The sequence below is a fragment of the Cohnella phaseoli genome (assembly GCF_003386235.1).
In the GTDB taxonomy this organism is placed as follows: Bacteria; Bacillota; Bacilli; order Paenibacillales; family Paenibacillaceae; genus Cohnella; species Cohnella phaseoli.
On record NZ_QRDZ01000015.1, the window covers coordinates 1 to 57671 of the forward strand.

The window sequence follows — 57671 nt, forward strand, 5'->3', positions numbered from 1 at the left end:
GAATGGGTCATGAGTCTAGATGACCGGTCAAAATTCTTCTGGCCGAGAAAGAACGTGAAATAAAGAGCATAACTGCGACATGAGTCGGTTTGATACGGAAGACTCCGGAATTAGGGGGTCGCACCGTTAAGGCGGAAAATCCACCTTAAATCTCCCGGAAAGGGTGTCGCAGCGAATTTAGAGCGGATTGTCCGCTTTAAAAAATCAATAACTAGCGTGTGCTCCCTCTCAAGAGGATCGAATTAACGGGCCAGTAACTGCGTTATAATGAAAACCACTGTCAGAGGTTACCCGAGTACTACGAAAGGCCAAATCTACTAACAAGGGCGGTTCCTACAAAACAGACATCGACTTCAAGAACGGGCAACTTGCTCGTTTTTTCTTTTGTCTTATAGGACCAAAGACCTCCAACTCTCAGCGAATACGACAAGAGAAGCGAATTTCCATCATCGTAATTTATCCCGAATCACGGAAATTTCCCCCTTTTTCTTCCTCTTATTTTCACAGACAATATAGGCAGAAACCGATTACAATTGCATCCAATCTATGTAAACGTTTTATCTCGATGACAGATTCGTAGCTTGCGCCCTCGCTTATTTTTCGACAAATTTACTCTATCAAACTGTCTGATGCAAACGGCAAATCGGTCAATTGGAGGTGAGGAACAACAAACTGTGCTGAGGCAACGGGAAGTGATTCAAAACATCGGTTTTGAAAGCGTTGTCATTCGATTTTCCAATCTAAAGGAGGCAGAAAGTAGTGGAATTAAGAGGAGTGTCGTATCGTAAAAGCGCCATGATTTCGTTGATAGCAGCTCTCGTGTTTTCGTTGTTTCAGTTTCTGGGTTTGCCCGGCGTGAAAGCAGAGGCTTCGGGTAACGATTACAAGATTGTAGGCTATTATCCTTCATGGGGCGCTTACGGGCGCAATTATCAAGTGATGGATATGGACGTTTCCAAGGTAACTCATATTAACTATGCTTTTGCCGACATTTGTTGGAACGGACGGCACGGCAACCCCGACCCGACGGGGCCCAATCCGGTAACCTGGACGTGTCAGAATGAAAACAGCCAATCGATTAACGTCCCGAACGGAACGATCGTGCTGGGAGACCCGTGGATCGATACCGGTAAAAGGATGGGCGGAGATCCGTGGGATGCGCCTTACTCCGGCAATATTGCCGAGCTGAATCGTTTGAAGGCGGCCAATCCGCATCTGAGAACGATCATCTCTGTGGGCGGCTGGAGCTGGTCGAACCGCTTTTCGGATGTGGCGGCAGATCCGTCGACTCGGGAAGTGTTTGCGAATTCCGCCGTCGACTTTTTGCGCAAATTCAATTTTGACGGGGTGGATCTGGATTGGGAGTACCCGGTAAGCGGAGGACTGCCGGGGAACAGCGTGCGAGCGCAGGACGGGGCGAATTACGTGCTGCTGCTGCAAAAGATAAGAGAAAAGCTGGACGCCGCAGGAACGGCGGACGGCAAGTACTATGAATTAACCATCGCATCCGGAGCAAGCCCAGCTTATGTGGGCAACAACGATTTGGCCGGAATCGCACAGGTTGTCGACTTCATCAACATTATGACTTACGACTTCAATGGGGGATGGCAGACGGTCAGCGCCCATAACTCTCCTCTGTATTACGATCCGGCCGCGACGGCGGGCGGGGTTCCCAATGCAGCCGATTTCAACATCGCGACGGCGGTGCAGACATACTTGGATAACGGCGTGCCGCCGACCAAGCTCGTGCTGGGTACGCCGTTCTACGGCCGCGGCTGGGGCGGCTGCGCCAATGCGGCAAGCGGTCAGTACCAAGCGTGCAGCGGGGTAACGACGGTCGGAACTTGGGAGAAAGGTTCGTTCGATTACTCCGATCTGGAGAACAACTATATTAACAAGAATGGCTACACTCGTTATTGGAACGACGTGGCGAAGGTTCCGTACTTGTACAATGCTTCTAACGGCAATTTTATTTCCTACGACGATACCGAATCGTTCGGCCACAAGACCGACTATATTAAGTCAAAGGGACTGGCGGGCGCCATGTTCTGGGAGTTTAGCGGCGATCGAAATAAAACGTTGCTGAACAAGCTGACGAGCGATTTGAGTGGTCCGCGCATTCCGGTGGAAACCGTGCCGCCAACCGTTCCGGGCAATCTCCGGACGACAAATGTAGGCTCTTACAGCGTAAGCCTGGAATGGGATGCTTCTACGGACAATAGCGGAGTGGCAGGCTACATTGTATCCTACGGAGCAGGCGGCGCAACCGTAAACGCTACGTCGACAACCGTCGGCGGGCTGACACCGGATACGCCGTATACTTTCACCGTCAAGGCGGTGGACATCTTCGGCAACGAATCGGGAGTCAGCAATGCGGTTTCCGTCACGACGGAGCCATCCAACGATATTACGCCTCCGACGGCTCCGACGAATTTACAGGTCGGCGCGAAGACGGTAGACAGCATTGCTTTAAGCTGGTCGGCTTCCAGCGATGACGTCGGCGTTACAGGCTATACGGTGACTTATGGCACGAATAGCATCGATGTGAACGCTACTAATGTAGTCATAAACGGTTTAGATGCGGACACTTCCTACACCTTCAGCGTTACGGCTCGCGACGGGGCAGGGAACGTGTCGGCTCCGACTACGATCCAGGCAAGCACCCAGCCGGTAAATGCGTGCACCGAGCAGGAATGGAGTACCGGAACAGTCTATACGGGAGGACAGCGAGTGTCCTATAACGGCAATGTGTACGAAGCCAAGTGGTGGACGCAAGGCGAACGGCCCGATTTGAGCGGCGAATGGGGCGTATGGAAGCTGATTGGCGCCTGCGGGGCTATCGGTTAAAACATAGTGGCCGTGCAGGAGGATAGTCAATGTTCTTGGTTACTGAGTAATTAAATAATCGTCCTTTCGAATCAGGCGCAAGCGCTGCTCGGGAGGACGATTTTTATTTTTCGGAATTGCGCGTGGGGATTCGGCGCTTATCTCTTCATTATCCAATGATGCAAATCTACTGCGCACTCTCTATAAGATCCAAGTCTATGGTTAACATGTCTTATTTCCGAATAATACTGCGAGAGTCCGGAAGACAGTTTATTCAAGCACAGCTCCTCGTTCAATTCCTCCAAAGCATTCGACTTCAGAAATTTGTTTAAGTCGCGGAAGTAGGATCTCGGCAGAAATTTAAGATCTGCGTCACTAAAAAGTTCCTTCCTCTTCGGATGAATCACGCTGAAAACGACAAATTGATTGCACTGTAGGTCGCAGTTCACCATTTTCAAAAAATCGTTTTCAATAAATCTGCCGATCCTACCCGTCAGGAAGTAATGATCCCACATGAGATCCCAGGAATACATCAGCTTGAATTCAATTAAATCGGTTACTTCTTCTGCCACGTTGTAGATGGCTAAATCAACCTGACTGCGCACTAGATTCACAAGAATTGGAAGTTCTCGTTTCACCAACTTACCGTTTATGTGCATCTTCGAAGCTACTTTATCCCGGATTCCGCGTTCCTCTTTGCCTGTCAGTTGAATAAATGCTTGTTCGTCCGGTTCAAATTGGTAGTTGAAATAAGAGACCAATTCATCGATGTTCACTTCTCGTCACGTCCTCAACCCATACATTATCCCACTATATCCCAAATATCACCCGATCACAAAGCTTCTAGTTCCCAGGAGAATAATTAAAATTATTTAATGTTGTCAAACAAAATGGATTTATATATCCTAGAAGGAAATAGGGATTTTATCATACTTAATATACATGCTGTTTAGACCAGAGGAGATATAAATGGGCACATTTCTTGGGTATATGATTTTCTCTACGTTTGATGGTCTTGCAGTATACGCCTTTATTTTATACATATTCAGAGTTGATCTCATGAAATTTATAGGGCCGATTCTGTTGATGATTACAGCGACGAATGTTCAGAGCTTTATCATTCGCGACGAGCTTGCGTTAACGGCAATCTCTCCGATATTTAACATCATTTTAACGATCTTGTTTCTGGCGATATTCATACGGATTCCGTTTATTTGGGCGATCGTAATGACCGTTACAGGATATACGGCTTATGTTTTGCTTCAAACGTTGATCATATTGTTGTCAGATGACTATATGTCTATTGATCAGATACAGGAATTTGTTTGGAGAGGCTATTTGCTTCAATGTATTACAGGGATAGTGGGCGTAGCAATCGGCTGGTTGCTCTACAAAATGGGCTACGGATTTTCTTTTGAATTTGAGAAGCTGCGACTTAAGTGGGAGAGAGTTTTCATTATTTTATTCTTGTTATGCTTCCTTAGCGTTCTTTGCGTCATCATGTACTTCAAAGTTGTTTTTACGAATCTAATCGTTCTTGCAGTTGCTTTATTTATTTTTCTAACCTACGCCTTTCGTAAGGAGGAGTCCAAATGGTAGATGGACTTTCCAGGCAGCTTGCAGTAGGAATTAAGAAAGTCGTGCCCGAATCGCCGCAAAGTGTCGAGGTGCTTAAGTACTCGATTTCATTTATTCTTAACACCTTATTTATTATTGGTTTCTCTTTGTTGATTTCTCTATTTACTGGGAAAGTGAATGAGGTTATTATTGTATTAATTGGGTACGCAATCCTGAGACAAGTGTCCGGTGGAGTTCATCTGAAATCCGGGACGTTATGTATTATTGTTTCGACTGCGGGCGCTACGGCTTTGTCGTTCGTCAGTTTTAATTCGATGATCTTGCTTCTGGTAACGGCGCTACCTTTGCTGCTCGCGCTGGTGTTTGCACCTTCTCGGATCGAAAAGCAGACGCGCATTCCTGCGAAGTACTATCCTTTACTCAAGCTTGCGTCGCTAGCTATTATTGCGAGTAATCTGGTTATCCAATCGGATGTGCTCGCTGCGGCTTTTCTCCTCCAGACGCTTACCCTGATCCGAGGAAGGGAGGTGGAAGGCGAATGAAAAAGAAGCTGTTTCTTACTCTAGCTTCATTGCTAGGCGGTTTGGCTACGATCATCGTAAGTACGGCAAGTTGGTCGTATGTTCATCAAGAAGAAACTCCAGCAGAATTGTTGAAGTAAATTTCGGAGATGGTGAGCCATGCAATTAACTGTTACAAGGGACATCGAAGGAAAGAGCGGGATTTCGAATCTTCCGGTTCGCGACATCCTGTTCCTTCAATCGGATCTGACATCGAAGTGGATAGCTGTTCACACGCTGGACGACCAGTTCTACATTCCTGGTACTTTGATCTATTGGACGGAAGCGCTCAAGCAGGGCGGCTACCAATTCGAGAAGGTGGATCGGAACATCGTTGTCCATGTACCGAGAATTTGCAAAATGGATCGCATCTTTGTCAAAGCCTACTTTGAAATAGAAACAACCAGCCAATCGAAAAGTATTACTCTGTCTCAGAAACATTTTAAGCTTTTGGACAAGCAGTTAAGAGGAGTGCAGGGAATCGTATATATATAGTAAAATGCTGAAAGAGTAGGGAGCCATCGTATTTGATGCGGTGGCTTCTTCGCGTTGGAATCGAACTGTATATTCTTTTCCCTAATCATCGTTTTTTCTTGCGGAAGAGCGAAGCGACATACAGCAGCACGACGCTGCCTCCTTCAATGGACAAGGCGATGACGGGGAACCAGAAATCCAGATAAGGCGGCCACTGCCCAAAGCTTTCCGTGGCGGTTAGTACGGGAAGGACGATAAATATCGGACTTAACGCGTAAACCCAAATTTTGTGACTCTTGGTGCGGAACAGCTCAGAGCAACCTTGGGAGATCGAATAGTACAGCGTAGCGTACGTAATAAACGAACCGGAGACAAACACCAGCAGTGTCAGCACCTCGATTCTCTCGAAAATGATTAGCTGAGTGACTCGAGTGAAGACGTAAATCGGGTTTTCCATCTGGCTGGCCATAGGGATGCCCAAAACCGCGATACTGTACAGCAAATATCCGGTCATGACAAGCGCCCCTAGAAACACCGCATTCGCTTTGACTCTAAACGTCTTCCTGGGATGACGCAGATAAGGCATGAGCATCCCCATCAAGATACAGATACCGAACCAGCTGCCGGGATAAATGGCCCCCATCAAAGCCGGACGTACCCCGTTCTCGAATTGCGGTAGCAAATTACGGAGTTCTAAGTCCGGCATAGAAGTGGCGAACAGAATTAACGAGGTAATCAGCATGATCGTTCCGAGAATCTGGCTGAGCCGGGCGATCGTTTCAATCCCTTTGATTGCCGCCCAGCCCGAGCACAGAGTCAGCGTCGACGAGAAGGCGATGAGCGGAGTGTCGGGGAGCAGCGAGCTGGACAGAAGGTCGCTGTAGATCCAGATAGCCGTCACGCACACAGCGATGAAAAAGAGCAGCACGATCACGCTGATCAAATTGCCGACAGGGCCCAGAATCGTCCGCGAATACTGAACAAACGATTGATTGGGATATTTAAGGCCGAGACGGTACAGCAGCAGAGCGACGAACACGTCGATTGTGATGCCTAGCGCCATAGATAGCCATAGATCCTGCTTCACCTTCGGAATAAGCTGCGAAGGCACGGAAAAGAAGGTAAGCGACGCGATGGATACGAAAATGATAAAGAAGAACTGTCGCTCTGAAATTTGCTGTTTATTCATGCTTATCTTCCTTTTCGGGAGCCGATCCGGGGAACGGGGCGGCTCCTATTGGAGCAGTCCCGTTCTTCTAATCCGGAAGGAGACGGAAATTTCCGCGTCTACTTGGCGAAGCTCCTTGTCCCAGTTGGATTTACGTTTTTTCCATTCCGACGGCATGCTTCTGTGCAGCGCTTCTCCGAAGCCGATCACATCGCTGGCATAATTAACGAACAGCTTATCGATCGTATCTTCCACCGCTAACTTCACTTGCTTGTTTAGCGTATCCCGGAGCATCGCTTGCTCCGTACCAAAGTGCAGCGGCAGAGTGGCGGTCAGAACTTCGGCTTCTCCTTTGATCCGTACCTTCATGGCAAGCCGATCCCCTCTTATCAGCGGCGTAACTTTGACTCGAATCGAGTTCAGGCTGTAGCTGACGCTTTCTTCCTTGGCGAAGTCGGTATGGAAGCTGCCTCGCCGACTGACGCCGGTCAGCCAATTAACGATCTGGCTTTCCTCCCCGCTAAGCCATCCGACCATGCGATCGTTTTTGAATACGGCCGTATCCCCGATCTCCATAATGTCGGTTTTTCCGCTTGCGTTGAACGGTCCGATGCCCGGACTGACGGCCTGATAACCGATTTGATTCAGCCGGGGCAGGAACTGGTACATCTGGACGTCGACCTGGAGCGGACGTTTCCAATCGCCCTGCAAATATTTTCTCCATTCCTCAGACGGGACGGGTTCAAGCTCCATCGCTTTATCGAGCACTTGGCGCGCTGGCAGTCTTGACACGAGCACCCAACTGTTCAAATTCTGATTTGTCTCCCGCCAGAAATAATCCAGCGTATCGTCCAACCCTCGGCGGGCGAATTGTTCGTTGATCAGTACGACTTTCGTTTGCGGGAAAAACAAGCTCTTTTTCGCTTGATGCTGAATGCGCTCCACCGCTTCCTGGATCGTGACTCCGATGGCGTCGTAGTTGACGTAAGGCCTGCGCTGCTGGCTTCCTCCGCCGGCAGCGACCGGCAGCGTCGGATTGGACAGCTGGAGCGTCACCCGAACCATGCCGTCCTTGGCGGGATCGAGTCCGATCGCCGATACGACGGTCAATTGGTCGAAGTTGATCTGTCCCCAGCAGCCGCTGATAAGCATCATCGCCAGCAGGCAGATGCCGGCTTTGAGAAGCTTCATAAGAGGCATCTCCTTCAGGCCCGTCGCCGCGAATTTTTTTTCTTGCTCAGCATGAACCAAGGAACGCGAAAGATCGTTTTCAGAAATTCTTTCTTGCGGAATGGGGCAATGGGTGTCAAATACGGCACGCCGAGCGATTTGATTGAAGCCAAGTGTATGCCGAGCAGGAACACGCCGATCATGATGCCGTACAGTCCGAACATCGAAGCCAGCAGCACCATTCCAAAACGCAGAATTCGCACCGTGCCCGATAAAGCGATGGACGGAATCGTAAAAGAAGCGATAGCCGTCGCCGCGACGACGATGATAGCGGGAGAAGAAATAATGCCGGCCTGTACGGCCGATTCCCCAATGACCAATGCGCCGACGATGCTGATCGCCGAACCGACCGAACGCGGCATCCGGACGCTAGCTTCCCTCAGCACCTCGAAAGTCGCTTCCATCAGCAGCGTTTCCATAAGCACGGGGAACGGAACGCCTTCGCGGGCGGTCAGAATACTGCTGAGCAGCTGCGGCGGCACCATTTCCGGATGGAAGGTCAGCGTTCCCACATAAAGGGACGGCAGCAGCAAATTCATAATAAAACCGACGTAACGGAGCCAACGGATAAACGTTGCTACCGGATAAGCCAAATACAAATCCTCGGTTGTGATCAGAAAATGAACCAGCGTCGTGGGCAGCGCAAGCGCAAACGGAGTTCCGTCCACGATAATGGCGACCCGGCCGTCCAGCAAAATGTTGGCGACATCGTCTGGCCTCTCGGTGCTGTATACGGTTGGGAAGATGGAGGCCGGATTGTCCTTGATCAATTCCTCGATATATTGGGATTCGAGCACGCCGTCGATCTTCACGTTGCGAATCCGGCTTTTGACCTCTTCGACTATGGACGGCTTCGCTCTCTGATCGATGTACATCACGGCGACATCGGTATGCGACAGCTCGCCTACTTTAAGCTTGTCGACGCGGACGGCAGCGCTGCGCAGTCTGCGGCGGACAAGCGAAATGTTGATGTCGAGCGATTCTACGAAACCGTCGCGCGGACCGCGCACAACGGTTGAGGAGGGCGCTTCTTCGATCCCTCGCCTGTCCCAGCCGCTCGTCTGTATTGTGGCAATACCTCTGGCGCCGTTCAATAAAAGCAGCGTCCAGCCGCTCATGAGCATAGGGAGCGCTTCGTCTATCGTGTCGACGACTTTAGCCTCGGGAGCGGAGACGAAGGAGCGGCACAGCTCATCCAGACATTCGGACGGATCTGTCGAAGGAAGAGGCGAGGTCTGCAGGGACAGCAGGGGCGTGAGCGTCGTCAACTGCAACGTACGCTTGTCCACGAGACTGTCGATCCACATCAGCAGCGCCGGAGTCGCATCTTGGCCGATACGGCATTCCCGCGCGATCAGATCGGAGCTTTCCCCCAGGCGAAGCTCAAGCTCCCGCCTTCGTTCCGGCAAGGCATACAGGTGTTGTTTCTTCATCTTGTCTCGCCTTTACAATGTGATGGTCAGAAAGCTGACGCCTATTCTCTTTCATTCTCTGTATCTCCATTCCGCAGGTCTCTAATTCGGTTGCTCCTGTTTCCAGTAAATAAAAAATCAACTAAGCTCGGTGTTCACTCGTCTATATGGGTACAATTGATTTTTGGAGTGATGCCAATGAGGATTAAGCTGGCTGTTGCCGCGGCGATTCTGCTATCCGGTACGGCGTGCAGTTCTGCCCCGGCTCAAGAGAGACTTATCGAGGAAAAGGCGAGCGACCGTTCTGCGCTTGCGAATAACGAAGGGGTCGTCCAAGCCTCGATCGTACAAGCCGCCGATAAGGCGGACAACGAAGGGGATGTCCCGCTATCGTGGGAGAACTACTCGAATCGGGGTTCGGTTCAATTGCTAAAAGGAGGATTAAAGCAAGCGGAACGTATCGTAAAGGAAACGAGCCTGTATGCGGTTGACGGTTCGCGGGAGCCCAAAGTTGTCATCTATGCGCGCAAAAACGACACCGATCATCTTTATGCGGCCCTGATTAAGGGAGAGGCTGCATACGATTTAGGAGCGATAGCGGGCTATTCTTACGATCAAGACAATCAGCTGACGGTGCGCAATCTATGGCTATTCGGCAAAGAAGCGTTCAAAATACAAGGCTCTGTCGGAGCGGCCGCCTCGATTAGCCGCTACTTCGAGCTGGTAGACGGCGTTCCGAAGCCGCTGCTTGTCGTGGATGAAGGGCATGCTTTGGAGATGGACGTCGACCATGACGGGCAGTTGGAGGTGGTTTCTGCCGCCGGAACGAGTCCGCACATGGCGGTATATCGGTGGAATGGCGGGCGCATAGAGCGAAGCTCGTTGAACGATGCCTTGCAGACCGATGCGGTATCTATTACCGATGAAGGCGCGATTTTGGCCGCTTACGGACAGGATGATCGTTCGTCGTATAAGCTGTACTGGCTGCAACGGAACGGATTAAAGCATTTTCAGACTTATTCGAGGGAGGAGTACGAATCGGAGCGCTTCGTTGCAATCCCGTATACGAGCGAGGAGGTGCTTCGCATTCGTGAGCTTGCCGACGGCTTGCGCGTTTTCGAGCCGTTCGTACCGCGCAAAGGCATTGCGACCGATTACGGGGTGGAGGCGGAACGGGAACGGGATGGCGTACTGAAGCTATCGTACCCGCATTTCTCGATTCGTCAATCGAAGACGGATCTGCGACCGAAGGATAGCGGAGGCGTATCTCCCGAGAAGCGGTATTTTCCCGATTATACGGCGGAATGGATCGGATTTCCCGACAGCGAGGCGGGTGGGAGTTGGTATTTGCAGCGAGACTCGACGTATCTGTCGATCAGCACGGCCAAGCCGTACAGCAAGGAGCAACTGCTGTTCGTCGCCGCGTCGCTTGGGCCTCTGGAGGAGCTGACGCTATCCGACGGGTCCTCTCCAGCCGTCGTCAATCCGCCGCAAATTACGCGAGAGTATTTGTTTGCTCTAAAGGCGGTTAACGAGTTTGCTTCGGCATGGGCTCGCCGAGATCCCGAGGCCGGGCTGAAATGGGTAAGCGAAGATTGGAAGGCGGGCAAAGACCCTGAACAATTGGACGCATTCTTTCGCGGAACTTCCAATCCGCACCATATGACCTTCGAGTTGTCCGGCAAGCGTCGCGTCGACGATCATACGTATTTGTTTGCTTTGCGGCTATACGAATACTACTCGGGCCAGCCGGATTCCATCCTCGGCTTCCCTGCCGATTACGGCCGGGGCTGGACGATCGAAGCGGTCAGAGAAGGAGAGAACGAAGCGGGCGAAGGGGTTTGGCGAGTTCGACCTTAGAGGCGTAAGGCAGACCTCACGGGGCGCGCAACGATCTGGGAGGCCGTAATAGGAGCGGAAACGATCGTCCGAACTGGCAAGTGCCGGACAAAGAAAAGCCCAAGCGGCAAGGGAAGCGATTTTTCGCATCCTTATGTCGATTGGGCTTTTTTACATCTCATTCCGATAAGAAGTCGTTACGCATAACTGACGATAGTATGGCAATAATCGCATTCCTTGCTTTCTCCGGGCCGCAGCACGGTTCTTGCTCCGCAGGTGGAGCAATTTAGGGTTCTTGGCGGAGACCTATCCGCCGCATCCGTTGGAGGATTTGCCCGATCCGAGATCAACACTATCGTATGGGTAATCGGATCGATATGAACGTTCGGCAGCAGTCCCAAATAAGCCATTCTCTCCAGCTCGTGACCGACGACAATCGGCTGCAATCCCACGTTAGCTGCGATTTGCGCCATGGAAGTCAGCCTCTGTTCGTAAATCATGGAACGATACTGATCGTAGCGCAGCAGCATAGCTTTATTCGATCTGTTCGCCTTGACGTACATGAAAATACTAGGCAGTAAGAGGAACGCGATACACACCAGATAAACCTCTAAAATCGGGCTGCCATCGGTCGCCAGGCTGTTTATGTAAGAGACGGTCATTAAGATAAATAGAACTAAAAGGGTGTTGGCGCAAATTTTGTAATCGAGAAGTCTAAGATGAGGATAATTTCTATGTTTAGATGCCCGCAAAAAAATAAGAACGAAACCTGCGGGGAAAAATACGAACAGAACCAGGAAAATCACCCAGCCCGGATAAAACGGTCTTCCGTTGGCAGCCACTAACCTCTCTCCTTCGACATGTTGTTTCCCTAAATCTGACATAAACCGACTTCATTATATCATGCAATAAACATTTCACTATACCTTTACGGAATCGAAAAATGTTGGTTGCAACGGTTTCGATTCGCAGATTCGGCGCTGACGGTACGGACGGGATTGGCGTAACCGTCCTTTCTCTCATTGCCAAAGACGCAGGGATGTGCCATACTGTACGTGACGTTTGGAGTGACGGACGAGAGAAAGCTCCGAATGGCAAAGGGACGCGACTATTCGCGGTCTGTTTGCCGTTCGGAGCTTTTTGCCGTTCCAGGAGCGTTGTCCGACTCACATTCAAACAATTTATGTCCGAAAAAGGGGGAAAACGGTCTTGCATAGAGAATTGTTTTATTCATTCCAAGCCTATTTTTTCGATCTGGACGGCTGCGTCTATTTTGGCGACGCCCTTGCGCCGGGCGCGACAGAGGTAATCGATGCTTTAAAACAATCCGGCAAACGGGTAATTTTCGTGACCAACAATTCCCGTTCGTCGGCCAAGACCATTGCCGAAAAGCTGCGGACAATGGGATTGGAGACGCCGTCCGCGGATGTTGTAACCGCAACAGATTGCGTCGGGACGTATTTATCGGAGCGTTATGGCCGGCTTTCAATCCGGGCGGCGGGCAGCGATGAGCTCTGCGCGGCGCTGAGCGCCGCCGGGCACATCGTCGTCTTCGATAACGAAGAAGCTGCGGTCGATGCGGCCGTCATCGGATTGGATATCGCCTTTGACTACCGAAAGCTGGAAATGCTCGGCGCTGCCGTCGGGGCCGGCGCGCGCTTGATCGCGGCCAACGCCGACTTGTCCCACCCTGGGCTCGATGGCGGCAAAGTGCCGGAGACGGGAGCGCTCGCCGCAGCGGTCGAAGCGATAACCGGGCTGCGGGCGGAATATGTCGGCAAGCCTGAGCCGCACCTGTTTGCCTATGGGCTGGAGCGATGCGGAGCGCGGCCTGAAGAATGCGTAATGATCGGCGATAATTATAATACGGACATTGTCGGCGGCCGCGGCGCGGGAATGCGCACCATATGGTTAGACGGAAGGACGGCGGCGGAACGAAGCCGAACCGCGGACGAGTATCGCGCTGCGGACTGGATCGTGGAGGATCTGGCGGAGCTAAGGCGAATCATGGAGGGATTAGACGTATGAGAATCGAGCATGTGCCGGTTCCGAATCAGAAACAAGCGATTATTAAAATCGAGGGCTTAATCCGGCCGCTATCGCTGCTGCATGTGACGGATTGCCATATGAACGAAACGGATTTAAAAGACGGGGAAGAGGCATTCGCGGAATCGATGCGTCTTTACGGATTTGACGCACTGGCGACGCGAAACCACTTTGACGATGCGCTGCGTTATGCCAACGACAAGTCGTTCGACTGCGTCGCGCTGACGGGCGATGTCGTCAACGGGGCCACGACAGGCAACTTGGAGCATCTTGAAGGGCGTCTGAAGAGACTTGCCATGCCGTATCTGTACACGCCGGGCAATCACGATTGGGAGTATCCGCATCAGAGCTGGGGCGAGCGGACGCGCGCGGTCCAATATCCGAAGTTCGACCGGATTACCGGAGGACAGCCTGCGTATCGGGCCATTGCGCTGCAGGGCGTCAACCTGGTCGCGATCGACAACAGCACTTATCAGATTACGGAAGAGCAATTGGCTTTTTTCCGGGAGCGGTTGGCCGAGGGGCTTCCGACGCTGTTGTTCTCGCATATTCCGATTTACGTTCCCAGCCTGCTGCCTGAAGTCGTGAAAATTTGGGGATCTCCGATTATGATGGCGGCGGAAGGGTGGGACGAGAAGCTTCGCAAAGAATGGATGGTCGAGAAAACGACGGCCGCGACCCGAGCATTTTACGAGCTGCTGCTGAACAATCCGTATGACAATTTCGTCGGCGTTTTCTGCGGTCATGTTCATTTCGGCCATGCGTCGCCATTCGGACGAGGCTCCTGCCAATATGTGACAGAGCCCGGATTTGCCGGCGGCTATCGCGTCATTCATCTATTGCCTGCCACTTCACCATAGGAGGATAAAAAGATGTCGTTGCTGCATCTTCTTGCCGGAAGGCCGGTCATCGCCGCACTGCGTACGAGCGACGAACTGGATATCGCGTTAAGCAGCCGCGTCGACCATCTCTTTTTTATGGGGGGAAGCTTAACGGACGTCATTCATGGCGTACGGCTGGCGCGGGAGCAGGGCAAAGGCGCGTTCGTGCATCTCGATCTGATCCGCGGCTTGTCGAGCACCGATCGGGAGAGCGTCGAGTTTGTCCGCGACTTCGTCGGCGCCAACGGAATCGTGACGCCCAAAAGCCATCTGATCAAGGAGGCGAAGCAAGCGGGCTTGTACGCGGTTCTTCATCTGTTCGTGCTGGATTCGTTGGCGCTGGCCAACGGGCTGAAAATGGCGCAAACGATGAAGCCCGACGCGGTCGAGTTGATGCCCGGCGTTATTCCTAAGGTGGTTAGCGCGTTCGCGGACGCGCTTCCCGACATTCCGCTGATCGCCAGCGGTCTGATTCAGACGGAGGACGAAGCGAACGGCATTCTGGATGCAGGGGCGACGGCACTCTCCGTGAGCGAACGCGCTTTGTGGAATTTCGAGTATGGAAAGTAGGCGTACTTGAACTGTGAAAAGAAGCGAACGTCGGCCGGATGAGGAAATTTGCGAGTTCCCCCTCTACGGCTCGAAGCCTTCGCGACTGACGAATATCCGCTCGGAGGGGAACGCTCGGCCAAGCCGCTCCAGTACGGTTCGATAAGCTGTCGGACGGTTCCATTCCTGCAGATCCAGCCTGTCGTACAGCGAATGGATACCCAAGCTGCGCGTGCGCTTACCTCCGCTGCCGTCGCCCATAAAATAATCGTCCACGCACACGCGATCCGTAGCTTGCGCCAGCAGCTCCGGGAAAGCTTCGGTGCTAGGCAGCACGGGAGCGACCGCCGCTTGCGTCAGAATTCCGGCGGCGGTCAGCTCGCGCAGCGCATGCAAGCGAGCGGGGATCGGCGGGGCGTAAGGGGAGAAGGCTTTGCGAATGTCTTCCCGGTCGGTCTCGACCGTCATGCTGACGCGCACCCGATCGCCCAAACGTCCGAATAGATCGATATCCCGGGTCACGAGCGGGCTGCGCGTCTGCACAAGCAGGAAGTCGGGCGGCTCATCGGCCATTGCCTCCAGCAGCGATCTCGTCACCTGCTCCTTATGCTCGATAGGCTGGTAAGGGTCTGTGCTGGACGACATAAAGATCGTCACCGGGCCTTTGGCTTTAGCTTTGCGCAGCTCCTTAAGCAGCAGAGCGTCAGCTCCCCGTTTTACGTCCACCCATGCGCCCCATTCGCCTTCCCGGAACAGGTTTACCGGCATTTGCCGCACATAGCAATAGGAGCAGCCGAATGTGCAGCCTGTATAAGGATTCAGCGAATGCGTGTATCCGCCGAGGAATCCGGTTCCTTTGTTAAGCAGCGTCTTCGGATGTTTGTCCTGTATATCCGGCTTCATGTCGTCTCCCCTTTCTGCGATATTTCCTATATCCAGTATAACTCCGAATGTGAACATATGTACGCTTTTTGGCATGAAAAGGCAAGATTGCATAATTCCTATTAGTCGGAAAGCGGTAAGTCTGATATGATATGGATAAGGCCCTTTTCGCGAGGGCCTATTTTCTTATAGGGAGGAAACGGTTTATGAAATCGTTGTTTAAGCTGCTGACGGAGTATGTATCTGCGGGCAAGGAAGGTGAAACTCTGTATGAGCCGTAGTGTCGAGACAGCGTTTCGCGAAGATTTGCTGGAGCAGTTGACCTATTTCGAGAAGGAAACGTCCGAGCTGCTGAGAAAAGCGCATCCCGACGCGGCTAAGAGAGATGCGATTCACGCTTTAATCTCTGCATACTGCGATCATATTCAAGCCTATTTGGATGGCGATATTATCGGCGAGACCGATGCTTGCGTATGGATCGGCTCAACCGTCACGATCGTCGATGAGCTCGACGGTTCGGAGGAGCAATATAAACTCGTATTGCCGCACGAGATCGACGCCGACCTGGGCCACATCTCCTTTTTGTCGCCATTGGGCAGCCGCTTGCTGCTTGCCCGCAGAGGCGACCGGATCGAGGTCGATTCCCCGGCGGGCAGCTACGGCGTTATGCTGTTTGAAACCGTCTACAGAAAATAACGCTGTCGGCGCAGCTTGCAGACCCAGAATAAGGGACATACAATATGGATACGAAAGGACCTCAATCCGCTAAGTCGGAAATGGGGTCCTTTTTGAAGGCTGTTCTACACACCTAGTTGGTTTAACCTATAATTTTTAGTCGATATTCCGCGTTCGTTGAGCTCCTTTTCCGCATCGCGAGCTAGATGTTCGGATACCCAAGCATTTAGACTGCTCCCAGCAGACATTGCGGCTATAGTTACAAGTTTATGTTGTTCTGCAGTTAATCTAACAAGAAATTTTCCCGAGAAGGGTTTCTCCGGTTCTTCTCCTTCAGATTCGCAAAATTCAAGATAATCCTCGATTGAATCCTGAAACGCTTGCCGAATGTCGTCTACAGTTTTGCCTTGAAAAGTGACGACATCCCGAAGATACATTACCTCTCCGTGCAGAATGTTTGCATCTAAATCCACTTCAACTTTTCCGACATAACCCTTGTACTCTAAAAGTGTAGTCATACAGGTACACCTGCTTCCTCTAAAAATCTCCGTACTGATTTTACAGCGCCTTTGTCCGTCACATTTTCTGGATGAGGGCGATGAAAGACGGCTTTGCGGCCATTCAGTTTAACGCGAACGCGAGACCCTTTGCCTTCTGAAATTTCTCCGCCAAGCCCACGGAATAATGACTCTATATCATCCCATGCAATGTCTGCCCGAACCGGATTCTCAAGGATTTTGGATAAGGTATTCAGTTGCTTATTATTCATATTCCGTAGTATCACCACCTGATACTATTATATGCCTTGTTCTTAGACGGAGTCAAAATTATTATATGAAGTTTGGCCGAACGTGCGTCTATGCTATGATGATACTCATCCAAAAGCCTGCGACAAGGAGCCGATAGCGATGAGGGACGGAACTGGCAATTGGTTCAGAAACCAACGAATTCAAAATAAAATCATTTTCATTTATTTTCCTCTGGTGTTTATTCCCCTGCTGCTGCTGGGCGTTCTATCCTACCAGATCAATACGGAGGCGATTATCGCCAAAACGAAAAAAAATATGCAGGACGAGTCTCGCCTGATCACGACGAGAATCGATACGATTGTCGCCAACGCGGAGAGCTTCGCCAACAACGCCATGCTGGATTTGAACAAGGAGGTCGAGCTGAAGGCGTCCGAGACGCCCGACGAGCTCGGCGGCTCCCAGCCGCTTAGCGAAGATCACGCGCTGCGCAGTCGAATCGAGAACAAGCTCGATTTCGCCCAGTTGATCTTTCGCGAGGTTGAATCGGCGGTGTTCGTCGATCGCTACGGCAACGTGTACACGACGGACGCCGAACTGACGCAAGGAACCGCCGAAGCGCTGGACAGCGCGATGTTCCGCGAAGTGCAGGCGAGCAACGGCATTATGAAGTGGTTTCCGATGGAACGCAGAGACTACTGGGTGATGAATAAGGAGAAGGCCGTGCTCACCGTCGGCAAAAAAATATTGGATACCGAGACGATGGATACGCTCGGCTACCTGTTCGTGAATGTCAGCGAGAAGACGCTGTCCTCCGTCTATCATCCGGTCGGCCCGTCTCCGGCGACCGGCTATTATATTGCCGACGAACGCGGAGTCGTTATTTCCTCCTCTGATGAGAGCCGGATTTTGCAGCCGCTCGAGTCGGAACGGAAGGCGGAGATTTATTCTGAGAACGCTGTGCTCAAAGAGACGAAGGATGCGAACGGCAGCAAGGTTTTGCTGATGGCGACCCCCTTCGGGCAGACCGGCTGGAAGCTGGTCAACGAGGTTGCGCTGCGAGACTTGACCCGGGAATCGCGCCAAGTGTCCCGCATCATTCTGATTGTCGGCGGCCTGTGCTTATTGTTTGCCTTAGTCGGCGCGATTGTGCTGTCCCGCGCGATCGCTACGCCGATTATTTCGCTCGCCAAGCATGTCGGACGCATACGCGACGAGAACATCGACCGTCCGGTGGAGGTGAATAGCCGCGACGAGATCGGCATTCTCGGCTCCGGTCTTAACATTATGCTCGGGCGCGTGAACGATCTGTTGGTCAAGGTGAAGGAAGAGCAGCAGCTGAAGCGCGAATACGAATTCGCGCTCGTCCAGAACCAGATCAAGCCGCATTTTTTTTACAATACGCTCGATCTCATTTACGTGCTATGCAAATCAGGGGAGAACGAGGAAGCGGGCAAGGCGACGAAAGCGCTGGCCGATTTCTACCGGATTGCGCTGAGCAACGGAAAAGAGATCATCACGGTGCGGGAAGAGGCGCGTAATTTGGAAAGCTATCTGTACATCCAGAGCGCCCGCTATTCCGATCTATTTGATTTTGGCATCGATATTCCGTCAGAACTGCTGAACTGCGCAATACCGAAGCTGACGCTGCAGCCGCTTGTGGAGAACGCTATCTATCATGGTCTTAAGGAGAAGGGCAGCTTCGGGCATATTCGGGTGACCGGCTGGCGCGGCATCGACCGGATCGTGCTAAGCGTGTCCGACGACGGAGTCGGGTTTCCGCAAGAGGAGCTCGACAGGTGGAGAGACGGCAAGCCGGAAAACAATTCCTTCGGACTGAAAAGCGTAGACGAGCGGATTAAGCTGTACTTCGGCGATCGGTTCGGCCTGCGGATTCGCAGCGCGGCAGGAGAAGGCTCGGAGGTTACGGTGGAAATTCCTTTGACGAATGGAGAGCGGGAACATGTATAAAGTTATTTTTGCAGACGATGAGGCGGTATTCCGGACTTATTTCAAAAAGGTAATCGACTGGCAAGCGCACGGCTTCGACCTGTGCGGCGAAGCGAAGAACGGGCTGGAGGCGCTGGAGCTGATCGAACGGGATACCCCGGACATCGCCTTCATCGACATTAATATGCCCTATATGAACGGAATGGATTTGGCGGCGAAGATCAAGGAGAAGCATCCTTCCGTATTCGTGCTGCTCGTCACCGGACATAGTGAATTCGAGTACGCAAGGCAGGCGCTGAAAATCGGCGTCGACGATTACATTCTCAAGCCGTTCGACGAGGAAGAGCTGATCGTGGCGTTGGCCAAAATCAAGGGCGAAATGGAGAAGCGCCGCATCGAGCGCGACAAATCGCTGAAGGAACGCCGGGTATGGAAGGAGAGCTTCCTGAACCTGCTGATCAGCAACGAACACGCCGACGACAACGAGACGATACGCGAGCAGTTGGAGACATTCCAGATGGGAGCGGGCCGTATTTTCCAAGTCGCCTCGGTCGAGATCGACAATTTGCACGAGCAATGGCCCGATTCGGGAGAAATCCGTCTGCGCAAATACATCATCGCCAATCTGCTGAACGATCTGATCCAGATCGAAGGCACCGGCTTCCCTTTTAACGGACCGGAAAACCGCGTCGTCTCGCTGCTGCAATATTCGGACGAAGAGGCGGCGGAGCGTTTTACTCCGGACGGTTACGCCAAGCTGTGCGCGCTCATTTCCAAGCATTTCGGCTTCGGCGTGACGGTAGGCGTCGGAACGGCGGGACAGGGAATCTCGTCGATCCGTCATTCCTACAAGGAATCGGTCATCGCGCTGCGCAACAAAATTTCGATGAGCCGGTCGGACGTACTCGTCTATCGCGATATGACATCCAAGGCGGCGAACATTGGCTTTTATCCGAGCGAGATAAACGAGAATTTGCTGATTCATCTGCGGCTGCACGAGGAGGAGAAAATCAAGAGCGCTCTTGAGGAGATCCGGCAGTACATTCGCGATCGGCAGTTGTCCGGCGAGTACATCCACATGATCATGGCCGGGCTGGTATCGTTGTGCCTGACGTACATTTACGAGATCGGCAAGCAGGTGGACGATTTTCTGCCGCCGAGCTTTTCCCCGTTCGAGGCAATCACGAACAAGTCATCGCTGGACGAGGCGTTCGAATGGATCGCCGACCTGTATTTGAGCGTGGCGGGACACTCTAAGAGCATGAAGCGTTCCAAGTCCGGCAACCTGCTGACGTCGGCCAGAGAATACATCGATGCGCATTATATGGACAGCCAGTTAAAGGTGGAGGACGTCGCCAAGCACTTCTACATTCAACCGCGATACTTGCTGAAAATTTTTAAGGAAGGGCTCGGCATGAGCGTCAGCGATTATTTGTTCGAGACAAGGATGCAGAAGGCGAAGGAGTTGCTCTCCTCCGGGCGCAATCTGCGACTGACGAACGTCGCGGAGATGGTCGGCTACGGCGATCCCGCGCATTTCAGCAAAAGCTTTAAACGGCATACCGGACTGTCTCCCAGCGAATACGAGGCAACCCGACAAAGAGGTTGAAATGTACAAATGTGTTCCGATTCTTCCCTCACGGCGGCAAGAAAAAACCGTTTACAATGAAATTGACCACAAGACAAGGGGGAAAAATACAGTGAACCATTTTTTGAAAAAGCCGGCAACGATGCTGGCGCTGCTGTCCATGGTCGCGCTCTCGTTGACGGCCTGCGGCTCCGACAATAAGGACAACAACGCGCAGCCGAGCGCATCCGTTTCGCCATCCGCAACCGCGAGCGGCTCCGCTCCCGCAGAGGAGACGAAAGCTCCGGAGCCCGGCTCGATCAAGCTGAAGTTCTATGCGCAATACAGCGGCGTCGAGATGCCGGTCTACGATGCGGCCAAGGAAGCTATGAAAACGATCATGCCGGAAGTCGACGTCGAATTCGAAGTGGCGGCGCAGGATGACGAGCAGAAGATCAAGACATATGCGGCGGCGGGAAGCCTGCCCGACATCTTCTTCGCTTCCAGCGGATTGATCGAGACGTTGAAGAAATCCGACAACCTGTATGTGATGGACGATGTTGTCAAGGAGCTGAACATCGAGTCGTTGCTGAACGAAAGCTCCAAGCCGATGCTGTGGAACAAAGACGGCCACTCCTACTCCGTTCCGAACGTAGGACAATGGGCTGGCGTGTTCTACTACAACAAAGATTTGTTCGCGGAGCATAACGTCAAAGTTCCGACGAACTACGACGAGCTCCTCGAAGCGGTCAAAACGTTCAAAGCGAAGGATATCACGCCGCTTGCGCTGTTCGCGAAGGAAAAATGGCCAGGCGTGCTTATGCTCGATATGGCCGTCGTCGGCTCTGCCGAGCCGGGCGGGTTGAAGCGTCTGGACAACGGCGAAGGTGACTTCTCAGAAGAAGTGTATCTGAAAGGCGCTCAGAAAATCGCCGAGCTCATCCAGGCGGGTCTGCTGAGCAAAAACGCGTTCAACACGACGGCAGACGACGCCGCGGCGCAATTCAAGTCCGGCAAAGCGGCGATGCTGCTGAACGGCGCTTGGTCGATGGCAGCTCAGTACGAAAACCTCGGCGATAAGCTCGACATTATGTACAACCCGCTCGCGGACGCCGACAAGGCGGACCAAGTGCAGTGGAGCATGAGCGGAGGAGGCTTTAACCAAGGGTTTGCGGTATCCAAAAACTCTAAAAACGTCGAAGCCGCAGCCAAATACGCAGCGCTGTTCTCGATCGAATTCGCCAAGCAGCGCGTCATCCAGTTGGCTGACCCGAACTCGATTCTCGTCGAGAAGGTCGTTCCGACGAACGGCCTGAACCCGGTGCAGCAGAAGTATGCGGACGATTCCGTCAACTTTAAATCGATGACGACGTTCGCATGGGGCTACGAGAACGCCAAGTACAAAACGTCCATCGAAGACAATACGCAGAAGCTGTTCGCGGGACAAAAGCCCGAGGACTACATCAAGGACATGAGCAAAGCGCTCGAGAACGCTCGCAAATAACCAAGCTCGAAAACAGGTTGTCCCCGGCATCTTGGGACGACCTGTTTTTCGGAAAGGAGGATTTATGAATTCCAAAAGAAGCTACAACATTGCGCTGCTCGTGTTTACTTTGCCTACGCTTCTGTTCTTTACCGTCATCGTCGTCTATCCGATCCTTCAGACGTTCCAGAAGAGCTTCTTTGATTGGGATGGACTGTCTACGCCGAGCTTTATCGGCTTCGATAACTACGTCCGGCTGCTGGACGACGACGATTTCTGGGTATCGCTTAAGAACGGCTTGATTTTCGCCCTCGTCCTCGTCGTCTACCAGATCGGTCTCGGCACGCTGCTCGCCATCGCGCTGAGCACGAAGAGCTTGCGCGGACGCAAGTTTTTCCGGACGAGCTATTTCGTACCGGTCGTATTGTCCGGCGTTGTCGTGTCCCAGCTGTGGATTGCAATCTACAACGCCGACGGAGGCTTGATCAACAGCCTGTTCCACCTGTTCGGCATCCAGTACGAGCAAGCCTGGCTGAGCGGCGAGCATACGTCGATCTGGGCGATCGCTTTCTCCGGGGCATGGCATCATCTCGGCATCCAGCTCGTGCTCATCTACACGGCGATCAAATCGATTCCCGAGCAGCTGTACGAAGCCGCGACGATCGACGGCGCGCCGTTCTGGAAGATGCATTGGAAAATTACGATTCCGCTGCTCAGCGAAACGTACAAATTCTGTCTCGTCATCGCGATTACAGGCGGTCTTAACGCGTTCCAGAACATGTTCGTCATGACCAACGGAGGACCGGGGAACATTTCGTACACGCTGACGTTCATGATGTACAAAGCCGCGTTCCGTTCGGGCGAATACGGTTACGGTTCCGCCGCTGCCGCGGTTCTGGTGCTGGAGTGCCTGATCTTTACGATTCTGATCAACAAGTTTATCGCAAGGGAAAAAATCAGCTACTAACGGAGGGGATCCTATGTTCAAACGGTTGGCTTCTCGAGCGTTGACTTACGGTCCGCTCTCGTTCTTCTTGCTGGTCAGTCTGTATCCGCTCGTCTGGCTGCTATTCTACTCGTTTAAGGATAACGAAGAAATTTTCTCGACCAACGTATTCGGCATTCCAAATGAGTGGCGCTGGGAAAATTACAGCAACGCTTTCGGCGTGTTCGACATTGTCGCTTATTTCAAGAACAGCTTGATCGTCTCGATCGGAACGGTAATTTTTACAGTTATCCTGGCGCTTATGTTCTCTTACGCGGCGGCCCGGATGCGCTGGAGATTCGCGAATGCGAGCCGGATCTATATGACCTCGGGCATGTTTATTCCGATGCAGATCATCCTTATTCCGCTGCTCATTCTCGTTCGCGACATGCATCTGCAGAACAGCTATTTCGCGGTTATCGTTCCTTACGTCGCCTTTCAGCTTTCGTTTGCGACGATCATTTTCTACGCGTTCTTCCGGTCGTTGCCCTATGAAATCGAAGAGTCCGCTGCGATTGACGGCGCTAGCATATATACGACGTTCTTCCGCATCATGGTACCGCTCGTGAAGCCGGCGATCGCGTCGGTCAGCATCTTCGTCTTCCTGTTCGCCTGGAACGAATTCCTCGTCGCGCTGATCATGATCAGCGACAACGCGCTGAAGACGCTGCCGCTCGGCCTGCTGTACTTCCAGACGCAGTTCGGCTCGGATTGGGGCGCGATGGGCGCGGTAATGGTCATCTCGACCATTCCGACGATTCTCGTCTACCTGCTGTTCTCCGAGCAGATCGAGAAGGCGCTGACCGTCAGCTCGGCCGTCAAAGGGTAAAGGGGGATTGGCATCAAAATGGTACGAACAGATCGAATAGATATCGAGGTTCGGAGCGGGAGCGAGGATAGGGAGTTCAGATTCTCGGTCGAGCCTGTGGCGCATGGCGAAGGCGAGGGCATCGCGTACTATCGTTTCGCGATGGAAGGAGACGAGCCCCGCATTCCTGAGGCGGTCCGGCTGAGCTGGATGTTTCCAGCCGTCGACATCGCGGGGTACTGGGATCCGGGCGCGAACCGGGAACGGGGCATTCGGATCGATTTTAACGAGCCGTTCCAAGCCAAAGCGACGTCGCTTGCCCCGGTCTGCTCGCTCTATAATGCGGCTGGCCGCAATCGGCTGACGGTGGCGTTGTCCGATGCGATGAGACCGATCCGCATGCGCGCGGGGCTCCACGAGGAGACGGCCGAATTCGAGCTGTGGCTGGAGCTGTTTACGGAGGCTTGTCCGCCGATGGATCGGTACGAGGCGACGATTCGCATCGATACGAGAGATATTTTCTATGCGGACAGCCTGCGCGAGGTGGGCGAATGGTGGGCAGGGCTGCCCGGCTACGAGCCTGCGGCAGTTCCGGAGATCGCGCGGCTGCCGATGTATTCGACCTGGTACAGCTTCCACCAGCAGCTTGACCCGGCGGAGATCGAGAAGCAGTGTCTGCTCGCCAAGGAGCTTGGCTGCGAGGCGGTTATCATTGACGATGGCTGGCAGACGCTGAACAACGAGCGCGGCTACGCCTATTGCGGCGACTGGGAGGTGTCCCCGGACCGAATCCCAGATATGAAGGGCTTCGTCGATCGGGTGCATGCGCTGGGCATGAAGTTTATTTTGTGGTATTCCGTTCCCTTTGTCGGACGGCACTCCAAGGCATGGAACCGTTTCGCCGGAAAATATATCAATACGTACGACGGGCCGGATACGGCGGTCTTCGACCCGCGTTTCCCCGAGGTTAGGGAATATTTGATCGGCATTTATGAGAGGGCGCTGCGGGAGTGGGATATCGACGGATTTAAGCTCGATTTCGTAGATTCCTTTAACTTGTCGGAGGAGATGAGGTATACTCTTGGCGAAGGAAGAGATTACGACTCCGTACCCGAGGCGGTCGACCGTCTATTGTCCGATGTAATGGAGCGGCTGCGGGCGGTTAAGCCGGACGTCATGATCGAGTTCCGGCAGAAGTATATCGGCCCGCTCATGCGCAAATACGGCAATATGTTCCGCGTCGCCGATTGCCCGAACAGCTACAGCCAGAACCGGATCGGATCGATCGATATCCGGCTGCTCAGCGGCAATACAGCCGTGCATTCCGACATGATGATGTGGCATCCGGGCGACAAGCCGGAGAACGTCGCGCTGCAGTTTATTCACGCGCTGTTCTCCGTTCCTCAGCTTTCCGTGCTGATCGATCGCATTCCCGAGGAGCATCGGCGCGTTGTCGGCTTCTGGCTGTCGTTCTGGCGCGAGTACCGGGAGCTGCTGCTCGACGCTCCGCTGCATCCGTCCGCGCCCGATTTTCTGTACCCGGTCGTCTATGCGCGCGACGGGCGCCGCTATTTAGCCGCGGTGTACGGGCAGGGCGTCGTTGCGAAAGCGGACGAGCGGTCGGACGATTATTTGTTCGTCAACGGAACGGCGGACGACGCGATCATCGTCCAGCTTGGAGAGAAGCTGGTGGGAACGATGACCGTTCTCGATTGCGGCGGCTCGGAAATCTCTAGAGTAAACGTCCGTTTGGACGAGGGCGTGCATCGGCTGAAGATGCCGCCGTCGGGACTGCTTCATATGCGGCGGTCCGACACTTCTATCGATGGGGAGCGATGAAGAGCATGAAAGTCCGTTTTCTTGGAACTGCCGCTTTCGAGGGCATTCCGTCTTTGTTCTGCGGTTGCGCGCTGTGCGCGAAGGCTAAGCAAATCGGGGGCAAAGAGTTACGCACGCGCACATCCGTCATGATTGACGACGACCTGAAGGTCGATTTTCCTCCGGACACCTTGTTGCATATGCACCGCGACGGAATCGATCTCGATCAAGTCAAGGATTTGTTGTTCACGCACTCCCACTCCGACCATCTGTACGCGGAGGATCTTGTCGCGAGATTTCCGGGATATGCGCAGGCGCAGGAGCGTCCGATTCACGTATACGGCAACGACATTACTTTGGCGAAGATTCGCCAGGTATTCGAGGCGAACGGAGGAGTAAAGGACTGCTACAAGCTTCATCGGCTCCGTACGTACGAGAAGGTAGAACTGCAGACGGGAACCGCCGTTCCGCTGCTCGCTGCGCACGACCAGAACGAAACTTGTCATCTCTACTATATCGAGAAGAACGACAAAGCGATTTTCTACGGCCACGACTCCGGCAAATTCCCCGAGGAAACCTGGGAGTGGCTGAAGGACAAGAAGCTGGATCTCGTCGTTCTCGAATGCACAGTGGGCAAAGTCGACTACTGGAAATCGCATATGAACGTCGACGCCGTGCTGGAGGCAAAAGCCAGAATGGAGCAATACGGCATGTTGAATGCGGACGCTCGCATTGTCGTCACCCACTTCTCGCACAACGGCGGCCTGTCGCATACCGACTTGTGCGGAATTTTCGAGCCTCACGGCATCGAAGTGGCTTACGATGGTTTGACGGTCGAACTGTAACTAACTATTGGAGATATAAGCGGAGCTGTTTCGCGGGCCTTACGGGGTCTGGCGAGACAGCTCTTTTTTTGCGACCGATGGGCGACTGCCCGTTACGGCCTGGCGGACCGTTACGAGAGGGAAATCAAGGGTTTGCCTGCTTCTAACGGTCTCCCGGACCGTTACGAGAGGGAAATCGAGGGTTTACCTGCTTCTAACGGTCTCCCGGACCGTTACGAGAGCGAAATTGAGAGTTTGCATGACTCTAACGGTCTCCCAGACCGTTACGAGAACGAAATTGAGAGTTTGCATGACTCTAACGGTCTCCCAGACCGTTACGAGAGCGACTTAGACCAGTTTTGGCGCTGAGTGGAGGGGATTGAGCGAACAAAGTTGTCGAGCAAAGGAAAAACATCGAGGTCAATACAAAAGAAGGAAATTTCAGGGAATCTGTCGAAATATGAATCATCAACTCCTGGAGTATCCTACAAGCAAATTGATTGCTTTGTACTGCTTTTCCTGCTGTTCCGTATAACGCCAGTATGCAGCGAAAAAATACAGCCAGAAAATACAGCCGGCTGAGGGGAGGACTCGAGATGATTCTATGTTTTCGGGAGAAGGCCTTTAATGGCGGGAGGATAGAAATCGTCAACGAACATGAAGAGCCGGTCGGGGTAATCGGCTTGCTCAGCGTATTCAGATCGTCGATGGCGGTGTTCGGAAGAGACGGCGACGGTCCACTGTTCGGCGGCAAGTTCCGAATGCTGTCCCATAAGTGGGCCGTGACGGACGCAAGCGGTGAAGAATGCGGTATGCTCAAGTGCCAATGGTTGTCCCTGTTTGAGCGGTACGAATACGACCGTTACGGAGTAGGGGGATTCAAGATCAAGGCTTCTTTGTTTTCGCGGAAATACGAGATTAGAAACGACAAGGGCGAGCTCGTCGTATCGTTCCAAAAGGTGAACCGCTGGTTGGAATCGCCCGCCTTTCGTCTGACGGTGCATAGAAGATGGATCATCGACGGCTATGAGTGGGTGGTCGTCGTCATGGGGATAAACGAGATTCAGAAGCGGATGGACAGGACGGGGTGATGTAGCGTAAGCTTCTTTCCGCCAATGACAAAATGAAGGGGGGCCAAGAGATGATTTTGTATTTTCGCGACAACTTCTTTAATGCCGGCAGAACGGAAATCGTCAACGAAAATCAAGAGGCAATCGGGGAGATAGACCTTCGCAACGCGTTCGGATCGTCGTTGGAGGTATTCGGAAGAGACGGTGGCGGTCCGCTATTTGGCGGCAAGTTCCGGATGATGTCCAACAAGTGGCGTGTGACGGACTCAAGCGGAGAAGAATGCGGTGTGTTGAGATACCGGTTCACGTTTATGTCCAAGAGATATGAATACGACCGATACGGAGAAGGGGTATTCGAGATCACCTCTCCGGCTTTCTCTCGGGACTACGAAGTGAGAAACGCCAAGGGCGAGCTCGTTGTATCGTTCCAAAAAGTAAGCGGCTGGTTCGAATCGACCGCATTCCGCTTGACGGTACATAGCGGGCGGATCGTCGGTTACGAGTGGGTGTCGGTTATTATGGGGATGAACGAAATCCGGAAGCGGCATAACAGTGCCGGCGCGGGGTGAAGCGGGCGGATAGTTGAACGATCCAGGAAAATGATTGTTCCGCTGTAGGACGGCACAATTGTCTAGTAGCGGCATCATGACGTATTTTACTACTGTAGGACAGCTCAGTCGTCTTGTAACTCCGTCACACCGCACTTCTCTGTTGCAGCCCGACTACAATGGCATGCGGCCGCCGTATCTTTACGTTTTCAGTTCTAACCGGACCGAATCGGCTTGCAGTTCTCCGGCCAACTTGATTGCGTGAGCTTCTTTTTGCCCGATGACAAGCATAAGCTTGAACCAAGAAATCCCGGGACGACCCTGATCAGGGTCTATCGTAGGGAGGTTTTAAGCGATGCGAAGAAAATGGGGCAGAGGCTTTCCGATCAACTTTCTTGGGGAAGGTTCGTCGTTCAAGCCGCTTCCTCGACGGTGGGGGAGAAAATCGCTGTTTCCTCGGCTTGGCTCATCTCCGGTCAAAACCGTTCCGCGCAAATGGGGAACGGGACGACGTGTTTCCGTCAAGGGCGGCGGTTCAAGTTCAAGCTCCAACTCAGGCTATGCGCCGGCCAAACGGTGGGCGACAAAGCGTCAGGGTCCGAAGATGAAGCGCAAACATGTTTGGCTGATCGTCGTGCTGCTGCTTATCTTCGCCGTGATCCAGGGCATGATTTTCCTCGATCGGGAGCTGCGTCAGCCGATGATGTTTCTGGCAAAGGTGAAGGTGAATCAGTTAGCGGCCGATGCGATTAACGCGGCGATTAAAGCCGAATTCGCCCGAGCGGCAGAGTCGGACAAAATGATTTTGTGGCGAACGACCGACGAAGGCAAAATTACGGGATTCGAGCTGGATTATAAACAGCAGATGGCCATTACGGCAAAAACAATCGAGGTCGTCGAACGCACGTTGAAGCAGCACGAGGATGTTCCCGAACGTATCCCGATCGGCCACGCATTGAACAGTCCGCTAATTTCGTCCATTGGTCCAAGCGTCGCCGTCAATTTTCACCCGGCCAGCGTGGTCAAAGCGGAAGTCGGTTTGCAGCAGACGGAGGCGGGCATCAACATGCTGCTCGTCGAGGTGTACGTCCGCATTCGCACCGAAGTCGCCGTCGTTATCCCCTTTGACCGGGAGCCGGAAATCGTGGAGACGAAAATTCCGCTCTCCTACGCTCTAGTCGTCGGCGAGGTGCCGTCCTACTATTACGATGGCAGCGGCAACCCTGTAGGTAGCGGAGCTTCCCAGGCCCCGGCTATCGCTCTTCCTCCGCCCGACGCAACGATCGCGCCATCGACTCATACTCCGTAACTGAAACTAACTGGATGAAGTCACTGTTGCTCAGTAGAGAGAGAGTTGCGTTAGGTCAGCAAAATCGGACTAGATTATACTGGTCAGAGCCCTGTTCTTTTTTCTAAGGGGGAGAAAATTTAAAGAGGATAAACCGCGTTAATTTCGAGACTGAGGAGAAAAACGCCCATTTAGAGCGGAAAATCCGCATTAATTCTCAAAAAAAGGGGAATTTGCGAAATTAAAGCGGAGAACCCTCCTTACTCGGCTCGAAAATGGCTTTGATGCCTATTTAAGGCGGAATATCCGCTTTAAACCAACATGCCGTTTACTCCCCTGAGCAGACTTCGCAGATCAAGCTGAGCAGACCCGCGGATCGAGCTGGGCAGACTTCGCAGATCAAGCTGAGCGGACCCGCGGATCGAGCTGAGCAGACCCCGCGGATCGAGCTAAGCGCTCCATAAACCGGAGTTTGAAGGCCGGACTTGCAGACACCGGAGGAGCGTCGGTCCGCAAGAATGAACACAGCAAAACCCGCCCTCCCAACCGGAGGAGCGGGTTTTGTTTTTGCATCTTACCAACTACTGATGAACCCAAATCCCCGAAACCGTCATTACGCCCGGAAGCGCGGATTCGTCCACCGGCACGTTGTCGAACCAGCCGCCTACCGCGAGGTTGAGCACCAGGTAGAACGGTTGGTCGAACGGCATGACGCCCGGCTCCAGACGGCGCTCGGCGTAGCAGTGTCCGTCGACGATCCAGCGCATGGAGTCGGCCGACCATTCCAGCACGTAATCGCGGAACTCAGCAATCGTTCCCCCGTTGTCGAACCGATAGGAAAACTCGTCGATCTTCTTATTCGCCCAATCTTTGCCGTAATGCAGCGTCCCGAAGACATGATCGGGCAACCGGCCTTTGGCTTCCATCATATCGATCTCCCCGGAAGCGGGCCAATCTCCGTAAGCCCGGTGCTGAGGCATCAGCCAGATCGCCGGCCACAGCCCCTGTCCCACGGGCAGCTTGGCCCGAACGGTCAATCTGCCGTAGCAGAAGAAGAAGCGGTCCTTCGTATCCATCCGCACGGACGTATACCCGAAGCTCCTGCCGTCCTCCGCCACAACCGTTTCCCGGCAAGCCCGCAAATTCAATCCGTTTTCATCCAAATAGAGATTTTCCGAATTTCCCGTATAAAACTGCTGCTCCCCGTTGCCCCAGCCCGGTTGGATGGCGTTGCCCTCTTCGTCGAGCAGGTCGTTCCCCTTCCGAATGTTCCATGCGCTCAAGTCGGCGCCTTGCTGCGTAAAATCCTGCTGCCAAATCAGCTTGTTCAACTCGCACACCCCTCTCCGTTTATCCCCAGAATACTGAATTTCCGCGGCGAGTCAAACAAACCTAAAAAAATGGGATAGTTTCAAAAACAGTGGCCTTTTTTTCGCGCGTCTATTTTTCTACGATGGAAGAGAAGGAGGCAGGCAAGATGGGCCAACATAAAACTGGACAGATGAAAGCGTTTTTTAGGCAATGGCAATTACAGAGCATGGTCGTTCCCGGCATCGTCTGGATGTTCATTTTTTGTTACATTCCGATGTTTTGGCTCATTATTGCTTTCATGGATTACAGCATTGCCAAGCCGATGCTACAGTCTCCTTTTGTCGGATGGAAGCATTTTGAGGCCTTTACCTCGGATGAGCGCTTCTGGCGTTCCATTCGCAATACGCTGGGGATGAGCGCGATCAAGCTGGCGCTGGGCTTCCCGATTCCGCTGCTGTTCGCTCTGCTGCTCAATGAGGTTCGCAGCATGCGCTTTAAACGCACCGTTCAGACGATTTCGTATCTGCCGCACTTTATTGCCTGGACGATTTTCGGCGGCATTATGCTGAACTGGCTGGGCGAGGGCGGCGTCATCAACCAGATCCTGATCGGGCTTGGCTTTCAAGAGCGCGAGATTCTGTACATCAGCGATCCGAAATATTTCTGGTGGATTACGTATTTCTCCGACACGCTCAAGGAAACCGGATGGGGCGCAATCATTTATATCGCGGCGATTTCCGGCGTCGACCCGGGCTTGTACGAGGCCGCGGAGCTGGACGGGGCCAACCGTTGGCAGCGGATGTGGCATATTACGATTCAATGCATACGCCCGACTATCGCGATTTTATTTATTCTCGCAGTCGCGGGAATGCTCGGCAGCAACTTCGACCAAATTTTTATTCTCAAGAACAACATGAACCTGAAGATGGCCGAAAGCCTGGACCTGTACGTGTACAACATGGGTCTCGTATCCGGTCGCCACTCCTTCTCGACGGCCGTTCTGTTTGCCCGCTCTATCGTGGCGTTGGCGCTGTTGTTCATGGCGAACTCGGCATCCAAAAGACTAAGCGGCGAAGGCATTTTCTGATAAGGAGGGAGAACGATGGGAAGGCAGGGGAAATTCGGGCGCTTCGGCGTCTTTGATCTCTTCAACGGTTTGCTGATGATTCTCGTCTGTTTCGCAACGCTGTATCCGATGTGGTTCGTATTCATCAACTCGTTTAATGCGCCCAAGCAAGCTTTGCTGGGCACGGTCAACTGGTTCCCCAAGGAGTTCTCGCTGGCCAGCTACAGCGTCGTATTTAACGACAAAGTGCTGATGAACGGCTTTGTCATTACGATCTTGCGTACGGTGTTCGGAACCGTCGTGCACGTCTTGTTTACGGCCATTGTCGCTTACGGCCTGAGCAAATCTTACCTGATCGGCCGCAAGGTGTACATGAAAATCGCGCTGATCACGATGCTGTTCTCCGGCGGATTGATTCCGACGTTTATCTTGATGACGAAGCTGGGACTGTACGACAACTTCATGGTGTTTATCATCCCGGCGATGTATTCCTTCTTTAATATGGTCATCTTTATCAGCTTCTTCCGCACGATTCCCGATAGCCTGGAGGAGTCGGCCAAAGTCGACGGAGCTTCGGACTACGGCGTTCTGTTCCGAATCGTGCTGCCCAACAGTATGGCCGTTCTGGCGACGATCGCGTTATTTTCCGCCGTCTATCATTGGAACGATTATTACCAAGGTGTGATCTACATTCGTTCTCAGGACATTTTGCCGATGCAGACGATCCTGTTTAAGATTATTGCGGAAAATTCGATGTCGCTTATGCAGCAGCAGGCGATGGCGCAATTCGGCGCGAAGCTGCCGGGCAACTCCATCAAGTTCGCTTCCATGATGGTCGCCACGCTGCCTATTCTGGTGTTCTATCCCTTTATTCAGCGCTATCTCGTCAAAGGGGTCATGATCGGCGCGATTAAGGGGTAAGCAAAAATATATAATGACAATAAAGAGAGGATGAACATGCAATGAAGCGCAAATTATTTCAACCCGGCATGGCTCTGATTTTAGCGGTAGTACTGGCGCTCAGCTTGGCCGCATGCTCGAAGTCCGACAATGGTGAAAATAAGCCGTCGGCTCAGCCGTCCGCGAGCTCCGCGCAGCCGTCCGAGAGCGCATCAAGCGTGGCGAGCGCTCCGGCGCTTACTGCCGACGAGGCCGCATGGAAGCTGGATACGAGCCCTGTCGATCTGACCTGGTTTGTAGGCGCTTCCTGGTACGGCCGCACTTGGGGCGACAGCTTGAACTCCAAGTACATTACCGAGAAGACGGGCGTTAACGTGAAGATCGAAGTGCCTTCCGGCGACGCCAACGAGCAGATGACGCTGATGATGACCTCCGGCAAGCTGCCCGATTTGATCAGCATGGGCTCTTGGGAAACCGCTGTCAAAAAGCTGTGGGAAGGCGATCACGTCTATGCCCTGAACGAGCTGGCGGACCAGTACGATCCTTATTTCTTCAAGGTGGCGGGCGACGGCACGCTGAAGTGGTATCGCCAGGAAAACGGCAATACCTATGGCATCCCGAACGATTCCTACAGCCCGAATCTGATGCATGAGACCGGTATGACCGCCGCTAACCAGACGTTCCTCGTGCGCAAGGATTTGTACGAGGAGATGGGCAGCCCGGACTTGTCGACGCCGGATGGTTTCTTGAACGCGCTGCAATTGCTGAAGGATAAGTACTCCCAGTACAAAGGCCAGCCGATGAGTCCGTTCTTCGCACAAGGCAACGTTCCTTACGGAATGACCGAGTATTTGCAAAACCTGTTGGCCGTTCCGTACGAGAAGGACGGCAAAGTATACGACCGTATGACCGATCCCAACTATATCGCATGGCTGAAAACGTTCCGTACCGCCTACGAGCGCGGACTGATCAATGTCGATTTCCTCGTCGATTCCGATACCCAGGTAGAGGAAAAAACAAACAACGGACGGTATTTTATGATGGTTCGCGAATGGAACGGCATGGCGGCGGTTAACCCGATGCTGGCCGCAAGCGAGAACCCGGATTCCTATTATATCGCGGTTGACGGACCGCAAAACAGCAACGGCGACAGCGCCAAGCTGTTCCCGGGCAACATGGACGGCTGGATGGTCACGATGATCAGCAAATCGACCAAAAGCCCCGAGCGCGCGATCCGTTTCTTAACTTATCTGGCCAGCGAAGAAGGGCAGAGAGACCTGTTCCTCGGCAAAGAAGGCGAGATGTGGGATATGGTGGGCGACAAGCCGACACTGAAGCCGGAAATGGTGCAATTGCTGGATACCGATATCGAAAAGCTGGAGAAAGAATACGGCATTATGGATACGTACTGGATGATGCGCAACCCGGTTATCGTCAATCAATGGCGTCCGGAGAAAGCTCCTGTCATCAAGCAGATGGAAGACTTCGCCAATGCGCAAGCCGATATCGACAGCGGTATCTACAAAGGTTTGGACCCGCTCGGCGATTCCGAGGTTGCGGTATCGTGGTCGCGGATCGCGCAAACTTGGGAGGAAGTCGTTCCTGAGCTGATTACCGCCAAGGACGATGCCGCCTTCGATAAAATTTTCGAGAGCTTCCTGTCCAAGCGCGACAATTACGGCTTCGAGCAGGTCATGACCTACCGTCAAAACGAGCTGGACGCTCGCAAAGCTAAAATGGCGCAATAACCTGAATATCAAAGAAAATGAGGCCGTCCCGCATACGAGTTGTCCGATTTCGATTCGGACAGCTTGCGGGGCGGCCCGTTTCCCCCGCATCCCTAACGCCTTGGTTGGATTATATGGTACGATTACGGGGGTGGGGAGGGACATCGAGTTGAAGGCTTCGCTGACTGGAATAAGGAAGATTTACCGCAATTCTCGGATCTCGCGCAAGCTGTTTCTGGCTTTCAGCATTATGATCGCCGTCCCGGCCATCGCGATCTCTTTTTTATTTATCGGGATTAAGCAGAACCAGCTCTACAAGGACGCGATGACGACAGGCAGCGGCCATGTTGCTCGATTAAACGAGCAGCTGCGCAGCAAAATGGCGATGATTGAAAACGTTTCCTCCACAGCGCTGACCCAGAAGGCGTTCGTGGATTTTATTCATTCGAATATGCGCGGGGACGGCCTGCGTCTCGTTAAGTTTAGGCAAAATCAGTTCGAGCAGATGCATAACATCATCCAAAGCAACGAGATGATCAGCGAGCTCAGCTTTTATGTCGATAATCCGAACGTGTATGAAATCTGGCCTGAAATCTACCATTACGACAAATTCTGGCCTCAGGATTTCTGGGTGACGCTGCGCGAGGAGGGCGGTTCGGCCTACCGTCTGTTCGCGCTTAAGGACGGCGAGCATACGCTGTCCTACTATCGGCTCGTGCGTCTCCCGGGGCAACAGCAGAAGCGGCCCAGCATTATGGAAATCCGCGTTGAGCACGGCGCCTTTTTCAGCGATCTGCTGGCGGAGGGCGGGGGGGATTTCTTCTCCGTGGTGATGGACGGAACGAATCCGTCCCGCTACGTGTACAATCGGGAGCATTCGTTTGCCCAGAATGCCGGGGACGAGTTGGACACGATTCTTGGCCGCGTACATCAACAGTTGGACGTGCTGCAGCAGAAAAGCCCCGTCAAAATTACCGAGGGAGATCAAACCTATTATGCGATCTACCGCTATATTGCTCCGCTGAACGCTTATGTGGTGGACATCGCTTCTCATCAGGCGCTTATGAAAGGACCGCGCAGTTGGTACGTCTGGGTGGTGGCGATTGCCGCTTGTGTGCTTCTGCTGATGCTGCTGCTGGTATCTCATACGACACGGCGTATTTTCCGGCGACTGGATCGCGTGCTGATCTCGATGCGCAAGGTTCGTCAAGGACAGCTGGACGCGAAAATCAATACCGGGCTCGGGGAGAACGAAAACGGCGACGAGATCGACGAGGTGGCCGTCAGTTACAACAATATGCTGGACGAAATCAAGCGGCTGATGACGCAGGTGGTGGATAAACAGCTGATTGCCAAAAACGCGCAGCTGCATTCGCTGCATTCGCAAATCAACTCGCATTTTCTGTACAATGCGCTAGAGTCGATCCGCATGCTGGCGGAGGTGCAGAAGCAGCCCGCCATCGCCGAAGCGCTGGTGTCGCTCGGCTCGCTGCTGCGCTACAGCATGAAGTGGCGCAGCGACACGGTTGCCCTCGGCGAGGAGCTTGCCAACATTCAAAGCTACATTCAATTCATTAACTTTATGGAGAGCGCAGATTTCACGCTGACGGCTGAGCTTCCTCCGGAAGTGCTCCGCTACGCGATTCCGAAGATGTGCATGCAGCCGATCGTGGAAAACGCGGTTCGTCACGCGGCGCCCAAGGGAGGCGGCGTGCCCATCCAAATTTCCGTCAAGGTGGAAAACGAAAGTCAGCTTATTGTAGAAATACGCGACGACGGAACGGGTGTCGATCCGCAGACGTTGGCCGGTCTGCAGGCCGCGCTGCGGGGCGATGCGGACACGCCGATCGTGGCAAGCAAGAACGGGCTGGGTTTAGAAAACGTGCACAAGCGTCTGCAGCTTCACTACGGCAAAGATTGCGGTTTGTGGATCGACAGCGTGCAGGGTGCCTTTACAAGCGTGACGATACGCTTGCCTTGGGAGAATACCAACCTTGGGGGGTGGTAGAGGATGATCAACGTTCTGATCGTGGACGATCAAAAGCAAATACGCGACGGGCTGCAAGCGATGCTGAGCCAGTTTCCCGTGCAGCTTGACGGCATTCATAGCGCCGGCAACGGGATCGAGGCGCTCGAACTGTTGAAGCAAGAGAGCATTCAACTGGTCATTACCGACATCCGCATGCCGGACATGGACGGACTGGAACTAATGGCGCGCGCCAAGGAGGAACGGATTAAGGCCGATTTTCTGATCATTAGCGGCTACAGCGATTTTGCATACGCGCAGAAGGCGATTAGTCTCGGAGCCAAAGGCTATCTGCTCAAGCCGGTGAAGCGGGAGGACCTGCAAGCTTCGGTAGAGCATGTCCTGCAGGAAATCATAACGCGGCAGGAGCTGTCTCGCAACATTAAGCGCATCTCCCGACGAGCGCGCGAGACAGATCGGAAAGAGCTGGTCATGTTTATGCAGGGCGCGGCGGGCGACGACGAATGGATCGGCCAGGTGGAGGGACAAAATCCCGAGCTATGGGCCGGATACCGGCTCATTCTGCTGCGGGAGGAGCTGCGGATCAACCAGCCGGGAGCGGACAGCGCGCACAGCATGGAATCGATCGCTTATCGCATATACAGTAGGCGAGGATGCGTCTGTCTGCAGCATCGTCCGCATCTGATCCTTGCGGTGGAGGTTGGGGAGGATCCGGGTGCTTTGCTCGCCGCGCTTCAGGCCGAGCGGATTGGCGCGATCGCTGCCGTATCCGGCCCGCAGTCGGGACTGAAGGAGCTGCCGAACGCCTATGCGCAGGTTCAGGAGCTGTACCGCCACAGCTACCTGCTACCGGAGAAGCGCTGCATTGTGCCCGCGGATATCGAAGGGCTGGATCAACAGTGGCAGGTGCCCTACGAGGAACTATACGCGCTGTTTCAAATGATCGGCGCTCAAAACAGCGGGCAAATCGCCGAAGGCATCTCTAAAATTTTTCACAAGAGCGTGCTGCAGCGCTATCCGATTCGTTACACGCAGCAGTTGTGCCGCGCCACGGTACAGATGCTGGAGGAGTACGAGCGCGTCATCCGCCCGTACATGGGGGAGGAGGCGCTGGATGTGGACTGCCTGCGAAACCTGTTCGATTATCCGGGCATTCGCGATTATATTCAGGCGCTGCAGCAGCAGCTGCTCCGGCTGAATCAATTTTATTACGAGTTCAAGTGCAGCTATCGCAATTCTCAGGACTTGAACGAAGCGATCCGCTATATCCACGAGAATTATCATAAGCCGTTGGACCTGGCGATGGTGTCCAACCATGTCTCGCTGAATTACGCCTACTTTTCCAACCTGTTTAAGAAAAATATCGGCAAAGGCTTTGCGGAATACTTGCGCGACGTCCGACTGGATAAAGCGCGGCGGCTGCTGGCCGAAACCGAGCATAAGATCGTCGAAGTGGCGGCCATGGTGGGTTACGAGAGCTACAAAAGCTTTATTCGGGCTTTCCGCGACGTGATGGGCGTACAACCGACGGAGTACCGGCAGCGGATAAAACAGCAGGAGGAGAGGGAGGCGGACCGTCGCGGCTCGGCGCTCTGACGACAGATATAAAATATTGGGTTAAAGTGCAAAATATTGTACCTTTTCTCCCGGCATGCCATTCGTTAGAATGAAATTGTCCTGCAGGAACAAGCGTCTGTAAGCGTTTACTAGTCGTCGGCTGGCGTCGCCGGCGCAAGCGCAAGGAATAAGCTTGATCACAAAGGAGGGCAATTAATGACGAGAGCATGCTATGCGGAGCATCGGTTAATGCAGAAGGTATTCACCCTTATGATGGTGGCAGTTCTGTTGGTCGGCGCAGGTGGGCCGGCATCCCGGGTTCAGGCGGCGGGCACGACGATTACTTCTATGGCTTATTTCTCGGCGGCCGACGGCCCGGTCATCTCGAAATCGGGGGTAGGCCAGGCCAGCTACGGCTTTGTTATGCCGATCTTCAACGGAGGCTCCGCGAATTGGGCGGACGTGGTCGACGATCTGGGCGTCAAGGTGAAGACGGGCGGCAATTGGGTCGATATCGACAGCGTCGGCGGTTATGTCTACAACCAGAATTGGGGACATTGGAGCGACGGCGGAGCCAACGGCTTCTGGTTCATTCTCTCAGCCACGACGGAGATTCAGCTTTACTCCAAGGCGAACGGAGTTACGCTTAACTACACGCTCGCTTTTCAAAACATCAACGAAACGACGATCACCGCGATGTCTCCGACCCAGGGGCCGCAGATTACGGCAGGCTTTACCGGCGGAGCGGGCTTTACCTACCCGGTGTTCAACAACAACCCGGCCATTCCCTACGCGGCCGTAGCCAACGATTTGAAGGTGTATGTCAAACCCGTAAACAGCAGCACCTGGATCGACATCGAAAATAATGCGGCCAGCGGCTGGATTTACGACAGCAACTTCGGTCAGTTCACGGACGGCGGAGGCGGTTACTGGTTTACGGTAACGGAATCGATTCATGTCAAGCTGGCTTCCAAAACTTCTTCGGCAAGCTTAACTTATACGATCGTTTTTAACGAACCGGTTAGAAACTCCTACACCCTCACGCCTTATGACGGAACGACCTATTCGGCCGACGCGAGCGGCGCCATCGGCATTCCGCTGCCCAAAATCGACGGGGGAGCGCCAATCGGCACGGAGTTGGGCAATTTCGTTTATCAGATCAACATTGGCGGACAATGGGTCGAGCTAGGCAACTCCAGCCAGAGCGGCTTCCTGTACTCCGGCAACGGCTACAACAATATGTCGGCCTCCAATCAGTGGGGATATTGGGCCGATTATATTTACGGACTGTGGTTCCAGCCGATTCAGGAAAATATGCAGATTCGGATCGGTTATCCGTTAAATGGGCAATCCGGCGGAAGCATTGGCAGCAATTACGTCACCTATACGCTGATCGGCAATCCGAACGCTCCCCGTCCGGATGAAACCGATCAGGAGGATATCGACATCGGCACGCCAAGCGATCCGGCCATAGCCGGCATGACGCTGGTGTGGCAGGACGAATTCAGCGGCAGCCAGCTCGATGCGGGCAAGTGGAACTACGAGCAAGGCTATTATATCGGCAACGATCCGAATAGCTGGGGCTGGGGCAACGCCGAACTCCAGCATTACACGAACAGCTCGCAAAACGTCTTCCTGCAAGACGGCAAGCTGAACATCCGGGCGCTTAACGATCCGAAATCATTCCCGCAGGATCCTAACCGGTATGCGCAATATTCCTCCGGGAAAATCAATACGAAGGATCATTTCTCGTTCAAGTACGGCCGGGTCGATTTCAGAGCGAAGCTGCCAACCGGCAACGGCATTTGGCCGGCGCTGTGGATGCTGCCGGAAGATTCGGTGTACGGCGCATGGGCGGCATCCGGCGAGATCGACGTGATGGAAGCGAAGGGACGTTTGCCGGGCACGACCAGCGGCGCGGTGCACTTCGGCGGACAATGGCCGGTGAACAGGTACATTGCCGGAGAGTATCATTTCCCGCAGGGACAGACGTTCGCCAACGATTTTCACGTCTATACGTTGATTTGGGAAGACGATAATTTCAAATGGTATGTGGACGGCAAGTTCTTCTTTAAGGTGACCCGGAATCAATGGTATTCCGTAGCGGCGCCGAACAATCCGAACGCCCCCTTCGACGAGCCGTTCTACATCATCATGAACTTGGCGGTCGGCGGCCATTTCGACGGCGGTCTGTCGCCGGACCCTAGCGATATTCCGGCCACGATGCAGGTCGATTATGTGCGCGTCTATGAGGAAAACGGTGGTGGCGGCAATCCCGGCAACGTTGCGGTAACCGGAGTTTCTCTGAATCAGAGTACGGCGCAGCTTCAGGTCGGTCAGAACGTGCAGCTGAATGCGACCGTAGCTCCGTCCAATGCGACGAATAAGCAGGTGACCTGGACGGTTTCCAACTCCGGCGTCGCTTCCGTAAGTCAGAACGGCGTCGTAACCGGAGTGTCTCCTGGCACGGCAACCGTGACCGCCACGACGGCCGACGGCAACAAAACGGCGGTCTGTAACGTTACGGTCGTTTCGACCACGATCGTCATCGGCGATTCGGTGCGCGGCCTCAAGAAAACAGGCGACAATCTGCTGTTTTACGTCAACGGCGCTACGTTCGCCGATCTTCACTACAAGGTGAACAACGGCGTACAGCTTAATGTGGCGATGACGACGACGGGCAACGGCAACTTCACCTATCCGGTCAACAATCTGCAAGCCGGCGATACGGTCGAATACTTCTTTACCTACAATCCGGGGCAAGGAGCTCTGGATACGCCTTGGCAAACCTATGTTCACGGCGTAACTCAGGGAACTCCGGAGTAACTGCCTCAATTGCACCGAATCCCCCAACCGGCTTGAGCCGGTTGGGGGATTTTGCTGACGGCCGTTTATTCTATTTTAATTTTGACCGCCATGACTTGAGCAGGATCAGTTAGCTGCATTATCCCATACGTCCACGCGCTTGCTTGTTTACCGATCAGAGAATCGTCGAAGGGGTGAGCGGATTTGTCCTGGTCTTTCACAAACCATTCTCCATCCTCGGCTAACGTGACCCAGGATGCGATTTGTTTGTCCGCATTCGCGATCAGTATCCGCTTTTTCTCCACATCGACCTCCTTAACCGTTCCAGTAATATCCGCATCTCTTGTACAGCATTCCTTAACGGCGACCTCTAGCGGGAACGTCGTTCCGGCGGCTTGGAAGATCGCGTCCTGAATGGCTTGAACGTCTGCACTCGAAATTGTCCTCTCAATGTCTCCGTAGCTTCTGATTTCAACCCAAAACTGTTCGTCCGTATATTCGAAAAAAATGATTTGGATTGCATTTGCCTCTTCAACGGCTTGTTTATGCTTCAAGACGGTTCCAATGATTTTCTCAATATCGGGTTTGTCCGTATCCGGATTGCCCAAAACCTGGTTGCCCGAAGAGGGATCGCCTGATGCGGGATCACCAGAAGCGGGATCGCTCGGCCATAATGAAACGACAACAGGATTCGGCGTGTATTTAAGACTCAGCCCCAACGCATTGGCGGCAAAACGCAAACTGACGTAGAGAGAGCGATTGTGCAGGAAAGGAGCTTGCGTCTGCGTATACTCTGCTTCGTTTACCTGTGCGGCGAGGCTCGATTGAACGATTTTAACGCTCAAGTTTCCTTTTGTTGCGGTTGCGGCCTTTTCGCTCGGAATCCAGGATACTCTCGCTCCGAAAGCTTCGAAAAGTGGCCGAAAAGGAACCATGATATGATTGTTATAGATGATGGCATCGGCTGAGACGTCCATAAGCTGATCTTGATGGGTAATAATGATCGGAACCGCGTCCCTGTTTGGGGACTGAGCGTAGGTGTAAGCAGACTGGCAAAGGATCAGCAGGGAGAAAAGGCTGATGAGTAATTTTCTCATTCGAGTCCCCCTTTCCAAAATTTTCTTGTTATTGACCAAACACTATTGAACCTGGAACCCATGAAAATCCTCGAAAACAGCTTGATAGCGACTGATTCTGGCAGGCTTATCCTTGAGACTGGAGCCGATCGGCATCAGCATCCCTTTTTCACTGAGTTTACGCAAATGCTTGGCTGCCGTTTTACGATGGATGCCTAATCGATTCGCTGCTTGTGAAGGAGCGATCGGATCGTTGCTTCCGCAAGCCAAATCGTAGAGAGCTTTCTCCACAGGGGCTAGCTGAACGGGAATAAGACCGCTTAGTTTACCGAACAGCTGCTGAACGATTTGCTGGCAACGCCTAGGTCTGTCTCGAACGTCATCATAGGAAAACCTTAACACAATCCAACTGTCGAGCACCAAGTGGTTTTGGCGAATCAGATGGTCGGAAAATTTGTGTTGATCGATGTTCTTCCAATGCGTTCCATAGCCATCGATCTCTATGCAGATTTTAAAGCCCACTGAATGGTAGGCAAAATCTAGATAACGACGTCCATCCTTGAAATCGTTCACCTCATATTCCGCGCTCAAGCCGACGAAGTTTTTGAATGACAGCCACCATACATGATAAAGAAACAAATTCTCCGCATGGCGGTCCTTCTCAGCAAGCCTTTTCCTTCGCTCGTTCGTACTCCTCGCTTGTTGTTCATCCATCCACTTCCCATACGCCGTCTCAAATTTCTCGTCTGTAACTACTTTCGCTTTCTGTTCCATTGATCCACAACCTCTCATGGATATAGAAAATCAAAAAACCGCCCAAAACCGGCGATTGACCGGAAGGAGCGGCGTGTGCTTCACGACTGGAGTTACATTTATGTATATACATGTAAAATAACATGCGTTAGATGGGTTTGCAACATTTTTATGAGCTTGTGGATGAAATAAATGGAGAGGCGAAAATGTCTATGGTTGAAATGGCGGATGAGAGAGAGCGGAGGCCAAAAAAGTGCCTCGACAGTGGTCGGATGGGGGAGCGTAGGCCAAAAAAGTGCCTCGACGATTGAGCTGTTTAGCTTAAAGAGGGACGATACGTTCAAATGTGTTCACAAATGTTCGAAAATGTGTGTTATAATGATTTCGAACGATAACGAACTTATTCGGAGGTAATCAAACTCATGGAAATTAGACATTCGACGAACCCGGCCGACGCCAAGCATTACGATACCGCGAGACTGCGCCAGCAATACTTGATCGAGAGCCTGTTTCAAGCGGACGAAATTAAAATGGTGTACGCGCACGACGATCGCTTAATTATCGGAGGAGCGAATCCCGTTAACGCGACACTGACGATTGAAGCGGCCGATGTGTTGAAGACGGAGTATTTCTTGGAGCGCCGGGAAGTCGGCTTTATTCACGTTGGCGGCGGAGAAGCGGTCATCGAGGCGGATGGGGAGCGCTATTCGCTGAACAAGCTGGATACGCTCTACGTTGGCAAAGGTACGCGCAGCCTGACTCTGTCCAGCGCAAATGCGTCCAATCCGGCGAAAGTGTATTTTACTTCGGCGCTTGCTCATGCGACATACCCGACGCGCAAAGTATCGGTGCAAGAAGCGAATACGCTGAACCTCGGCTCGCTCGAATCGTCCAATGAACGCACGATCCATCAGATCATCCACGAAAACGGAGTGCAAAGCTGCCAACTGATGCTCGGAGTGACGCTGTTCAAACCGGGTAGCGTCTGGAACACAATGCCTGCGCATTTGCACGATCGTCGCATGGAAGCGTATCTGTACTTTGACATGAATGCCGATGCCAGAGTGTTCCATTTTATGGGCGAACCGAACGAAACTCGTCATATCGTCGTTGCGAACGAACAGGCGATTATTTCTCCAAGCTGGTCGATTCACTCCGGAGCGGGCACAAGCAGCTACGCATTCGTGTGGGCGATGGCGGGGGAAAATTATACGTTTAAGGATATGGATGTCGTCCCTATGGATGCGTTAAAATAGCAGCAACTGCTTAATCGGGAGGAACTGCCCATACATGCTTGCGATAACGCGTCATCAACTGATTTTGGAATTGCTGCAGGAGAACGGGACTATTCAGGTGTCCGAGTTGAGCGACCGATTTTCGGTCACTCCGAAAACGATTCGCGAGGATCTGGAGAAGCTTGAGGAGAAGGGCTTGCTCTCGCGGATTCACGGAGGGGCGGTCAGCCGCTCCGATGTGTCCGGTTCGATGCTGCCGCTGCAAATTCCGAATACGAAGCACGTCCCCGAAAAGGAAGCGATCGCCGCGCATGCGCTGCGCTACGTTCAACAGGACGATGTGATTGCTCTAGATGCGGGCAGTACAACGCTTGAGATCGCAAAAATGCTGCCCGACATGCCCCTGACTGTACTGACCAACGATTTGTTGATCATGCGCGAGTTGATGGGCAAGGAGCAGATCAGACTGGTAGTCCCGGGCGGCTATCGTCACCGTAACGTGCTTGTCGGCAACGATGCTCTGGAATGGCTGGCGCGTCTGAACGTGCAGAAGCTGTTTCTGTCGGCAACGGGCGTACACGACAAATTTGGCTTGTCGGTGTTTACAGGGGAGCTGCTTGATCTGAAGCGGGCTTATTTGTCCGGGGCGAAGGAGGTTTACGGAGTGGCCGATCATAGCAAGTTCGATCGGGCCGCTCTGCAGACGTTCGCCGCTCTGGAGGATTTGGACCTGCTGATTACGGACGACGGACTTTCCGAGGAGGTTCGCCGCCGTTACGAAGAAGGAGGCAAGGTGAAAATTGAACTCGCATCAACGAAACCGATTTGATCTGGCAGGCAAAACCGCCATCGTCACCGGAGCGGGCAGAGGGCTCGGCCAAGCGATTGCCGTAGGTTTGGCGGAAGTCGGCGCAAACCTTGTGCTCGTCACGAACCGTACCTCCGCCGAGGAGACCAAGGCGAAGGCCGAAGCATACGGCCGCAAAGCGATTATCGTGCAAGCCGACGTCGCCGATCGCAGCAAGCTGCCATCCGTGATCGACGCTGCCGTCGAAACGTTCGGAGGCTTGGATATTCTTGTGAACAATGCCGGCATTATCCGCCGGGCGCCTGCGATCGAGCACGCTTATTCCGACTGGCAGGAAGTGCTTGATGTCAACCTCAACTCCGTGTTTGTCCTAAGTCAGCTCGCGGGAGAGCTGATGATTGAACAGGGACATGGAAAAATCATCAACATCGCGTCCATGCTCAGCTTCCAGGGCGGCATCAACGTGCCTGGATACACAGCTAGCAAGCATGCGGTCGCAGGTTTGACCAAGGCGCTCGCCAACGAATGGGCGCCCAAGGGCGTACAGGTGAACGCGATCGCTCCGGGCTACATGGCGACGGACAATACGGAAGCGCTTCGCAACGATCCCGTCCGCAGCCGCCAAATTCTCGATCGCATTCCGGCAGGCCGCTGGGGCGCGGACGAGGACCTTGTCGGTCCGGCGGTTTTCCTCGCTTCGGCGGCTTCCGACTACATGAACGGCCACGTGTTGTGCGTGGACGGCGGTTGGATGAACCGATAAATCGGCCTGCCTGACCGAACGGGATACCGACAAATATCGGCCCTAGCTGCACCTGACCGAACGGGATACCGACAAAAGCCGCCCCCCGGAGCTACAGCCTGACCGAGAGGGATACCGGCAAATGTTCGTGCAAAGAGGGATAAATAAGGGGAGACGGTAAGCCGCAACAATCCGCGGCTTAACGTTTCCCTTTTAACATTTTGTATTCCTCGCGTTCCCAACGGTGCAGAAGCGGGTAGGGGTCGAACGCCCATTCAACGAGACCTCTGTCCCTGTAGATGCCGTAATGCAGATGCGGAGGGAATTTGCCCTGCGTGCCGGGGCGCCCGTAGCCGGAGCTGCCGACCCAGCCGACTACTTGCCCGGGACTCACGATGTCTCCGGTTTGTATATTTTTGTCGAAGCCGGACAGATGTGCGTAATAATGATACAGATTGTTCAGGTCGCGAATGCCGATTCTCCAGCCTCCGTAGGCATTCCAGCCTTTAATTTCGATAATTCCGTAGCAGGTGCTCCTGACCGGAACGCCATGGCCGGCGAAAATATCCGTTCCCTCGTGGATCCGTCTGCCGCCCCAGCCGCGCTTGTTGCCCCAAGTGCTGCGATAGGAGTATGTGCTTTTCAGAGGTAGAGGAAAGGTGTGTCCGGACAAGTCCAGACGATTGAAATGCCGGTACAGCTTGGCAAATTGCATTATGCGCTGCACCGCGCGCGTGTTATGGTAATACTCCCACAGACCGATGCTGAAATCGTCCTCCGCGCTACCGTACTGTAACGCCTGCACCGCTACCGAGTAGAGCAGATCCTCATCCTTGCCGCGATCCGCGATTTTGTCCCCGGAGCCGTCTTGACCGATCCCGCGAAAAAAACGGATAGACGCCGGGTTCGTATCCTCCTTAGTCGGGTTCAGATCGCCGCTCCAGCGTTCTTCCGGAACGTATACGCCGGCAACCGCGCCTTGGCGAAGCGGCCTCGTTTTCGGATGGGCTTGCGATATCGTCCGTTCGTATTGATCGATGGCCGCGATGTATGGCCATTCCAAACCGCTTCTCAGACTGATCGCTTCGTATAGCCGCCTGCGCTTAGCGTATTCGTCGGACAGTGACGGCCGATCCGTATCCGCTCCGTAAGCGGCGGGCGCGTAATCGCTCGTTCCCAGCGTCAGGAGACCGACAAAGGCCGCAATAAGCGCATAACGGAAGCCGCCGCCGAATCTCCGCCAATCGTGTAGCAACATGACTCCTCCTCGAGCTCGACTTCAAATCCATTAGTTCAGCCTATATAAGAAGTATGGTTTACAGATCATTGGTTTTTATCCGAATCGTGCTATAATAAGGAGGACAGAAAGAGGGGAATTCCTATGACGACCGGCGCAAAACCGCGCAAACCCGAATGGCTGAAAATCAAGCTGACGACAGGAGAACCTTACCAGGAACTGAAGCAAGTAATGAGGAGCAAGACGCTGCATACGGTTTGCGAAGAGGCGCGTTGTCCGAACATATATGAATGCTGGGCGAATCGCACGGCGACTTTTATGATACTTGGGGATATTTGTACGAGGGCTTGCCGTTTCTGTGCGGTCAAAACCGGGCTGCCTACCGAGCTTGATTTGCAGGAGCCGGAGCGGGTGGCGGAAGCCGCAGACCAGATGGGGCTTAAGCACTGCGTCGTCACCTCGGTGGCGCGGGACGATCTGAAGGATGGAGGAGCATCGATCTTCGCGGCGACGATCAAGGCGATCCGCAAGAGAATGCCGTTCTGCAGCGTCGAGGTGCTGATCCCGGATTTTCTGGGCAACCCGGATTCCCTTCAGATCGTAATGGACGCCAAACCGGACATTTTGAACCATAACATCGAGACGGTCGCCCGGCTTTCGAACCGCGTGCGGGCGAAGGCCAAGTATCCGCGTTCCCTGGAACTCATCCAGAGAGCGAAGGAAATGCAGCCGAACATTCCAACGAAATCGAGCATTATGCTCGGTCTCGGGGAAACCTACGAAGAAGTGCTGCAGGCGATGGACGATTTGCGAGCGGTGGATTGCAACATCTTAACGCTCGGACAATATTTGCAGCCTTCCCCGTCGCATCTGGACGTCGTCAGATACGTTCATCCGGACGAGTTTGCGGCGCTTAAGGAGGAAGGTTTGAAGCGGGGCTTCTCCCACGTGGAGTCCGCGCCCTTCGTACGCAGCTCGTATCATGCGCATGAGCAAGTCAAATCCGCGGAGGCGAGAACGAACGGTCTCCAGAAGGAGAGCGTAACATGATTTTCATGGCAGGAGGCAATGCGTACTCGCTGGTCCATGAATACAAGAACGGCTGGAATCCCGAAGCATTCCGCGAGAGGTATAGCGAAGTTCTCGAACGATTCGATTACGTCGTCGGGGATTGGGGCTATAATCAGCTCAGGCTCAGGGGCTTCTACCGGGACGGGCACCCGCGGGCAAACAAAGAATTCGCGATTTCCAACTTCGTCGATTATATTAACGAATACTGTAACTTCGGCTGCGCGCATTTCGTGCTGGCCAAGCTGGATATGAACGCGCTGCCTCCCGATGCGGTCATCGTCAAGGAGGAAGATGCGGAAGTCGTCGTCGCCCTGAACGAGACGGGAGAACAGGCTGCGGAGACGGCAGCCGCTTTAAGCGGCCCGATTTTGCGCTGGCCGCTTAAGGAGCGCGCGGGCGGGCCTGTTCGCGTCCCGAATATCACCGTTTCCGCGGTCGCTCGCGCGGCTGCGGATGCGGAACGCCGCGAAGCGGAACGACGCCATTCGGGACAGGAGAGGGAGCAGAGAGGGTTCGGCAGCTCCTCTTTCTCCGGTCGGGGAAACCAGGCGAGGAACGGGCAGGAATCCGGCTCCCAGCGTCAAGGACGCTCGCACGGTTCTTCAGGAAGCGAGCGCAGGGCGCAGGGCCAGGGTAGCGGACAAGCTTCGAACAAGCCCCATTTTCGAGGCGGGAATAAGACGAACCATCCGGACGCTGCATCCTCGAGAGAGGGAACCCGTCACGATGGAAACCGCAAAGAGTCGCCTCGACAAGGCCAGGAAGGCTTTCGCGCAGACGCTCCGCGCAAGGAAGCTCCGCGCGGCGAAGGCTCCCGCAACGAAAGTCATCGCAATGAAAACCAGCGTAGCGAAGGCTCTCGCAACGACAGCCACCGCAGTGAAGGCTATCGCAATGAGGCCCAACGCAGCGAGGGTTCCCGCAACGAAGCCGCTCGCCCCGACAATCGTTGGCAGAACCGGAACCGGAGGCGCAAAAGCTTCGGAGGCAAGCCGGGCAATCGCCCCGAAGGCGGCTCCCGCCCGGATTCGGGCGCTTCCAAATCCAACGATTAGCCCAGCAACGTCTAAATACAATTCAAAAAGGCGCGTATCCCCTCGGTAAGCAACGAAGGAAGATACGCGCCTTTTCTGTTATTAAACCGAACCGATGAACGCCTCGCGAACGCGATTCCAAAACGTAAATGGACGGTAACGGGCAAAGGTGACTTTCTTCTCGGCGACTCTGCAAGTCATCGAACGAACGCCGACCCGCGCCATTAGCATATGATCGACTCCGATGATCAGCTCCTCCTCCGGATCCGGAGGCACGATGTCGCAATGATGATGCTTGGGCAGAATCACCGACGATCCGAGCGTTCTGTAAACGCGGTTGTTGATGGAGGCGATTTCGGCGATTTGCAGCGCCTCCAGCGACGGGTGGATGACGGCTCCGCCGAGACTTTTGTTATAACCCGTGCTGCCCGTCGGAGTAGAGATGACGATACCGTCGCCGCGGAACATTTCGAACGGCTCGTCATTGATCTGGATCGCCGCCACAAGCGTTCCTTCCGCGCTCTTCAGCGTAAATTCGTTAAGTACGAGATGCGTTTCCTTGCCTTCAGCCGTATCGATCTCGACATGCAGCAGAGGATAATGGATGTTGCGCGGCTCGGACGATGCCATCAGATCGAGCAGCTCCACGATTTCGTTCTTCTGCCAATCCGCATAAAAGCCAAGATGCCCGGTATGAATCCCGATGAAGGCGATTCGATCCAACTGATTCTTATAGCGATGGAAAGCTTGCAGCATGGTGCCGTCTCCGCCGATGGTAACGACGGTTTCGGGCGCTTCTTCGTCATAAACAAACCCTCGCGTACTCGCTTGGGCTTGGAACTGTTCCGATAATTCCCGGGACAACCGATCTCCCCGATCAAGCAATGCATACTTCAAACGTCGGCCGCTCCTTCCGAATGGACCTTGATAACCGATGCCGATTCGATGCACGAAAGGGATCGTTGTCTTGATCATACCCAATAACTTGACCGAATTCAATCTTTGGCGGAGTCGGAAGCAAGCCTGGACCAGATGCGCCGCATCCCGATCGCGGCTGTTCCTAAGACGACGATCAAGCCGATGGCGCAGGCGAATAGAACGGGCGGCCATATCAGAGCGGCTTGCCACCCGAAGCGAATACCGACGGATTCGGACGACACATTCGCCCAAGCAGGAACGACGGAGGACCAGCCCGCAGCTTCTCCGGCTTCTCCCCGATAGAGAAGCGGCCAGAACACGTACACAAGAAGCATCGCAATTAGGCCGTGAATGAATCTCGTCCGGGCGAACGGCCAGTATCTCCAACCGGAGCTGCTCATCAAGCCGGCCACTTGCGCATGAACGGACAAGCCGGCCCAAGACAGCACAAAAGCGGCGACGGCGATCCGGTCGACGAGAGGGAGCGCCGAATCGGCTGCGGCGGCTTTGGCTCCCAGCGTCACCTCGAAAGCTCCATGCATATAAGCCTCGGACAGCTGCGGAGGTAGCCCGAACCACGGCAGCAGCTGCGCCGCCAACTGCCGTACGGGCGTCAGCAAGCCACCGTGTACGAGCAGATCGAGCGCAGCGGAGAAGAAGACGACCAATCCGCCGACGATCATCATGAGGGCAAGAGACGACTGCAGCGACTGCTGCAGCAATATGCCTAACGGCCGTCCGTCCTCCAGCCGGGCACGGTGCATGGCGGTTAGCGCTGCGCGCCATCGGCCGGTCTTCGCCGCTCTATTGTCCGTCCGCGCCGCAATTTGGAGCTTATCGCCGCGGCGTTTCCCAAAGCTCGAAGCGATGCCGAGCAGGAGGGCGCCGCTATAGTGGGCGGCCGCAAGCACGGGAGCGGCATGCGAATTGCCGAAAAAGCCGATACATACGGCTCCGATCAAGAAGATCGGATCGGACGTCGTCGTCATTGCCACGAGCCGCTCTCCCTCGTCCCGCGTAACGAGCTTTTGATCCATCAGGCGCGAGGTTAGCCGCGCGCCTACCGGATAGCCCGATACGAAGCCCATCGAGACGATAAAGCCGCCTACGCCCGGAAGGCGGAACAGCGGCCGCATGAACGGGTCCAGCAGCGTTCCCATGAAATGGACGATGCCGAAGCCGAGCAGCAGCTCGGACAGAACAAAAAAAGGGAACAGGGCGGGGAATAGTACCTCCCACCATACCGATACGCCTCTAAGCGAAGCGTTGAGCGCGCCCGAGCCGTCTCCCAGAGCGAGACAGCCGATCAGCAGAGCCGCTCCTCCGATAGCCAGCGCGCCGGCCAGCGCGAAGCGGCGATCTTTATTTTCCGGATTCGCGCTTAAGGGAACCACGGTCATACCTCCATTCGTACATGCCTTGTCCCAATATATGACGGCTTCGGGACAATGTTTCCGATCGTCTGACAAGCTGCTATAATTTGTTGAAACCGCTTGCAAAAAACAGTGCAAAAAATCGCGAACATATGCTACAATAGAACTAGATCGAACGGATCTAATCCGCGTAATCCAAATTCATCGAGCTGGAGTGATGAGTATGGCGGCAGTGGTCGCAGGACTAATTGTATGCGCTTTCGTATATGTCATTCGGGAATCGTTGACTCCTGTGGAAGAGGAAATATAAATTCATGCGCAGTCGGCAAGCCGCCGATTCTAATCGCCCCTTTGCGGGCGATTTTATTTTTTGCCGAGAGGAGGGCGGGAGCGTTATGGTATAATGAAACGGAATGCATGACGTTCAACCTATTCTAGGCTATCGCGCGCATGCCGATGCCGCGATGTGATACAGGAGGCGCAATTGTGTCCAGCTACGCAACGATTTACGATGCGATCGGGGGAGCCGAGACGATCCGGGAGATCGTGACCCGTTTTTATCCGAAGGTTCAAGCGCACCCGCTGCTCGGTCCTCTATTTCCGGAAGATATTCATCCTGTTATGGAGAAACAATTTTTGTTTCTATCGCAATTTTTGGGCGGTCCGCCGCTTTATTCCGACGAATACGGGCATCCGATGATGAGAGCTCGTCATTTGCCGTTCCCGATTACGCCCGAGCGCGCCGAGGCATGGCTGGCGTGCATGGCTGAGGCGTTGTCCGAAACCGGCGTTCCCGAATCGCTGCAGAAGCTGACGATCGAACGGCTGTCCGGTCCGGCGCATCATTTTATCAATACCGAATCCGAATCATCTCACTCTTAAGGAGGCCCGTTATGGAACCGCTCTTCCAGATTAAAGTGACTTGCATCTGCTGCGAACAGAGCTTTCAAACCTCTAGAGTTCGGCCAAGCTTGAAGAGAGCGGTGAGGGCGGATACCGATTTCTGCTCCTATTTCAAAACGGTGAACCCGGATTATTACGTCGTAAGGGTATGTCCGTATTGCGGATTCGCATCGACGGAAAATTTTTCGGAAACGATCAACGAGAAGCAGAAGGCGATCTATTACGATAAAATGGGAAGCCACTGGAAAAATCGGGACTACGGAGGGGAACGCAGCGCGCAGGATGCATTGGAATGCTACAAGCTCAGCCTGCTCACGGCTCAGTCGATCGGGGAGAAGGATCGGGTCATCGCCGCTCTGCTTCACCATATCGCCTGGCTGTACCGTTACGACGGTAAGAAGGAGCAGGAAGACCGCTTCCTGCAATTCGCACTGGACGCTTACGTTCGGGTGTACGAGACGGCGAGCGACACGACCAGCCCGGCTCGGTTGATGTACTTGATCGGGGAGCTGAACAAGCGACTGGGCAATTATCATGAAGCCGTCCGATGGTTCGGAAGGGTCATTCACGATAAGAAAATCGTCGACGCTGCGATGATTCGCGCATCACGCGAGCAATGGCAAGGCATTCGGGAAGAGATGACCGGACAAGGTCTTGAGCTTCCGGAGGAAATGGTCGAGAACGGGGCGTCGTAAGCCCTGCTGCTGTAGCTGCTACCGAATGGCACGGTTGGCAAGCAGGTAGTCCCGATCCGCATCGATAATGCGCAGAGTCCCTTGGCAGCAGGGGAAAACGATCGTTCTTTTACGGGCGCCGCCGTACATATCCCTTACCTCTTCGGGAGTAAGCGGCAGGCGGACGTTGGAGCTTCGGCAGTAGGGGCATTCCTGAGCGATGACGTCCTGCATCAGTATATCGTAGGGCAAACTATGGCTTAAAGGAATCAATGTAGTCCTCTCCTTGTCTGCTTCGCGATCAAAATTGGGCTCTTTGAATAACCTCTTAAAGATACCTTACGGCAACGCCCTAACGCAATAAGAATGGAGCAGTGAGATGATGACAAAACCGATATGGAACCTGGAGTCGCTCTTCGCGGGCGGCTCCTCTTCGCCTGATTTCGCGGCTTTCGTGGAGGAAGCCGAAGCGGGCTGCGCCGCTTTGCTCAAGGAGCTCCAGACCGGCGGTGACTCCGTTCCCGACGAGCGGCTGCTTGCGGGCTGGACGGCTAAGCTGCAAGAGACGCTCGCCAGACTGCGGGAAGCCGATTCCTTCGTCGCCTGCTTGACGTCCCAAAATTTAAGCGACAAGCGGGCGGTAGGCTGGACGGAGAAAATTCAGACGTTGGCGGCTCGCTACAAGCAGGCTTCCGATCTGTTCGACGCGAAGCTGTCGCTCGTGCCCGATTCCAACTGGGAGGCGTGGATGGCGCAGTCGGAGCTTGCCGCTGTGCTGTTCCCGCTTAGCGAGAAGCGAGACTTCGCGAAGGAGAAGCTTCCTCCGGCGCTGGAGGCGGTTGCCAGCGAGCTTGCCGTGGATGGCTATCACGGTTGGGGCGAGCACTACAATACGGTTGTCGGAAGAATCGCGATTGCTTGGGAGGAGGATGGCAACACCGTTCATCTCTCCGCAGGGCAAGCGGCCAACAAGCTGGACGATCCATCTCAGGCCGTGCGCGACGCAATGGCGGCCAAATGGGAGGCGGCCTGGGCGGAGCAAGCGGACCTGGGAGCGGACGCGCTGAACCGGATCGCCGGCTTCCGGCTGAAGCTGTACGGTCTTCGCGGGTGGAGCGATCCGCTCAAGGAGCCTCTGGCAATTAATCGCATGAGCCGCCAAACGCTTGATGCGATGTGGGAAGCGGTGGAGGGCAGCGTCGAGCCGCTGAAGCGCTATTTGGCGCTTAAGGCTCGGATGCTGGGCAAAGACAAGCTAAGCTGGCACGATGTGGACGCTCCGGTCGCTTCCACCCAGTCTAAAATCCCGTACAATGAGGCGGCTTCGCTCATTACGGATGCCTTTGCGCAGTTTTCGCCCCGATTGGCGGAATTGGCGCGGACGGCGTTCGCCGACGATTGGATCGAAGCGGAGGATCGCCCGGGCAAGAGGCCGGGAGGCTTCTGCACAAGCTTCCCGATTGGCCGCCAAAGCCGAATCTTCATGACGTATTCTGGGACGCCCGGCAATGTGTCCACGCTGGCGCATGAGCTCGGGCACGCCTACCATGCGCGGCTCGTTCAAGAGCTGCCGCCGCTGGCGCAGGAGTACGCGATGAACGTGGCCGAGACCGCCTCCACCTTCGCCGAGGCGATCGTCAGCGACGCGCTGCTGAGCAGAGCCGAGAGCGACGCCGAGAAGCTTGCTCTGCTGGACGAACGGTTGCAGCGGGCGGTCGCCTTCTGCATGAACATCCGCGCGCGTTTCCTGTTTGAGACGCGCTTCTATGACCGCCGCGCTTCGGGTATGCTCGAGGCCGCGGAGCTGGGAGAGCTGATGACGGAAGCTCAGCGAGAAGCGTTCGGCGATGCGCTGGGCGGCTGGCATCCCCATTTCTGGGCGTCTAAGCTGCACTTTTATTTGACGGACGTCCCTTTTTACAATTTTCCGTATACGTTCGGGTATTTATTCAGCACCGGGCTTGCAGCGGTAGCCGCCAAGGAAGGCGAAGCTTTCGCCGAGCGGTACGACGCTCTGCTGCGCGATACCGCGGTCATGACCGTCGAGGAGCTGGCGTTTCGCCATCTTGGCGTACGCCTGGACGAGCCGGAATTTTGGAACGATGCGGTTGCCAAGGCGGTCTCCGATGTGGACGCATTCGCCGCTTTGTGTAAGCCGTAAGGTAGCGACTGCGCACGCCGTTGCGGCGGGAAAAGGCATGAAACGCTTCGTTTCGAACGATTTCATGCTTTTTTCCTATTTTATTTACTTTCGAGTAGACAAAATCATTGAAATATTCTAAAAATTCAATTATACTGAGTCCGAAGTCCCGAATGGAATACTTTGGATTTGTCGGAAGTAATAGAGAAACCAAGCGCGAAGGAGGAGTATAATGTCATCTAACCAAATTTCTTTGGCCCGTCAGATCGACTTGGCTTTGGAGAGACTGGGAAGAGAATTGAAAGGAATGACGGCCGGCACGATCGTACTGCAAATTCGGGAGGATTCGGTCGGCAGATTCGGCATCCGCCATCTTCCCGTCGATTGCGGCAATCGCTCTCCCGTCGCTGCGGGGATGACGGCTGAGCAGGTGCTTGAATTGCGGCAGCTGGCTATTGAGGCATTAAGGCATAAGAGCGGTTGGACGCATGGAGAAATTTCTTACGATTTCGTGTTGAAGCAGGGGCGTGTACTCGTCAGTGTTCAGTTCGAATCCAATTATAACATGGCGAACCTGATGTTTCGCTATTCCCCGAAGAGTCGCGAACGCAGAGAGGCTTCCAACGGTTAACGGTTAAACAAAGAAATACATAAGAAACACAAGGGGCTATCCGTCAATGGTCGAATATCGACTTGACGGATAGCCCTTTCGTTGCGTTAGCGCTGCTCCAATCCGAAGTCGAAGTCAGGGGACACGTAAGGGTCCTCCGGGGCCGGAATTTTAACGACCTTGGTAATGTCGATCTGAATAATGTCTATGTCATTATAAGAAGTCGTTCCGAGCGTTCCCGTTACGGACACCCATTCGTCGGTCTCAAGCGTATCCGCATGTCCGAACTTGGCCATAACGCCGTAAGGGGACGCATCCGCCGAGCAGCAGTTGATGGCAAAACGACTGACGCCGAACTGCTTGGGCCCCATGCCGGCTTCGCGGTAGACGAAGCCGCTGATCTCGATCGTTTTGCCGAGGAAGGCGTCGCGGTACAGATCAATCGTGGTGAGCGTTTCGATGTACCATTTGGGTGTCACGTGAATGAGATCGCGCGAGTACAGCTTTTTACCGTAAGCGGCGTAAGCCTCGGTAAAATTGTCGGACGGGAACAGAAGGTCAAGCTCTTCAGGCGACAGCTCGCGATCTGGCGCGGCAGCAGCAGAGCCGGGAGACGAGCTCTCCTGAGCGGTCGACTTCGGTTCTGCTGCGGGTTTGCTCGCGGTAGGCGCGGGCGTATCGACGTAGCTTTCGCTTGCCGAAGGAACGGGCAGCTCGGGGGACGGCGCCGGCTCCGACGCTCGTCCGCCCCGAGGCTCGCTTACGACCGTTGTCTGGGGCGCAAATTGAACGCCTTTGGCCGAAGCCATGCTGCTGCCGAGCAGCCCGTCCGGAACGGCGTAGCCAATGAGCAGCGGAAGCGCGAACCAGCCGTAAAGGAGCAGGCTTTTGCCCCAGGACGCGGGCATTTCGTGCTGGCAGCCGCAATCCGGGCCGTGGCTTTCTTTCTCGAAGAAGGCGCGGATGGCCGAATACAGCTGCTGAGCGGCGACCGCATAGAGCCCCAGCGCCGACAGCTTGACGATGAATTGCATCCGTTCGGCGATATACAGATTCAGATTGCCGGAGCGGACAAGATGCACGATCAGCAGCGCAAAGCCGGTTAGCACGATGGCTCTGGCAGCGTAATGGAATGCAAGTACGGTTGATTTGGACATAGGAGCCTCCTTAGATGATCCTTAGACGAATCCCAGCCGATCGAACGCAAGCGAACCGAGGAGTACAAGCACGGCGATCAGCAGGCTGAATTTCAGGACGAATTTTTTGCGGAAGACGGCAAGCATCATTAGCGTGTTTTTCAAATCGAGCATCGGCCCCACCACAAGGAACGACAACAGCGCGGCGGGCGGGAACACATTGCCGAACGAAGCCGCCACAAACGCGTCCGAAGTCGAGCAGAGAGACAGCGCGTAGGCGAAGGCCATCATGAACAGATGGGATAACAGCTCGTGGTCGGCGACGGCGGCGAACGACGAACGCGTGATGAACGTCTGCATCAGACCGGTAATCAACGAGCCGAGAATCAAATATTTGCCCATCTCGAAAAATTCGTCGGCGATGTGCGAGGGTGTCGCGGCAAGCTTCTTGACAAACGGCGCGTTAGGGTCGCTATGATCGTGATGATGGCTATGAGAGCTATGGTTATGATGATGTTCATGATGGAGATGGCCGTGAGAGTGTTGATGATCTGCATGGGAGGAGGCTGCGGCAGTGCCAGAACCAGGGCGATCCTCCTTCAGCGGGCTGCGCTTCAGCCGGGCGTACAAAATGAAACCCAGCGCGACGGACACGAAGAACGCCAAATAAAAGCGAGAGTAAGCAAGATCCTCGTTCGAGCGGAAAGCCTGGAATGTGGCGCCGAATACGACGGGATTGATAATCGGACCGGCCACGATGTAGATAAGGCCTATGTAAGCGGGCAAGCCTTTGCGCATGAGTCTGCGCACGATCGGAATCATGCCGCACTCGCACAGAGGCAGAACGATGCCGAGCAGAGTGCCGAACAGTACGCCCGCCACCGGATTGCGGGGAGTCAGCTTGCGCACGAGCCCGTCCGACACGAACGCTTGAAGCAGCGCCGATATGATTACGCCGATCAGCAGGAAGGGCAGCGCTTCGAGGATAATGCTGATGAATACGATTTTAAAATTTTGCAGCCTCGTACTGTCCAAAATCCAACCTGACCCATCCCGCCCGAAAAAAATGAGCGCCAAAAGCAAGGCGCACACGGCCGAAGCCGCAGCGGTAGTCCATTTCATCCACCTGTCGTGCACCACTTCACATCCTTGTTTTTAATAGTAATTATTACGATTATTATACACTATGCTTGTACATTTGGCATTCATGACTTTTGATTTACCTAAAGAGCCGCACGCGAAGAATCGCTCATCCGCATCTCGCCAACGAGGTTGACAACGCGGTGCGGCGGGGTATAATGGGTAACAACTAAAATATATTCAGCGACGAAGAGAACAAGTACGTCTGGACGGAGCGCTCACAGAGAGCCGGTGATTGGCTGGAAGCCGGTACGCACGGCA

Annotated in this window: 51 protein-coding genes and 1 pseudogene; 35 read left to right on the top strand and 17 right to left on the bottom strand. The window is 54.0% G+C overall.

Annotated elements, in window-relative coordinates:
• Positions 1 to 795: 795 nt before the first annotated feature.
• Complete coding sequence (locus DFP98_RS18685; protein ID WP_116062293.1) at positions 796 to 2847, top strand: glycosyl hydrolase family 18 protein; 2052 nt, start codon at positions 796 to 798, stop codon at positions 2845 to 2847.
• Positions 2848 to 2984: 137 nt separating this feature from the next.
• On the opposite strand, the gene DFP98_RS18690 is transcribed toward DFP98_RS18685, so the two are convergent.
• Complete coding sequence (locus DFP98_RS18690; protein WP_116062125.1) at positions 2985 to 3602, bottom strand: hypothetical protein; 618 nt, start codon at positions 3600 to 3602, stop codon at positions 2985 to 2987.
• 193 nt (positions 3603 to 3795) lie between these two features.
• On the opposite strand from DFP98_RS18690, the gene DFP98_RS18695 reads away from it, so the two are divergent.
• From DFP98_RS18695 to DFP98_RS18710, 4 genes are read left to right on the top strand one after another with little or no spacing between them, the layout of a single operon-like run.
• Positions 3796 to 4425: a hypothetical protein gene (locus DFP98_RS18695; RefSeq protein WP_116062126.1), complete on the top strand. Its 630-nt coding sequence runs from the start codon at positions 3796 to 3798 to the stop codon at positions 4423 to 4425.
• A complete protein-coding gene (locus DFP98_RS18700) occupies positions 4419 to 4946 on the top strand; it encodes an accessory gene regulator ArgB-like protein (RefSeq protein ID WP_116062127.1) in 528 nt (175 codons plus the stop codon). Before DFP98_RS18695 ends, DFP98_RS18700 begins: the two co-directional genes overlap by 7 nt.
• The gene (locus tag DFP98_RS18705) at positions 4943 to 5065 is read left to right on the top strand and encodes a cyclic lactone autoinducer peptide (RefSeq protein ID WP_116062128.1); all 123 of its coding nucleotides are present in this window, start codon (positions 4943 to 4945) and stop codon (positions 5063 to 5065) included. The genes DFP98_RS18700 and DFP98_RS18705 overlap by 4 nt, the downstream gene beginning before the upstream one ends.
• Positions 5066 to 5084: 19 nt before the next feature.
• On the top strand, positions 5085 to 5459 hold the full coding sequence (locus tag DFP98_RS18710; RefSeq protein ID WP_116062129.1) for a LytTR family transcriptional regulator DNA-binding domain-containing protein: 375 nt from the start codon (positions 5085 to 5087) through the stop codon (positions 5457 to 5459).
• 85 nt (positions 5460 to 5544) lie between these two features.
• On the opposite strand, the gene DFP98_RS18715 is transcribed toward DFP98_RS18710, so the two are convergent.
• From DFP98_RS18715 to DFP98_RS18725, 3 genes are read right to left on the bottom strand one after another with little or no spacing between them, the layout of a single operon-like run.
• Positions 5545 to 6627 carry a GerAB/ArcD/ProY family transporter gene (locus DFP98_RS18715; protein ID WP_116062130.1) on the bottom strand — a complete coding sequence of 361 codons (1083 nt, stop codon included), beginning with the start codon at positions 6625 to 6627 and terminating at the stop codon, positions 5545 to 5547.
• Between the two features lie 45 nt (positions 6628 to 6672).
• Positions 6673 to 7797: a Ger(x)C family spore germination protein gene (locus DFP98_RS18720; protein ID WP_181917780.1), complete on the bottom strand. Its 1125-nt coding sequence runs from the start codon at positions 7795 to 7797 to the stop codon at positions 6673 to 6675.
• 14 nt (positions 7798 to 7811) lie between these two features.
• Positions 7812 to 9269 carry a spore germination protein gene (locus DFP98_RS18725; RefSeq protein ID WP_116062132.1) on the bottom strand — a complete coding sequence of 486 codons (1458 nt, stop codon included), beginning with the start codon at positions 9267 to 9269 and terminating at the stop codon, positions 7812 to 7814.
• A gap of 177 nt (positions 9270 to 9446) precedes the next feature.
• Between DFP98_RS18725 and DFP98_RS18730 the strand changes: the two genes are divergently transcribed.
• The gene (locus DFP98_RS18730) at positions 9447 to 11108 is read left to right on the top strand and encodes a hypothetical protein (protein ID WP_116062133.1); all 1662 of its coding nucleotides are present in this window, start codon (positions 9447 to 9449) and stop codon (positions 11106 to 11108) included.
• 176 nt (positions 11109 to 11284) lie between these two features.
• Here DFP98_RS18730 and DFP98_RS18735 read toward each other — a convergent pair whose 3' ends face one another.
• Positions 11285 to 11929, bottom strand: a complete 645-nt coding sequence (locus DFP98_RS18735; RefSeq protein ID WP_116062134.1) for a hypothetical protein — start codon at positions 11927 to 11929, stop codon at positions 11285 to 11287.
• Between the two features lie 367 nt (positions 11930 to 12296).
• On the opposite strand from DFP98_RS18735, the gene DFP98_RS18740 reads away from it, so the two are divergent.
• Genes DFP98_RS18740 through DFP98_RS18750 form a run of 3 tightly spaced genes read left to right on the top strand, consistent with a single transcriptional unit; the run spans position 12297 to position 14584 of the window.
• A complete protein-coding gene (locus DFP98_RS18740) occupies positions 12297 to 13115 on the top strand; it encodes an HAD-IIA family hydrolase (protein ID WP_181917781.1) in 819 nt (272 codons plus the stop codon).
• On the top strand, positions 13112 to 13993 hold the full coding sequence (locus DFP98_RS18745) for a metallophosphoesterase family protein (protein WP_181917782.1): 882 nt from the start codon (positions 13112 to 13114) through the stop codon (positions 13991 to 13993). Before DFP98_RS18740 ends, DFP98_RS18745 begins: the two co-directional genes overlap by 4 nt.
• A gap of 12 nt (positions 13994 to 14005) precedes the next feature.
• Positions 14006 to 14584: a glycerol-3-phosphate responsive antiterminator gene (locus DFP98_RS18750; RefSeq protein ID WP_116062137.1), complete on the top strand. Its 579-nt coding sequence runs from the start codon at positions 14006 to 14008 to the stop codon at positions 14582 to 14584.
• 63 nt (positions 14585 to 14647) lie between these two features.
• Here the strand turns inward: DFP98_RS18750 and DFP98_RS18755 are convergent, their stop codons facing one another.
• Positions 14648 to 15466 (bottom strand): SPL family radical SAM protein, encoded by an 819-nt coding sequence (locus tag DFP98_RS18755; protein WP_116062138.1) that lies wholly within the window; start codon positions 15464 to 15466, stop codon positions 14648 to 14650.
• Positions 15467 to 15715: 249 nt separating this feature from the next.
• Between DFP98_RS18755 and DFP98_RS18760 the strand changes: the two genes are divergently transcribed.
• Entirely contained in the window at positions 15716 to 16141 is a 426-nt protein-coding gene (locus tag DFP98_RS18760; protein WP_181917783.1) for a GreA/GreB family elongation factor, read from the top strand.
• 104 nt (positions 16142 to 16245) lie between these two features.
• Here DFP98_RS18760 and DFP98_RS18765 read toward each other — a convergent pair whose 3' ends face one another.
• Both DFP98_RS18765 and DFP98_RS18770 read right to left on the bottom strand, forming a co-directional pair.
• Positions 16246 to 16638 (bottom strand): type II toxin-antitoxin system HicB family antitoxin, encoded by a 393-nt coding sequence (locus DFP98_RS18765; RefSeq protein WP_116062140.1) that lies wholly within the window; start codon positions 16636 to 16638, stop codon positions 16246 to 16248.
• The gene (locus tag DFP98_RS18770) at positions 16635 to 16889 is read right to left on the bottom strand and encodes a type II toxin-antitoxin system HicA family toxin (protein WP_116062141.1); all 255 of its coding nucleotides are present in this window, start codon (positions 16887 to 16889) and stop codon (positions 16635 to 16637) included. Before DFP98_RS18770 ends, DFP98_RS18765 begins: the two co-directional genes overlap by 4 nt.
• A gap of 139 nt (positions 16890 to 17028) precedes the next feature.
• Here DFP98_RS18770 and DFP98_RS18775 point away from each other — a divergent pair, with 139 nt between their 5' ends.
• The 10 genes from DFP98_RS18775 to yunB all read left to right on the top strand — a co-directional run bounded on the left by DFP98_RS18775 (position 17029) and on the right by yunB (position 29228).
• Positions 17029 to 18837: a cache domain-containing sensor histidine kinase gene (locus DFP98_RS18775; protein ID WP_116062142.1), complete on the top strand. Its 1809-nt coding sequence runs from the start codon at positions 17029 to 17031 to the stop codon at positions 18835 to 18837.
• Entirely contained in the window at positions 18830 to 20425 is a 1596-nt protein-coding gene (locus tag DFP98_RS18780) for a response regulator (RefSeq protein WP_181917784.1), read from the top strand. The genes DFP98_RS18775 and DFP98_RS18780 overlap by 8 nt, the downstream gene beginning before the upstream one ends.
• Positions 20426 to 20516: 91 nt before the next feature.
• Positions 20517 to 21887, top strand: a complete 1371-nt coding sequence (locus tag DFP98_RS18785; RefSeq protein ID WP_181917785.1) for an ABC transporter substrate-binding protein — start codon at positions 20517 to 20519, stop codon at positions 21885 to 21887.
• A gap of 64 nt (positions 21888 to 21951) precedes the next feature.
• Positions 21952 to 22833, top strand: a complete 882-nt coding sequence (locus DFP98_RS18790; protein ID WP_116062145.1) for a carbohydrate ABC transporter permease — start codon at positions 21952 to 21954, stop codon at positions 22831 to 22833.
• A 13-nt stretch (positions 22834 to 22846) separates the two neighbouring features.
• Positions 22847 to 23680: a carbohydrate ABC transporter permease gene (locus tag DFP98_RS18795; RefSeq protein WP_116062146.1), complete on the top strand. Its 834-nt coding sequence runs from the start codon at positions 22847 to 22849 to the stop codon at positions 23678 to 23680.
• A gap of 18 nt (positions 23681 to 23698) precedes the next feature.
• Entirely contained in the window at positions 23699 to 25498 is a 1800-nt protein-coding gene (locus DFP98_RS18800; protein ID WP_116062147.1) for a glycoside hydrolase family 36 protein, read from the top strand.
• A gap of 5 nt (positions 25499 to 25503) precedes the next feature.
• Positions 25504 to 26322, top strand: a complete 819-nt coding sequence (locus DFP98_RS18805; RefSeq protein ID WP_181917786.1) for an MBL fold metallo-hydrolase — start codon at positions 25504 to 25506, stop codon at positions 26320 to 26322.
• Positions 26323 to 26897: 575 nt separating this feature from the next.
• The gene (locus tag DFP98_RS18815; RefSeq protein WP_116062150.1) at positions 26898 to 27392 is read left to right on the top strand and encodes an LURP-one-related family protein; all 495 of its coding nucleotides are present in this window, start codon (positions 26898 to 26900) and stop codon (positions 27390 to 27392) included.
• A 50-nt stretch (positions 27393 to 27442) separates the two neighbouring features.
• Entirely contained in the window at positions 27443 to 27940 is a 498-nt protein-coding gene (locus DFP98_RS18820; RefSeq protein ID WP_116062151.1) for an LURP-one-related/scramblase family protein, read from the top strand.
• A gap of 334 nt (positions 27941 to 28274) precedes the next feature.
• On the top strand, positions 28275 to 29228 hold the full coding sequence (gene yunB, locus DFP98_RS18825) for a sporulation protein YunB (RefSeq protein WP_116062152.1): 954 nt from the start codon (positions 28275 to 28277) through the stop codon (positions 29226 to 29228).
• A 560-nt stretch (positions 29229 to 29788) separates the two neighbouring features.
• On the opposite strand, the gene DFP98_RS18830 is transcribed toward yunB, so the two are convergent.
• Positions 29789 to 30538 (bottom strand): glycoside hydrolase family 16 protein, encoded by a 750-nt coding sequence (locus DFP98_RS18830; RefSeq protein WP_181917787.1) that lies wholly within the window; start codon positions 30536 to 30538, stop codon positions 29789 to 29791.
• Between the two features lie 146 nt (positions 30539 to 30684).
• On the opposite strand from DFP98_RS18830, the gene DFP98_RS18835 reads away from it, so the two are divergent.
• The 6 genes from DFP98_RS18835 to DFP98_RS18860 all read left to right on the top strand — a co-directional run bounded on the left by DFP98_RS18835 (position 30685) and on the right by DFP98_RS18860 (position 40581).
• Positions 30685 to 31605 carry an ABC transporter permease gene (locus tag DFP98_RS18835; RefSeq protein WP_116062154.1) on the top strand — a complete coding sequence of 307 codons (921 nt, stop codon included), beginning with the start codon at positions 30685 to 30687 and terminating at the stop codon, positions 31603 to 31605.
• A gap of 15 nt (positions 31606 to 31620) precedes the next feature.
• Positions 31621 to 32505 carry a carbohydrate ABC transporter permease gene (locus DFP98_RS18840; protein WP_116062155.1) on the top strand — a complete coding sequence of 295 codons (885 nt, stop codon included), beginning with the start codon at positions 31621 to 31623 and terminating at the stop codon, positions 32503 to 32505.
• A gap of 41 nt (positions 32506 to 32546) precedes the next feature.
• Complete coding sequence (locus DFP98_RS18845) at positions 32547 to 34232, top strand: extracellular solute-binding protein (protein WP_116062156.1); 1686 nt, start codon at positions 32547 to 32549, stop codon at positions 34230 to 34232.
• A 148-nt stretch (positions 34233 to 34380) separates the two neighbouring features.
• Positions 34381 to 36219: a sensor histidine kinase gene (locus tag DFP98_RS18850; RefSeq protein ID WP_116062157.1), complete on the top strand. Its 1839-nt coding sequence runs from the start codon at positions 34381 to 34383 to the stop codon at positions 36217 to 36219.
• A gap of 3 nt (positions 36220 to 36222) precedes the next feature.
• Positions 36223 to 37794, top strand: a complete 1572-nt coding sequence (locus DFP98_RS18855; RefSeq protein WP_116062158.1) for a response regulator transcription factor — start codon at positions 36223 to 36225, stop codon at positions 37792 to 37794.
• A 177-nt stretch (positions 37795 to 37971) separates the two neighbouring features.
• Positions 37972 to 40581, top strand: a complete 2610-nt coding sequence (locus DFP98_RS18860) for a family 16 glycosylhydrolase (RefSeq protein WP_116062159.1) — start codon at positions 37972 to 37974, stop codon at positions 40579 to 40581.
• A 65-nt stretch (positions 40582 to 40646) separates the two neighbouring features.
• Here DFP98_RS18860 and DFP98_RS18865 read toward each other — a convergent pair whose 3' ends face one another.
• Positions 40647 to 41657 (bottom strand): copper amine oxidase N-terminal domain-containing protein, encoded by a 1011-nt coding sequence (locus tag DFP98_RS18865; RefSeq protein ID WP_116062160.1) that lies wholly within the window; start codon positions 41655 to 41657, stop codon positions 40647 to 40649.
• Between the two features lie 42 nt (positions 41658 to 41699).
• Positions 41700 to 42410, bottom strand: coding sequence for a winged helix-turn-helix domain-containing protein (locus tag DFP98_RS18870; RefSeq protein WP_181917788.1), 711 nt, complete (start codon positions 42408 to 42410; stop codon positions 41700 to 41702).
• Positions 42411 to 42811: 401 nt separating this feature from the next.
• Between DFP98_RS18870 and kduI the strand changes: the two genes are divergently transcribed.
• The 3 genes from kduI to kduD are packed head-to-tail and all read left to right on the top strand — an operon-like array spanning position 42812 to position 45195.
• A complete protein-coding gene (gene kduI / locus DFP98_RS18875; RefSeq protein WP_116062161.1) occupies positions 42812 to 43645 on the top strand; it encodes a 5-dehydro-4-deoxy-D-glucuronate isomerase in 834 nt (277 codons plus the stop codon).
• 34 nt (positions 43646 to 43679) lie between these two features.
• Positions 43680 to 44453 (top strand): DeoR/GlpR family DNA-binding transcription regulator, encoded by a 774-nt coding sequence (locus DFP98_RS18880; protein WP_116062162.1) that lies wholly within the window; start codon positions 43680 to 43682, stop codon positions 44451 to 44453.
• Entirely contained in the window at positions 44425 to 45195 is a 771-nt protein-coding gene (kduD, locus tag DFP98_RS18885; protein ID WP_116062163.1) for a 2-dehydro-3-deoxy-D-gluconate 5-dehydrogenase KduD, read from the top strand. The genes DFP98_RS18880 and kduD overlap by 29 nt, the downstream gene beginning before the upstream one ends.
• Before the next feature lie 178 nt (positions 45196 to 45373).
• Here kduD and DFP98_RS18890 read toward each other — a convergent pair whose 3' ends face one another.
• Positions 45374 to 46432, bottom strand: a complete 1059-nt coding sequence (locus DFP98_RS18890; RefSeq protein ID WP_116062164.1) for a M23 family metallopeptidase — start codon at positions 46430 to 46432, stop codon at positions 45374 to 45376.
• Positions 46433 to 46540: 108 nt separating this feature from the next.
• On the opposite strand from DFP98_RS18890, the pseudogene lipA reads away from it, so the two are divergent.
• Together lipA and DFP98_RS18900 are read left to right on the top strand one after the other, a co-directional pair.
• Positions 46541 to 47461 (top strand): annotated as a pseudogene (gene lipA / locus DFP98_RS18895) (lipoyl synthase); the annotation flags it as partial.
• On the top strand, positions 47458 to 48537 hold the full coding sequence (locus DFP98_RS18900; protein ID WP_116062166.1) for a YutD-like domain-containing protein: 1080 nt from the start codon (positions 47458 to 47460) through the stop codon (positions 48535 to 48537). The pseudogene lipA and the gene DFP98_RS18900, both read left to right, overlap by 4 nt.
• 81 nt (positions 48538 to 48618) lie before the next feature.
• Here the strand turns inward: DFP98_RS18900 and DFP98_RS18905 are convergent, their stop codons facing one another.
• Both DFP98_RS18905 and DFP98_RS18910 read right to left on the bottom strand, forming a co-directional pair.
• On the bottom strand, positions 48619 to 49413 hold the full coding sequence (locus DFP98_RS18905) for an NAD kinase (RefSeq protein WP_116062294.1): 795 nt from the start codon (positions 49411 to 49413) through the stop codon (positions 48619 to 48621).
• Positions 49414 to 49511: 98 nt separating this feature from the next.
• Complete coding sequence (locus DFP98_RS18910) at positions 49512 to 50828, bottom strand: nucleoside recognition domain-containing protein (RefSeq protein WP_181917789.1); 1317 nt, start codon at positions 50826 to 50828, stop codon at positions 49512 to 49514.
• A gap of 435 nt (positions 50829 to 51263) precedes the next feature.
• Between DFP98_RS18910 and DFP98_RS18915 the strand changes: the two genes are divergently transcribed.
• Positions 51264 to 51689 carry a globin domain-containing protein gene (locus tag DFP98_RS18915; protein WP_116062295.1) on the top strand — a complete coding sequence of 142 codons (426 nt, stop codon included), beginning with the start codon at positions 51264 to 51266 and terminating at the stop codon, positions 51687 to 51689.
• An 11-nt stretch (positions 51690 to 51700) separates the two neighbouring features.
• The gene (locus DFP98_RS18920; protein ID WP_116062167.1) at positions 51701 to 52405 is read left to right on the top strand and encodes a DUF2225 domain-containing protein; all 705 of its coding nucleotides are present in this window, start codon (positions 51701 to 51703) and stop codon (positions 52403 to 52405) included.
• Between the two features lie 18 nt (positions 52406 to 52423).
• On the opposite strand, the gene DFP98_RS18925 is transcribed toward DFP98_RS18920, so the two are convergent.
• Positions 52424 to 52657, bottom strand: coding sequence for a hypothetical protein (locus DFP98_RS18925; RefSeq protein ID WP_116062168.1), 234 nt, complete (start codon positions 52655 to 52657; stop codon positions 52424 to 52426).
• Positions 52658 to 52763: 106 nt separating this feature from the next.
• Between DFP98_RS18925 and DFP98_RS18930 the strand changes: the two genes are divergently transcribed.
• Positions 52764 to 54545 (top strand): M3 family oligoendopeptidase, encoded by a 1782-nt coding sequence (locus DFP98_RS18930; RefSeq protein ID WP_342772498.1) that lies wholly within the window; start codon positions 52764 to 52766, stop codon positions 54543 to 54545.
• A 211-nt stretch (positions 54546 to 54756) separates the two neighbouring features.
• A complete protein-coding gene (locus DFP98_RS18935) occupies positions 54757 to 55155 on the top strand; it encodes an O-methyltransferase (RefSeq protein WP_116062169.1) in 399 nt (132 codons plus the stop codon).
• Positions 55156 to 55241: 86 nt separating this feature from the next.
• On the opposite strand, the gene DFP98_RS18940 is transcribed toward DFP98_RS18935, so the two are convergent.
• A complete protein-coding gene (locus DFP98_RS18940) occupies positions 55242 to 56291 on the bottom strand; it encodes a TIGR03943 family putative permease subunit (protein WP_116062170.1) in 1050 nt (349 codons plus the stop codon).
• 21 nt (positions 56292 to 56312) lie between these two features.
• On the bottom strand, positions 56313 to 57392 hold the full coding sequence (locus DFP98_RS18945) for a permease (RefSeq protein WP_116062171.1): 1080 nt from the start codon (positions 57390 to 57392) through the stop codon (positions 56313 to 56315).
• Positions 57393 to 57671 lie beyond the last annotated feature (279 nt).

Excerpts from the sequence above, each read along its gene's own strand:
- DFP98_RS18935 (WP_116062169.1), top strand. The coding sequence starts at position 54,757 with ATGTCATCTAACCAAATTTCTTTGGCCCGTCAGATCGACTTGGCTTTG.
- DFP98_RS18880 (WP_116062162.1), top strand. The coding sequence starts at position 43,680 with ATGCTTGCGATAACGCGTCATCAACTGATTTTGGAATTGCTGCAGGAG.
- DFP98_RS18855 (WP_116062158.1), top strand. The coding sequence starts at position 36,223 with ATGATCAACGTTCTGATCGTGGACGATCAAAAGCAAATACGCGACGGG.
- DFP98_RS18890 (WP_116062164.1), bottom strand. The coding sequence starts at position 46,432 with ATGTTGCTACACGATTGGCGGAGATTCGGCGGCGGCTTCCGTTATGCG.
- DFP98_RS18945 (WP_116062171.1), bottom strand. The coding sequence starts at position 57,392 with ATGAAATGGACTACCGCTGCGGCTTCGGCCGTGTGCGCCTTGCTTTTG.
- DFP98_RS18835 (WP_116062154.1), top strand. The coding sequence starts at position 30,685 with ATGGGCCAACATAAAACTGGACAGATGAAAGCGTTTTTTAGGCAATGG.
- DFP98_RS18920 (WP_116062167.1), top strand. The coding sequence starts at position 51,701 with ATGGAACCGCTCTTCCAGATTAAAGTGACTTGCATCTGCTGCGAACAG.
- DFP98_RS18860 (WP_116062159.1), top strand. The coding sequence starts at position 37,972 with ATGACGAGAGCATGCTATGCGGAGCATCGGTTAATGCAGAAGGTATTC.
- DFP98_RS18820 (WP_116062151.1), top strand. The coding sequence starts at position 27,443 with ATGATTTTGTATTTTCGCGACAACTTCTTTAATGCCGGCAGAACGGAA.
- DFP98_RS18685 (WP_116062293.1), top strand. The coding sequence starts at position 796 with ATGATTTCGTTGATAGCAGCTCTCGTGTTTTCGTTGTTTCAGTTTCTG.
- DFP98_RS18900 (WP_116062166.1), top strand. The coding sequence starts at position 47,458 with ATGATTTTCATGGCAGGAGGCAATGCGTACTCGCTGGTCCATGAATAC.
- DFP98_RS18705 (WP_116062128.1), top strand. The coding sequence starts at position 4,943 with ATGAAAAAGAAGCTGTTTCTTACTCTAGCTTCATTGCTAGGCGGTTTG.
- DFP98_RS18700 (WP_116062127.1), top strand. The coding sequence starts at position 4,419 with ATGGTAGATGGACTTTCCAGGCAGCTTGCAGTAGGAATTAAGAAAGTC.
- DFP98_RS18730 (WP_116062133.1), top strand. The coding sequence starts at position 9,447 with ATGAGGATTAAGCTGGCTGTTGCCGCGGCGATTCTGCTATCCGGTACG.
- DFP98_RS18815 (WP_116062150.1), top strand. The coding sequence starts at position 26,898 with ATGATTCTATGTTTTCGGGAGAAGGCCTTTAATGGCGGGAGGATAGAA.
- DFP98_RS18765 (WP_116062140.1), bottom strand. The coding sequence starts at position 16,638 with ATGACTACACTTTTAGAGTACAAGGGTTATGTCGGAAAAGTTGAAGTG.
- DFP98_RS18775 (WP_116062142.1), top strand. The coding sequence starts at position 17,029 with ATGAGGGACGGAACTGGCAATTGGTTCAGAAACCAACGAATTCAAAAT.
- kduI (WP_116062161.1), top strand. The coding sequence starts at position 42,812 with ATGGAAATTAGACATTCGACGAACCCGGCCGACGCCAAGCATTACGAT.
- DFP98_RS18755 (WP_116062138.1), bottom strand. The coding sequence starts at position 15,466 with ATGAAGCCGGATATACAGGACAAACATCCGAAGACGCTGCTTAACAAA.
- DFP98_RS18715 (WP_116062130.1), bottom strand. The coding sequence starts at position 6,627 with ATGAATAAACAGCAAATTTCAGAGCGACAGTTCTTCTTTATCATTTTC.
- DFP98_RS18745 (WP_181917782.1), top strand. The coding sequence starts at position 13,112 with ATGAGAATCGAGCATGTGCCGGTTCCGAATCAGAAACAAGCGATTATT.
- DFP98_RS18800 (WP_116062147.1), top strand. The coding sequence starts at position 23,699 with ATGGTACGAACAGATCGAATAGATATCGAGGTTCGGAGCGGGAGCGAG.
- DFP98_RS18710 (WP_116062129.1), top strand. The coding sequence starts at position 5,085 with ATGCAATTAACTGTTACAAGGGACATCGAAGGAAAGAGCGGGATTTCG.
- DFP98_RS18805 (WP_181917786.1), top strand. The coding sequence starts at position 25,504 with ATGAAAGTCCGTTTTCTTGGAACTGCCGCTTTCGAGGGCATTCCGTCT.
- DFP98_RS18770 (WP_116062141.1), bottom strand. The coding sequence starts at position 16,889 with ATGAATAATAAGCAACTGAATACCTTATCCAAAATCCTTGAGAATCCG.
- DFP98_RS18790 (WP_116062145.1), top strand. The coding sequence starts at position 21,952 with ATGAATTCCAAAAGAAGCTACAACATTGCGCTGCTCGTGTTTACTTTG.
- DFP98_RS18865 (WP_116062160.1), bottom strand. The coding sequence starts at position 41,657 with ATGAGAAAATTACTCATCAGCCTTTTCTCCCTGCTGATCCTTTGCCAG.
- DFP98_RS18760 (WP_181917783.1), top strand. The coding sequence starts at position 15,716 with ATGAGCCGTAGTGTCGAGACAGCGTTTCGCGAAGATTTGCTGGAGCAG.
- yunB (WP_116062152.1), top strand. The coding sequence starts at position 28,275 with ATGCGAAGAAAATGGGGCAGAGGCTTTCCGATCAACTTTCTTGGGGAA.
- DFP98_RS18840 (WP_116062155.1), top strand. The coding sequence starts at position 31,621 with ATGGGAAGGCAGGGGAAATTCGGGCGCTTCGGCGTCTTTGATCTCTTC.
- DFP98_RS18725 (WP_116062132.1), bottom strand. The coding sequence starts at position 9,269 with ATGAAGAAACAACACCTGTATGCCTTGCCGGAACGAAGGCGGGAGCTT.
- DFP98_RS18845 (WP_116062156.1), top strand. The coding sequence starts at position 32,547 with ATGAAGCGCAAATTATTTCAACCCGGCATGGCTCTGATTTTAGCGGTA.
- DFP98_RS18720 (WP_181917780.1), bottom strand. The coding sequence starts at position 7,797 with ATGAAGCTTCTCAAAGCCGGCATCTGCCTGCTGGCGATGATGCTTATC.
- DFP98_RS18930 (WP_342772498.1), top strand. The coding sequence starts at position 52,764 with ATGATGACAAAACCGATATGGAACCTGGAGTCGCTCTTCGCGGGCGGC.
- DFP98_RS18695 (WP_116062126.1), top strand. The coding sequence starts at position 3,796 with ATGGGCACATTTCTTGGGTATATGATTTTCTCTACGTTTGATGGTCTT.
- DFP98_RS18780 (WP_181917784.1), top strand. The coding sequence starts at position 18,830 with ATGTATAAAGTTATTTTTGCAGACGATGAGGCGGTATTCCGGACTTAT.
- DFP98_RS18750 (WP_116062137.1), top strand. The coding sequence starts at position 14,006 with ATGTCGTTGCTGCATCTTCTTGCCGGAAGGCCGGTCATCGCCGCACTG.
- DFP98_RS18915 (WP_116062295.1), top strand. The coding sequence starts at position 51,264 with ATGCCGCGATGTGATACAGGAGGCGCAATTGTGTCCAGCTACGCAACG.
- DFP98_RS18795 (WP_116062146.1), top strand. The coding sequence starts at position 22,847 with ATGTTCAAACGGTTGGCTTCTCGAGCGTTGACTTACGGTCCGCTCTCG.
- DFP98_RS18870 (WP_181917788.1), bottom strand. The coding sequence starts at position 42,410 with ATGGAACAGAAAGCGAAAGTAGTTACAGACGAGAAATTTGAGACGGCG.
- DFP98_RS18940 (WP_116062170.1), bottom strand. The coding sequence starts at position 56,291 with ATGTCCAAATCAACCGTACTTGCATTCCATTACGCTGCCAGAGCCATC.